The sequence below is a fragment of the Pseudarthrobacter sp. NCCP-2145 genome, from assembly GCF_023708005.1.
In the GTDB taxonomy this organism is placed as follows: Bacteria; Actinomycetota; Actinomycetes; order Actinomycetales; family Micrococcaceae; genus Arthrobacter; species Arthrobacter oxydans.
The window spans coordinates 1-55,846 of sequence record NZ_BRCG01000025.1 but is presented as its reverse complement, the minus strand read 5'-3'; the positions used below and the strand labels follow the sequence as shown (position 1 = coordinate 55,846).

52 protein-coding genes, 3 tRNA genes and 1 pseudogene (1 of these 56 cut by a window edge) are annotated in these 55,846 nt (G+C 66.5%); 18 read left to right on the top strand and 38 right to left on the bottom strand.

Translation table 11 applies throughout. The features are described from left to right. The 4 genes in view from NFU08_RS18195 to NFU08_RS18180 are tightly spaced (at most 47 nt apart) and all read right to left on the bottom strand, a layout consistent with a single transcriptional unit that may run on beyond the window. Nucleotides 1-660: the 5' end (the start) of an RIP metalloprotease gene (locus NFU08_RS18195; RefSeq protein WP_174178818.1), read on the bottom strand. The gene continues 672 nt to the left of window position 1, outside the view; the window shows 660 of its 1,332 coding nt (coding positions 1-660); it begins with the start codon at nt 658-660; its stop codon lies off the left edge, out of view. Nucleotides 661-677: 17 nt separating this feature from the next. Continuing rightward, on the bottom strand, nt 678-1,862 hold the full coding sequence (gene dxr, locus NFU08_RS18190; protein ID WP_174178820.1) for a 1-deoxy-D-xylulose-5-phosphate reductoisomerase: 1,185 nt from the start codon (nt 1,860-1,862) through the stop codon (nt 678-680). 34 nt (nt 1,863-1,896) lie between these two features. Further along, nucleotides 1,897-2,985: an FAD-binding oxidoreductase gene (locus NFU08_RS18185; protein WP_174178822.1), complete on the bottom strand. Its 1,089-nt coding sequence runs from the start codon at nt 2,983-2,985 to the stop codon at nt 1,897-1,899. A gap of 47 nt (nt 2,986-3,032) precedes the next feature. Beyond that, nucleotides 3,033-3,776 (bottom strand): TSUP family transporter, encoded by a 744-nt coding sequence (locus tag NFU08_RS18180; protein ID WP_174178824.1) that lies wholly within the window; start codon nt 3,774-3,776, stop codon nt 3,033-3,035. Nucleotides 3,777-3,865: 89 nt separating this feature from the next. Here NFU08_RS18180 and NFU08_RS18175 point away from each other — a divergent pair, with 89 nt between their 5' ends. Continuing rightward, nucleotides 3,866-5,335 carry a lipase maturation factor family protein gene (locus tag NFU08_RS18175; RefSeq protein WP_251425132.1) on the top strand — a complete coding sequence of 490 codons (1,470 nt, stop codon included), beginning with the start codon at nt 3,866-3,868 and terminating at the stop codon, nt 5,333-5,335. A 9-nt stretch (nt 5,336-5,344) separates the two neighbouring features. Here the strand turns inward: NFU08_RS18175 and NFU08_RS18170 are convergent, their stop codons facing one another. The 7 genes from NFU08_RS18170 to NFU08_RS18140 are packed head-to-tail and all read right to left on the bottom strand — an operon-like array spanning nt 5,345 to nt 13,446. Continuing rightward, nucleotides 5,345-6,184: a CoA ester lyase gene (locus NFU08_RS18170; protein WP_174178828.1), complete on the bottom strand. Its 840-nt coding sequence runs from the start codon at nt 6,182-6,184 to the stop codon at nt 5,345-5,347. After that, nucleotides 6,181-6,738 (bottom strand): MaoC family dehydratase, encoded by a 558-nt coding sequence (locus NFU08_RS18165; protein ID WP_251425129.1) that lies wholly within the window; start codon nt 6,736-6,738, stop codon nt 6,181-6,183. Before NFU08_RS18165 ends, NFU08_RS18170 begins: the two co-directional genes overlap by 4 nt. Further along, a complete protein-coding gene (locus tag NFU08_RS18160) occupies nt 6,735-7,502 on the bottom strand; it encodes a CoA transferase subunit B (protein WP_174178832.1) in 768 nt (255 codons plus the stop codon). Before NFU08_RS18160 ends, NFU08_RS18165 begins: the two co-directional genes overlap by 4 nt. 2 nt (nt 7,503-7,504) lie before the next feature. Further along, nucleotides 7,505-8,314, bottom strand: coding sequence for a CoA transferase subunit A (locus NFU08_RS18155; protein ID WP_251425127.1), 810 nt, complete (start codon nt 8,312-8,314; stop codon nt 7,505-7,507). A 49-nt stretch (nt 8,315-8,363) separates the two neighbouring features. Then, nucleotides 8,364-9,539 carry an acyl-CoA dehydrogenase family protein gene (locus NFU08_RS18150; RefSeq protein WP_174178836.1) on the bottom strand — a complete coding sequence of 392 codons (1,176 nt, stop codon included), beginning with the start codon at nt 9,537-9,539 and terminating at the stop codon, nt 8,364-8,366. Between the two features lie 2 nt (nt 9,540-9,541). After that, complete coding sequence (locus tag NFU08_RS18145) at nt 9,542-11,830, bottom strand: biotin carboxylase N-terminal domain-containing protein (RefSeq protein WP_251425124.1); 2,289 nt, start codon at nt 11,828-11,830, stop codon at nt 9,542-9,544. An 8-nt stretch (nt 11,831-11,838) separates the two neighbouring features. Next, nucleotides 11,839-13,446 carry a carboxyl transferase domain-containing protein gene (locus NFU08_RS18140; RefSeq protein WP_174178840.1) on the bottom strand — a complete coding sequence of 536 codons (1,608 nt, stop codon included), beginning with the start codon at nt 13,444-13,446 and terminating at the stop codon, nt 11,839-11,841. Nucleotides 13,447-13,592: 146 nt separating this feature from the next. On the opposite strand from NFU08_RS18140, the gene NFU08_RS18135 reads away from it, so the two are divergent. After that, nucleotides 13,593-14,282 carry a TetR/AcrR family transcriptional regulator gene (locus NFU08_RS18135; protein WP_285835606.1) on the top strand — a complete coding sequence of 230 codons (690 nt, stop codon included), beginning with the start codon at nt 13,593-13,595 and terminating at the stop codon, nt 14,280-14,282. A 75-nt stretch (nt 14,283-14,357) separates the two neighbouring features. On the opposite strand, the gene NFU08_RS18130 is transcribed toward NFU08_RS18135, so the two are convergent. The 3 genes from NFU08_RS18130 to pdhA are packed head-to-tail and all read right to left on the bottom strand — an operon-like array spanning nt 14,358 to nt 18,057. After that, entirely contained in the window at nt 14,358-15,869 is a 1,512-nt protein-coding gene (locus NFU08_RS18130) for a dihydrolipoamide acetyltransferase family protein (protein WP_251425121.1), read from the bottom strand. Between the two features lie 8 nt (nt 15,870-15,877). Next, nucleotides 15,878-16,888 carry an alpha-ketoacid dehydrogenase subunit beta gene (locus NFU08_RS18125; protein WP_251425118.1) on the bottom strand — a complete coding sequence of 337 codons (1,011 nt, stop codon included), beginning with the start codon at nt 16,886-16,888 and terminating at the stop codon, nt 15,878-15,880. Next, nucleotides 16,888-18,057, bottom strand: coding sequence for a pyruvate dehydrogenase (acetyl-transferring) E1 component subunit alpha (gene pdhA / locus NFU08_RS18120; RefSeq protein WP_251425115.1), 1,170 nt, complete (start codon nt 18,055-18,057; stop codon nt 16,888-16,890). Before pdhA ends, NFU08_RS18125 begins: the two co-directional genes overlap by 1 nt. A 195-nt stretch (nt 18,058-18,252) precedes the next feature. Here pdhA and NFU08_RS18115 point away from each other — a divergent pair, with 195 nt between their 5' ends. Both NFU08_RS18115 and NFU08_RS18110 read left to right on the top strand, forming a co-directional pair. Then, on the top strand, nt 18,253-18,726 hold the full coding sequence (locus NFU08_RS18115; protein ID WP_174178851.1) for an Lrp/AsnC family transcriptional regulator: 474 nt from the start codon (nt 18,253-18,255) through the stop codon (nt 18,724-18,726). A 156-nt stretch (nt 18,727-18,882) separates the two neighbouring features. Then, the gene (locus NFU08_RS18110; protein WP_174178853.1) at nt 18,883-19,437 is read left to right on the top strand and encodes a hypothetical protein; all 555 of its coding nucleotides are present in this window, start codon (nt 18,883-18,885) and stop codon (nt 19,435-19,437) included. A gap of 77 nt (nt 19,438-19,514) precedes the next feature. On the opposite strand, the gene NFU08_RS18105 is transcribed toward NFU08_RS18110, so the two are convergent. Together NFU08_RS18105 and NFU08_RS18100 are read right to left on the bottom strand one after the other, a co-directional pair. Then, nucleotides 19,515-21,131, bottom strand: a complete 1,617-nt coding sequence (locus NFU08_RS18105; RefSeq protein WP_251425112.1) for a cation acetate symporter — start codon at nt 21,129-21,131, stop codon at nt 19,515-19,517. After that, nucleotides 21,128-21,508 carry a DUF485 domain-containing protein gene (locus NFU08_RS18100; protein ID WP_157238621.1) on the bottom strand — a complete coding sequence of 127 codons (381 nt, stop codon included), beginning with the start codon at nt 21,506-21,508 and terminating at the stop codon, nt 21,128-21,130. The genes NFU08_RS18105 and NFU08_RS18100 overlap by 4 nt, the downstream gene beginning before the upstream one ends. A gap of 182 nt (nt 21,509-21,690) precedes the next feature. Here NFU08_RS18100 and NFU08_RS18095 point away from each other — a divergent pair, with 182 nt between their 5' ends. The 4 genes from NFU08_RS18095 to NFU08_RS18080 all read left to right on the top strand — a co-directional run bounded on the left by NFU08_RS18095 (nt 21,691) and on the right by NFU08_RS18080 (nt 25,491). Continuing rightward, nucleotides 21,691-22,887, top strand: coding sequence for a sensor histidine kinase (locus NFU08_RS18095; protein WP_251425148.1), 1,197 nt, complete (start codon nt 21,691-21,693; stop codon nt 22,885-22,887). A gap of 66 nt (nt 22,888-22,953) precedes the next feature. Beyond that, nucleotides 22,954-23,670 carry a LytTR family DNA-binding domain-containing protein gene (locus NFU08_RS18090; RefSeq protein ID WP_174178857.1) on the top strand — a complete coding sequence of 239 codons (717 nt, stop codon included), beginning with the start codon at nt 22,954-22,956 and terminating at the stop codon, nt 23,668-23,670. Continuing rightward, complete coding sequence (locus tag NFU08_RS18085) at nt 23,667-24,017, top strand: DUF485 domain-containing protein (protein WP_066274714.1); 351 nt, start codon at nt 23,667-23,669, stop codon at nt 24,015-24,017. Before NFU08_RS18090 ends, NFU08_RS18085 begins: the two co-directional genes overlap by 4 nt. 7 nt (nt 24,018-24,024) lie before the next feature. Then, the gene (locus tag NFU08_RS18080) at nt 24,025-25,491 is read left to right on the top strand and encodes a cation acetate symporter (RefSeq protein WP_251425109.1); all 1,467 of its coding nucleotides are present in this window, start codon (nt 24,025-24,027) and stop codon (nt 25,489-25,491) included. A 16-nt stretch (nt 25,492-25,507) separates the two neighbouring features. Here NFU08_RS18080 and NFU08_RS18075 read toward each other — a convergent pair whose 3' ends face one another. The 6 genes from NFU08_RS18075 to rpsB all read right to left on the bottom strand — a co-directional run bounded on the left by NFU08_RS18075 (nt 25,508) and on the right by rpsB (nt 30,500). Next, complete coding sequence (locus NFU08_RS18075; RefSeq protein ID WP_251425106.1) at nt 25,508-26,092, bottom strand: DivIVA domain-containing protein; 585 nt, start codon at nt 26,090-26,092, stop codon at nt 25,508-25,510. 88 nt (nt 26,093-26,180) lie between these two features. Further along, nucleotides 26,181-27,104, bottom strand: coding sequence for a phosphatidate cytidylyltransferase (locus NFU08_RS18070; RefSeq protein ID WP_066274710.1), 924 nt, complete (start codon nt 27,102-27,104; stop codon nt 26,181-26,183). Further along, entirely contained in the window at nt 27,104-27,661 is a 558-nt protein-coding gene (gene frr, locus NFU08_RS18065; RefSeq protein WP_066274709.1) for a ribosome recycling factor, read from the bottom strand. The genes NFU08_RS18070 and frr overlap by 1 nt, the downstream gene beginning before the upstream one ends. Before the next feature lie 127 nt (nt 27,662-27,788). Next, entirely contained in the window at nt 27,789-28,526 is a 738-nt protein-coding gene (gene pyrH / locus NFU08_RS18060) for a UMP kinase (RefSeq protein WP_174178863.1), read from the bottom strand. Nucleotides 28,527-28,667: 141 nt separating this feature from the next. Then, nucleotides 28,668-29,504, bottom strand: a complete 837-nt coding sequence (gene tsf / locus NFU08_RS18055; RefSeq protein WP_174178865.1) for a translation elongation factor Ts — start codon at nt 29,502-29,504, stop codon at nt 28,668-28,670. Between the two features lie 129 nt (nt 29,505-29,633). Next, on the bottom strand, nt 29,634-30,500 hold the full coding sequence (rpsB, locus tag NFU08_RS18050) for a 30S ribosomal protein S2 (protein ID WP_174178867.1): 867 nt from the start codon (nt 30,498-30,500) through the stop codon (nt 29,634-29,636). A 467-nt stretch (nt 30,501-30,967) separates the two neighbouring features. Here rpsB and NFU08_RS18045 point away from each other — a divergent pair, with 467 nt between their 5' ends. Beyond that, nucleotides 30,968-31,528, top strand: a complete 561-nt coding sequence (locus NFU08_RS18045; RefSeq protein ID WP_251425103.1) for a M23 family metallopeptidase — start codon at nt 30,968-30,970, stop codon at nt 31,526-31,528. Nucleotides 31,529-31,562: 34 nt separating this feature from the next. On the opposite strand, the gene NFU08_RS18040 is transcribed toward NFU08_RS18045, so the two are convergent. Beyond that, nucleotides 31,563-32,753, bottom strand: a complete 1,191-nt coding sequence (locus NFU08_RS18040) for an acyl-CoA dehydrogenase family protein (protein ID WP_251425100.1) — start codon at nt 32,751-32,753, stop codon at nt 31,563-31,565. Nucleotides 32,754-33,386: 633 nt separating this feature from the next. On the opposite strand from NFU08_RS18040, the gene NFU08_RS18035 reads away from it, so the two are divergent. After that, nucleotides 33,387-35,762, top strand: a complete 2,376-nt coding sequence (locus NFU08_RS18035) for an AAA domain-containing protein (protein ID WP_251425099.1) — start codon at nt 33,387-33,389, stop codon at nt 35,760-35,762. 3 nt (nt 35,763-35,765) lie between these two features. Here the strand turns inward: NFU08_RS18035 and NFU08_RS18030 are convergent. The 5 genes from NFU08_RS18030 to NFU08_RS18010 form a co-directional block, all read right to left on the bottom strand. Then, nucleotides 35,766-35,839, bottom strand: a tRNA-Ile gene (locus NFU08_RS18030). 72 nt (nt 35,840-35,911) lie between these two features. Further along, nucleotides 35,912-37,108 carry a glycosyltransferase gene (locus tag NFU08_RS18025; protein ID WP_174178874.1) on the bottom strand — a complete coding sequence of 399 codons (1,197 nt, stop codon included), beginning with the start codon at nt 37,106-37,108 and terminating at the stop codon, nt 35,912-35,914. A gap of 131 nt (nt 37,109-37,239) precedes the next feature. Further along, nucleotides 37,240-38,148 (bottom strand): DMT family transporter, encoded by a 909-nt coding sequence (locus NFU08_RS18020; RefSeq protein WP_251425096.1) that lies wholly within the window; start codon nt 38,146-38,148, stop codon nt 37,240-37,242. Continuing rightward, complete coding sequence (locus NFU08_RS18015; protein WP_251425093.1) at nt 38,148-38,771, bottom strand: CDP-alcohol phosphatidyltransferase family protein; 624 nt, start codon at nt 38,769-38,771, stop codon at nt 38,148-38,150. The genes NFU08_RS18020 and NFU08_RS18015 overlap by 1 nt, the downstream gene beginning before the upstream one ends. Before the next feature lie 91 nt (nt 38,772-38,862). Then, complete coding sequence (locus NFU08_RS18010; protein ID WP_174178880.1) at nt 38,863-39,714, bottom strand: phage holin family protein; 852 nt, start codon at nt 39,712-39,714, stop codon at nt 38,863-38,865. 177 nt (nt 39,715-39,891) lie between these two features. Between NFU08_RS18010 and NFU08_RS18005 the strand changes: the two genes are divergently transcribed. The 3 genes from NFU08_RS18005 to NFU08_RS17995 all read left to right on the top strand — a co-directional run bounded on the left by NFU08_RS18005 (nt 39,892) and on the right by NFU08_RS17995 (nt 41,807). Then, complete coding sequence (locus NFU08_RS18005; RefSeq protein ID WP_174178882.1) at nt 39,892-41,115, top strand: multidrug effflux MFS transporter; 1,224 nt, start codon at nt 39,892-39,894, stop codon at nt 41,113-41,115. Nucleotides 41,116-41,119: 4 nt separating this feature from the next. Further along, a complete protein-coding gene (locus tag NFU08_RS18000; RefSeq protein WP_174178884.1) occupies nt 41,120-41,311 on the top strand; it encodes a hypothetical protein in 192 nt (63 codons plus the stop codon). An 88-nt stretch (nt 41,312-41,399) separates the two neighbouring features. After that, nucleotides 41,400-41,807, top strand: coding sequence for a hypothetical protein (locus tag NFU08_RS17995; RefSeq protein WP_174178886.1), 408 nt, complete (start codon nt 41,400-41,402; stop codon nt 41,805-41,807). A gap of 52 nt (nt 41,808-41,859) precedes the next feature. Here the strand turns inward: NFU08_RS17995 and NFU08_RS17990 are convergent. The 6 genes from NFU08_RS17990 to NFU08_RS17965 form a co-directional block, all read right to left on the bottom strand. After that, nucleotides 41,860-41,932, bottom strand: a tRNA-Asn gene (locus tag NFU08_RS17990). A 124-nt stretch (nt 41,933-42,056) separates the two neighbouring features. After that, nucleotides 42,057-42,129, bottom strand: a tRNA-Asn gene (locus tag NFU08_RS17985). A gap of 89 nt (nt 42,130-42,218) precedes the next feature. Beyond that, entirely contained in the window at nt 42,219-44,147 is a 1,929-nt protein-coding gene (gene dnaG / locus NFU08_RS17980; protein WP_174178889.1) for a DNA primase, read from the bottom strand. A 52-nt stretch (nt 44,148-44,199) separates the two neighbouring features. Beyond that, entirely contained in the window at nt 44,200-45,489 is a 1,290-nt protein-coding gene (locus NFU08_RS17975) for a deoxyguanosinetriphosphate triphosphohydrolase (protein WP_104185250.1), read from the bottom strand. Further along, nucleotides 45,482-46,660, bottom strand: coding sequence for a tRNA dihydrouridine synthase DusB (dusB, locus tag NFU08_RS17970; RefSeq protein ID WP_251425090.1), 1,179 nt, complete (start codon nt 46,658-46,660; stop codon nt 45,482-45,484). Before dusB ends, NFU08_RS17975 begins: the two co-directional genes overlap by 8 nt. Nucleotides 46,661-46,721: 61 nt before the next feature. Then, entirely contained in the window at nt 46,722-48,113 is a 1,392-nt protein-coding gene (locus NFU08_RS17965) for a YibE/F family protein (protein WP_251425145.1), read from the bottom strand. A gap of 142 nt (nt 48,114-48,255) precedes the next feature. Between NFU08_RS17965 and NFU08_RS17960 the strand changes: the two genes are divergently transcribed. Continuing rightward, nucleotides 48,256-49,011 carry an alpha/beta hydrolase gene (locus NFU08_RS17960; RefSeq protein ID WP_251425087.1) on the top strand — a complete coding sequence of 252 codons (756 nt, stop codon included), beginning with the start codon at nt 48,256-48,258 and terminating at the stop codon, nt 49,009-49,011. An 8-nt stretch (nt 49,012-49,019) separates the two neighbouring features. Further along, nucleotides 49,020-49,844, top strand: coding sequence for a 1-acyl-sn-glycerol-3-phosphate acyltransferase (locus tag NFU08_RS17955; protein WP_251425083.1), 825 nt, complete (start codon nt 49,020-49,022; stop codon nt 49,842-49,844). A 62-nt stretch (nt 49,845-49,906) separates the two neighbouring features. Here NFU08_RS17955 and NFU08_RS17950 read toward each other — a convergent pair whose 3' ends face one another. The 3 genes from NFU08_RS17950 to NFU08_RS17940 all read right to left on the bottom strand — a co-directional run bounded on the left by NFU08_RS17950 (nt 49,907) and on the right by NFU08_RS17940 (nt 53,522). After that, the gene (locus NFU08_RS17950) at nt 49,907-50,941 is read right to left on the bottom strand and encodes a GNAT family N-acetyltransferase (protein WP_251425080.1); all 1,035 of its coding nucleotides are present in this window, start codon (nt 50,939-50,941) and stop codon (nt 49,907-49,909) included. 1 nt (nt 50,942) lies between these two features. Then, nucleotides 50,943-52,328 (bottom strand): glycine--tRNA ligase, encoded by a 1,386-nt coding sequence (locus NFU08_RS17945; protein ID WP_104185255.1) that lies wholly within the window; start codon nt 52,326-52,328, stop codon nt 50,943-50,945. 189 nt (nt 52,329-52,517) lie between these two features. Beyond that, nucleotides 52,518-53,522: a DMT family transporter gene (locus NFU08_RS17940; protein WP_251425077.1), complete on the bottom strand. Its 1,005-nt coding sequence runs from the start codon at nt 53,520-53,522 to the stop codon at nt 52,518-52,520. A gap of 33 nt (nt 53,523-53,555) precedes the next feature. Between NFU08_RS17940 and NFU08_RS17935 the strand changes: the two genes are divergently transcribed. Next, on the top strand, nt 53,556-53,783 hold the full coding sequence (locus tag NFU08_RS17935; RefSeq protein ID WP_174178903.1) for an RNA-binding S4 domain-containing protein: 228 nt from the start codon (nt 53,556-53,558) through the stop codon (nt 53,781-53,783). A 69-nt stretch (nt 53,784-53,852) separates the two neighbouring features. Here the strand turns inward: NFU08_RS17935 and NFU08_RS17930 are convergent, their stop codons facing one another. Beyond that, complete coding sequence (locus NFU08_RS17930) at nt 53,853-54,503, bottom strand: alpha/beta hydrolase (RefSeq protein ID WP_174178922.1); 651 nt, start codon at nt 54,501-54,503, stop codon at nt 53,853-53,855. Nucleotides 54,504-54,581: 78 nt separating this feature from the next. Between NFU08_RS17930 and NFU08_RS17925 the strand changes: the two genes are divergently transcribed. Further along, nucleotides 54,582-55,451 (top strand): SGNH/GDSL hydrolase family protein, encoded by an 870-nt coding sequence (locus tag NFU08_RS17925; RefSeq protein WP_397426133.1) that lies wholly within the window; start codon nt 54,582-54,584, stop codon nt 55,449-55,451. Between the two features lie 58 nt (nt 55,452-55,509). Then, nucleotides 55,510-55,846 (top strand): annotated as a pseudogene (locus NFU08_RS17920) (hypothetical protein); the annotation flags it as partial.

The following is a 55,846-nucleotide window of genomic DNA, read 5'->3' as shown; positions in this document are numbered from 1 at the left end:
GGAGGCCCGGATCCATTCCGTCAGCTGGTCCCAGCCGGTCACGGCTTTGCCGTCGAAGGAGGTGATCCTGTCGTTGGGCCTGAGGCCGGCCGCGGCAGCGGGCGTGGGCTGGCAATCCGCCGAATCCGGGTCCACGGTCTCCCCAGCCGCCACCTGGCATTTGGACACCTCGGAGATGGTGGTGGTGGCTGTGGCCACGCCAAAGCCCATGAGCAGGACAGCGGTGAGGAGCACGCCGAGGACCATGTTCATGGCCGGACCGCCCAGCATCACGATGACCTTCTTCCAGACCGGCAGCCGGTAGAACACCCGCTTCCCGTCACCCGGCCCCACTTCCTCGTGGGCCATGGACCGGGCTTCGGTGGCCAGGGTCTGGAACATGCCGGTGCTGGAGGGGCGGACGGAGCCGTCGTCCTTGTTGGGCGGGTACATGCCGATCATGGACACGAAGCCACCCAGCGGGATGGCCTTCACACCGTATTCGGTTTCACCCTTCCGCCTGGACCAGAGGGTGGGGCCGAAGCCGATCATGTATTTGGTGACGCGGACCTTGAACAGCTTGGCGGGCACCAGGTGCCCCACTTCGTGCAGCGCAATGGACACGGCAATGCCGATCGCCACAAAGACGACGCCGAGGACAAAAAGGAGGACGGGGGTCATTGACGTGCTGCTGCTTCCTAGAGACTTCTGACTGCTAAACGTTCGTTGGCGCGGGCACGTGCCCAGCTTTCAGCATCCAGCACTGACTCCACCGTCAGCCCGGAGGACCCTGGGTGTTCGCTGAGGACGGCATCGATCGTGTCCACAATGTCGGTAAACCTGATGCGCCCGGCGTGGAAGGCTGTGACGGCTTCCTCGTTCGCGGCGTTGAACACGGCGGGGAACGTGCTGCCCAGCCCCGCTGCGTGTTTGGCGAGTCCGACGGCGGGAAAGGCTTCCGTGTCCAGTGGCTCGAAGGTCCAGGTGGCCGCGCGCGTCCAGTCGCAGGCAGCGGCGGCTTTGGGCACCCGGTCCGGCCAGCCCAGTCCCAGCGCGATGGGGAGGCGCATGTCCGGCGGGGATGCCTGGGCGATGATGGAACCGTCGATGAACTGCACCATGGAGTGCACCACGGACTGGGGATGGACCACCACGTCGATCCGGTCGAGCGGCACGTCGAAGAGCAGGTGCGCCTCGATGACTTCCAGGCCCTTGTTGACGAGCGTGGCCGAGTTGGTGGTGACCATGACGCCCATGTCCCAGGTGGGGTGGGCCAGGGCTTCCTGCGGGGTGACCCCGTGCAGTTCGTCCCTGTTTCTGCCGCGGAAGGGACCGCCGGAGGCGGTCAGGATGAGTTTTTCCACTTCCCCGGCCGAGCCCGAGCGCAGGCACTGGGCGATGGCTGAATGCTCGGAGTCGACGGGTACGATCTGCCCTTCCCGGGCGGCAGCCTTCACCAGCGATCCGCCCACAATGAGGGATTCCTTGTTGGCCAGGGCCAGTGTGGCGCCGGAGCGCAGGGCGGCCAGCGTGGGGGCCAGTCCGATCGATCCGGTAATTCCGTTGAGCACCACGTCCGCCTCGACGCCGGCGACCTGCGTGGAGGCGTCCGGTCCGGCGATGATCTCCGGCCGGTAGCCGGGCTTTCCCGCCGCCGCGGCAGCGTCGGCCACCAGCGATGCCAGCTTTCCGGGGTCACCGCCGGCAATGCCGATCACGGACGCGCCGGTGTGCACTGCCTGGCGGGCGAGGAGCTCCAGGTTGCCTCCCCCGGCGCTGAGGGCCACCACCTCGAAAAGGTGCGGGGCGCCGTCGACGACGTCAATCGCCTGGGTGCCGATGGAACCGGTGGATCCGAGGAGGACGATTCTGCGTGGCTGCATTGCTTAAGTATCCCGCACCGTGCTGCCCGGCCGTTCAGGACTTTCCGAGCTGTGATTCAGGCCGCAGCACAGCGGGCACGACGCCGGACAGTGCTGTTTCCGCCAGCGCCTCGCCCAGTGCCGGTGCCTGCTTGAAGAGGTTGTGCCCGGCCACGGCGCTGACGCTGCCGGCAGACCAGATTCCCACCCCGTCATCGCCCCACGGCAGCCGGGTGACCCAGCAGTGGACGTAGCCGGCCGGTACGGGATCCAGGCCGGGGAGCGCGGTCCGCACGTAGGCTGCCGCACGTGCCGCCAACGACTCCAGCGCCGCCGGGTCGGCGAGGCTGCCGTCCTGGCGCACTTCGGTTGTTTCGCTCAGGCCCACCGAGTAGCGCAGGTTGTCGGCCGAGGGCGCCGCGTAAACGCCCGTCTCCCCGAATACCCCGCTGCCGTCCTGGAATGTTGGCAGCGGAGCGGGCTGGACATCCCGCACGCGGAACGTCACGCGGGCGTGCGCGGCGAGTTCCACAGGAATGTCCAGTCCGGCGCCCCGTGCCAGGGCTGCCGTGCCGCGCCCGGCGCACAGGACCGCGTGGTCGAACCTGTCCACGCGGGTCCCGGTCCGGACCTCCACGCCCTGGCCGGCAGCGGGCCGGACCGCCATGACGTGGTCCGCCACGAGGGCGTCCCCGAGCTTGCCCGCCAGGGCCTCGAATGCGGCGCGGGTCTGGATTGCCCCGCCGTGGGCATCGAGCATCGCCTTGCCCTGGAAGTCCGCGAGGATCGGCAGCGCGGCCGCAAGTTGTCCGGGTGCCAGCAGCTTTACGGGAACTTCCGGCAGGCCGCTGAGAACGCGGAGCTTGTCCTCCACGCTGTCCCCGATAGCCACCGCACCGGCGCTGGAGACCAGTTCCACGCCGAACTCCGCCTCCCACTCCCGCCAGAGGGCGCGGCTGTGACGCACAAACGCGGCCAGCCGGACGTCGTCGTGGGCGTGCCGGAAGATCCTCGACTCCCCGGCCGACTGCCCTGAGCCCGGGGTCCCGGACTCGTAGACGGTGACGTCCGCACCTGCCTTCTGGAGGAAATGGGCTGCGGACAGCCCGACGATACCTGCACCTATTACCGCCACACGTGTCATGGATCCAGCAAAACATGTTTGTGCGGGCCGGGCACCCGGCCAAGCACTCAGGCAGCCACGAGTTCCAGCAGGCCCTTGGCCAGCGTGGCCACGGCACCCAGGTAGGCAATGACCGTGACGATGCGGCGGGCGGACGCGGGGCGCACCCGGCCGGCCAGCAGGTCGCCGGCAACAATGCCCGTCACCATCGCCGCCAGGATCGCCAGCCACTGCCAGCCTTCCAACGCGGGCACGTGCCCGCCGGACAGCACGTATTTGCTGAGCAGCGACGTGAAGCCGGTGGTGATGAAATACGGCTGCAGGGTGGCGCTGAAGCTCTTCTGCTCCCAGCGGGTGGCAATGGCATAGGCCGTAATGGCAGGACCGCCTACGCCCGCTGCGGCATTCATCAGGCCGCTGGAGAACCCCAGGGATGCCATGGGGACGGGGCCGCTGGCACGCCAGGAACTCCGGGTCAGCCGCTGGGACACGAGCAGGGCGGTGATGAGCAGGACGCCGATGCAGATCTCCAGCGGGGCCTCCGGGACATTACTCGCCAGCCAGGCGCCGGGCAGTACGCCGGCCAACGCTGCGAGCGCCAGCCCGAAGTACTTCTTCCAGGCCACGTGCCGCCACACCCGGGAGAGGATAAGGAGCGACGACGTGGCGCCGCAAAGGTTGATGATCATCACGCCGTCGAAAGGGCCCAGGAGCACCACCAGCACCGGGGAAACGAGCAGCCCAAAGCCCAGGCCCGCGATCCGCTGGGCCAGCGCGCCTGCAATAACGGCGACCAGCACCAGCACGAACATCCCTCGATCCTAGTGGCATTCCCCGGTGGCCTCCCGCGGTGGCATTCCCCTGTGGCCTCCCTGGCGGGGGTCGGCGTAACGTGGACTGCGTGGACTGGCTCTCCTGGTTTGATGCGCCGGAATACGAATTCGCCCGGCAGGTACTGCAGCGGGGCGTGGCGGCCCTGTACTTCGTTGCGTTCCTGTCCACACTGAACCAGTTCCCGGCGCTTCTGGGTGAGCGTGGCCTCCTCCCGGTACCTGACTTCCTGTCCGGCTTCAGCCGCCTGCGGCGGCCCACCCTGTTCCGCAGGCGGTACACGGACCGGCTGCTGCGCTGGGTGTGCGCCGCCGGGCTGCTGGTGTCGGCGCTGCTGGTGGCCGGCATCCCGCAGCAGGGCCCGCCATGGGTTCCGCTCATCGCGTTCCTGGCCCTGTGGCTGCTGTACATGTCCATCGTCAATGTGGGGCAGACGTTCTACGGCTTCGGATGGGAGATGCTGCTCCTGGAGGCCGGCTTCACCGTTGCCTTCCTGGGCTCGGACCAGACGGACCCGCCGCGCACCATCCTGATCCTGATCGTGTGGCTCGTGTTCCGCCTGGAATTCGGTGCGGGGATGATCAAGATCCGCGGCGGCCGGGAATGGCGCGACCTGACGGCCCTGTACTACCACCACGAGACCCAGCCGATGCCGGGGCCGCTGAGCCGGCAGGCGCACCTCCTGCCGAAGCCCCTGCACAAGGTTGAAGTCCTCGGCAACCACTTCGCCCAGCTGGTGGTGCCGTTCTTCCTGTTCGCGCCCCAGCCGATCGCCAGCGTGGCCGCGGGCATCGTCATTTTCACGCAGCTGTGGCTGGTGGCCACCGGCAACTTCGCCTGGTTGAACTGGATTGCCATCGTGCTTGCCTTCGCCGCCGTCAGCGACCCCGTTGCGCATGCCGTGCTGCCGGCCATCCCCCTGGACTGGCACGGCCAGGCGGGCGTCGAGAGGGAGGCTCCCCTGTGGTGGCTGGCCCTCACCCTGGCGGCCACGCTGCTGCTGGTGGTCCTCAGCTACTGGCCTTTGCGCAACCTTTTCTCCCGCCGCCAGCTGATGAACGCCAGCTTCAACCGGTGGCAGCTGGTCAACACTTATGGGGCATTTGGCACCGTGACCAAGCAGCGGATCGAGATTGTGGTGGAGGGAACCCTCGACGAGGATCCGGACGACACCTCCGACTGGCGTGAGTACGGCTTCAGGGGCAAGCCGGGTGACGTCCGCAGGCTCCCCCGCCAATGGGCTCCCTACCACCTGCGGCTGGACTGGCTGATGTGGTTCCTGCCGCTGAGGACCGTCCACGAGGAATGGTTCTATGCCTTCCTGGGAAAGCTGCTGGAGGCGGACCGCCAGACCCTGCGGCTCCTCCGCCATGACCCGTTCGACGGCGCACCGCCACGCTGGGTGCGCGTGCGCAGCTACCACTACCGCTTTGCCGGCCGGGAAGAGTTCAGGCAGACCGGGAACCGTTGGGTGCGGACGCTGCTCTACGAGCCGATTCCGCCGTTGTCACTGCGGCGGTCGCCCGGGCGGCCGGGATGAGCGGGCCGGCTACCCGATGGCCTGGGCGCGGCGGATGATTTCCTGCGCGTGCTTGAGGATGGGGCCGTCGATCATCTTTCCCTGGTGCTTGAACACTCCGGAGCCGGCGGATGCTGCCGCCTCCAGGAGGGCTTCAGCGTCCGCCACTTCAGCGGCGGAGGGTGCGTAGGCGGCCCGGACCACGGCGGCCTGGCTCGGATGGATGCACGCTTTGGAGCTGAAACCGGAGGCGACGGCGTCGGCCGCTTCCACCTCCAGCCCGGCAAGGTCCGGGATGTTCGTGTACACCGCGTCCACCGCTTCCTTGCCGTGGGCGCGCGCAGCCAGCAGCACGGCGGAACGGGCGTGCAGCGCCACGTCCCGGTAGCCGCCGTCGGACTTCCTGCTGGACGTTCCGCCCAGCGATGCCAGCAGGTCCTCTGCCCCCCACATCAGGCCCACCACATTGGGGGCGGCGGCAATGGCGGAGGCGTTGAGGACTCCCAGCGCTGTTTCACACAGCGCGATGACTTTGTAGCCGTCCAGGGCTTCGAGCTGCTGGACAGTTTCCGCCTTGGCCAGCATGACCGTCCGGTAGGGCGTGTGGGCAAGGCAGTGAAGGTCCTTCTCGAACTCCTCGGTGCCGGCAGGATTGACCCGCACGATGGTGCAGCTGGGTTCAAGCTCCGGCTCGACCCCGGTGGTCCCCAGTTGGGCGAGGATGGCGCCGCGGGCACGCTGCTTGTCCGCTGGTGCCACGGCATCCTCGAGGTCCAGGATCACGGCGTCCGCCCGGGCAGCGGCCTTCTGGTAGCGCTCGGGCCGGTCGGCGGGGCAGAACAGCAGGGCGGGGCCCATCACAAAAGTCATACCGGCATTGTCTCCTGTCCGTTCCCCTGCCCGCTGCCGGGCTGGCCCGCATGGGCTTCCCGCGTCCACATCAGGCAGCTCCGCGTGGCAAGTGCCACCACCGTGCCGTCCTGGTTGCGGCCGGTGTGCTCCATGGTGACGATTCCCTGCCCGGGCCGGGAGCCCGACAGCCGCTTTCCGCTAATGACCGTCTCGGTGTAGAGCGTGTCGCCGTGGTAGAGGGGGTGCGGGAACGAGACCTCCGTCAGGCCCAGCTGCGCGATGATGGTCCCCTGCGTCAGCTGGGAAACGGATTGGCCCACCATTGTGGCCAGTGTGAACATGGAGTTCATGAGCCGCTGGCCGAAGGGCTGCCCGGCGCTCCAGGCGGCATCCAGGTGCAGGGCCTGGGTGTTCATGGTGAGCGTGGTGAAGAGGACGTTGTCCGCCTCTGTTACGGTGCGGCCGGGGCGGTGGGCGTACGTGACCCCTTCTTCCAGTTCCTCGAAGTACAGTCCCCGCTGTTCGATCACCCGCGGTTCCCCGCCGGCTGGGCCTGCCGCGGCGCCGCTCATACTGTCAGTTCCTGGTCCTCTTCGAACAGCTCGGCCCCGGTGGCGGCGGCAACGTCCTCCGCTGACACGTTGGGCGCCAGTTCGCGCAGCACCAGCCGGGACCCGTACTCGTCCGCCACGACGTCGATGACGGCCAGGTCCGTGATGATCCGGTCCACGCAGCCTTTGCCGGTCAGCGGCAGGGAGCATTGCTGGACGATCTTCGGGTTCCCGTTGCGGTCCACGTGCTCCATCATCACGATCACCTTCTTGGCCCCGAACACCAGGTCCATGGCGCCGCCCATTCCCTTGACCATCTTGCCCGGAATCATCCAGTTGGCCAGGTCGCCGTTGGCGGCCACCTCCATGGCACCCAGGACGGCCACGTCCACGTGGCCGCCGCGGATCATACCGAAGGACGAAGCCGAATCGAAGAAGGCAGCCCCCTTGTTGACGGTCACGGTCTCCTTGCCGGCGTTGATCAGGTCCGGATCAATGGCGTCTTCCTCCGGATAGGGTCCGACGCCGAGGATTCCGTTCTCCGAGTGGAGCACCACTTCCACGCCATCGGGGATGTAGTTGGGGATGAGGGTGGGCATGCCGATGCCGAGGTTGACGTACTGGCCGTTGCTGAGCTCCTTGGCCACCCGGGCGGCAAGTTCGTTCCTGGTCCACCCTTTGGCGCCGGCTCCGTCAGCCTGCACCTCGTGCTGCTGCGCCGCGGCCCGGCGGTACTCGGGGCGGACGCCTTCGGGCCGGGGAGCGTCGGGGCTGTTGGGGTCCATGGCTATGCTCCTGCCTGCCGGGGGTCGCCGGCGTTGTCTGCGGATGCTGCCTGTCCGGGGCGGGCCAGGGCCACGGTCCGTTTTTCAATGCGTTTCTCCGCGTTGGCGGCGAGGACCACGCGCTGGACGAAGATGCCCGGGGTGTGGATGTGTTCCGGGTCCAGCTCGCCCGGCTCCACGAGTTCCTCCACCTCGGCAATGGTGATCCTGCCGGCCATGGCGCACAGGGGGTTGAAGTTCATGGCGGTGGCGTGGAAGACCAGGTTTCCGTGCCGGTCACCTTTCCAGGCATGGACCAGCCCGAAGTCCGGGGTCAAGGCTTCCTCCAGCACATAGTCGACCCCGCCGAAGGACCGCACCTCCTTGGGTGCGGAGGCCACGGCAATCCCGCCGTCGGCGTCGTACTTTTGGGGCAGCCCGCCCTCTGACACCTGGGTGCCCACGCCCGCCTTGGTGTAGAAGGCGGGGATCCCGGCGCCGCCGGCGCGCAGCTTCTCGGCCAGGGTGCCCTGCGGGGTGAGCACCACTTCAAGCTCGCCGGCCAGGTACTGCCGTGCGAACTCTTTGTTCTCGCCCACGTAGGAGCTGACGGTGCGGCGGATCCGCCCGTCCCGGAGCAGGATGCCGAGTCCCCAGTCGTCCACGCCGCAGTTGTTGCTGACGGTTTCCAGGTCCGTTGTCCCTGCCTGGTGCAGCGCGTCAATGAGGGTTACGGGGATTCCGCAGAGGCCGAATCCGCCCACCGCCAAGGACGCTCCGTCCGGGATGTCCTCTACGGCTTCCCCAGCGCTGGCAACAACCTTGTCAATCATCGGTGATCCTCTCAGGCCGGCTACGGTGCCAGTTACTACAGTGCCAGTACTACAGACCCAGTTCGCGGGCGATCAGCATCAGCTGCACCTCCGTGGTGCCTTCCCCCACTTCAAGGATCTTGGAGTCGCGGTAGTGGCGTGCCACGGTGAACTCGTTGATGAAGCCATAGCCGCCGAATACCTGGGTGGCATCCCGCGCGTTGTCCATGGCTGCCTCGCCTGCGACCATCTTAGCGATGGCCGCCTGGGTCTTGAACGGCTTTCCGGCAAGCATACGGAACGCCGCATCGTAGTAGGCCAGGCGCGCGGTGTGGGCACGGGCCTCCATGCGCGCGATCTTGAAGGAGATGGCCTGGTACTTGCCGATCTGGTGGCCGAAGGCGCTCCGCTCCTTGGCGTACTTGACTGACAGGTCCACGCAGCCCTGTGCTGCGCCCGCAGCCAGGGCGGCAATGGCGATCCGCCCCTCATCCAGGATGGACAGGAAATTGGCGTAGCCGCGGCCCTCCGCCCCCAGCAGGTTCCCTTCCGGAACGCGGACGTCCTTCAGCGTCAGCGGGTGGGTGTCCGAGGCGTTCCACCCCACCTTGTTGTACGGCTTTTCCGCCTTGAACCCGGGGGTGTCCGTGGGCACCAGGATGGTGGAGATTTCCTTCTGCACCGTGCCGTCCCCGCGTTCCTTCTGCCCCGTAACGGCGGTGACCGTCACCAGCCTGGTGATGTCGGTTCCGGAGTTGGTGATGAACTCCTTGTTGCCGTTGATCACCCACTCTGTCTTGTCTCCGACAGTCTCGCGCCGCGCCGTGGTTTTGGTGCCGCCCGCGTCCGATCCTGCTTCGGGTTCAGTCAGCCCGAAGCCTGCGAGCGCCTGGCCGGACGCGAGCATGGGGAGCCACTCCTGTTTCTGGGCGTCCGTGCCGAAGCGGTAGATGGGCATGGCTCCCAACGAGACGCCGGCTTCCAGGGTGATGGCCACGGACTGGTCCACCCGGCCCAGCTGCTCCAGGGCGAGTGCCAGCGCGAAGTAGTCCCCGCCCATGCCGCCGAATTCCTCGGGGAAGGGCAGGCCGAACAGCCCCATTTCCGCCATCTGCTTGACGACGCCGTACGGGAAACTGTGCTCCTCGTCGTGCTTGGCGGAAACGGGCGCCACCACCGTGTCCGCGAAGTCCCGGACAGTGTCGCTGAGGTCCTGGTATTCCTCGCTGAGTTCAAAACCTGCCATGTCTAGGCTCCTTCGCCGTTGAATGCATCTGTGTCGGTGTTTGTGCCTGCGCCTTCGTCTCCCGCGCGGGGGTGGATGGTGGCCAGCACCTGGTCCGCCTTCACCAGGTCGCCGGGGCGGGCGGTGAGATGGACGGTGCCGTCCAGCGGGGCCACCAGCTGGTGCTCCATCTTCATGGCCTCGACCGAGACGAGAAGCTGGCCGGCCGCAACGGTGTCCCCGTCACTGACCGGAACCGAGACCACTGTTCCCGGCATGGGTGAACGCACCGCGGGATCGGTGGCACCCTCCTCCCGCTGGAGGGCCGCAAGCACCCGGTCAAGCCGCGCTTCCCGGCTCAGTACGTCCAGCCGGCAGGACCAGCCCCCATTGCCCAGGAACAGTTCCGCGGGTATGCCGACAACCGGCGAATCACGTGTTGGGTCCGCCGGGCCGCGGAAGACCGGCGCAATGGAGTACGTACTGGTGCGGCCGTCGAGGGTCAGCACTGCCTGCCGCCGGGAGGGGAATTCCAGCCGTGCCGGCCGCGCAGGCCCGTCCCCCACGGCCACAAGGAACGTCCTTCCGGAAACAGTGCTGTCCAGGGCAGTGCCGTCCGAAGCCGTCCCGTCCGCTTCCGCGCCCGTATCCCGGCCGCCGCTGACACGCACGGCCGCAACGCCGCCGTCGGGCGTTCCCAGGCTGACCAGGCGCGGCGCCGGTGCCCCGAGCCGCCAGCCGTTGCGCGCCTGCCAGGGCCCTGGCGCGGGGGGCGTGTTGTTCTGTTCCTCCATGGCGAGCGTGAAGAGCGCTGCCGCCGCCAGCTCGGCGTCGGCAGCCCTCCGGAAGGACAAACCGGGCAATTTGCGTTCGATCAGCCCGGTCTCCAGCCGTCCGGCGCGGACATCGGCATCGTTGATCAGCAGCCGCAGGTATTCCACGTTCGTATCCAGCCCGAGCGCCGTATGGCCGGCGAGCGCCGCATCCAGGGTGTCCAGCGCGGCCGTGCGGTCCTCCCCCCAGGCGATGACCTTGGAGATCATGGGGTCGTAGCTGGAGGAAACCTCCACGCCCTCCATCAGGGATGAGTCCACGCGCACCCTGCCGCGGGCCGTTTCCATTGCCACGCGGGCGGGGGCGCCGGGACGTTGCTGCGGACCGGGCAGTTCGTCCAGCAGCAGCACCGTTCCGGTGGAGGGCAGGAAGTTTCTCTCGGGGACCTCTGCGTACACGCGCGCTTCCGCGGCGTGGCCGTGAAGTTCGACGTCGGCCTGCCGGACGGTGAGTTCCCCGCCGGCGGCGATGCGCACCTGCCACTCGACGAGGTCTATGCCGGTGACCATCTCCGTAACGGGGTGCTCAACCTGCAGCCTGGTGTTCATCTCCATGAAGTAGAACTGGTCCGGCGCGTCGTCGGAGACGAGGAATTCGACCGTTCCGGCGCCGCTGTAGTTCACGCTGCGGGCCGCGTTGCAGGCTGCTTCACCGATGCGGGCGCGGATGGCGGCGCCGTCGGGCAGGCCCTCGAGCAGCGGCGACGGCGCTTCCTCGATGACCTTCTGGTGCCGCCGCTGCAGCGAACATTCGCGTTCGCCCAGGTGGATGACGTTGCCGTGGTTGTCCGCCAGGACCTGCACCTCGATGTGCCGCGGGGTGGTGACCAGGCGTTCCAGGAACAGGGTGTCGTCGCCGAACGCACTGGCCGCCACCCGCCTGGCCGTGGCCAGCGTGGCCGCAAGGTCTTCGGGGCGCTGCACCACATGCATGCCCTTGCCCCCGCCGCCCGCGGAGGGCTTGATCAGCAGCGGAAAACCCACGCCGGCGGCCGCGTCAGCCAGCTGCGCATCGGTCATTCCCGGCTGTGCCACGCCGGGCACCACGGGGACGCCGTAGCCGGCCACCTGGTTCTTGGACCGGATCTTGTCCCCCATGATATTCAGGGCTTCCACGCCCGGGCCGATGAACGCGATCCCGGCCTGTTCCAAGGCCCGGGCGAATTCCACGTTCTCGCTGAGGAAGCCGTAGCCGGGGTGCACGGCCTCCGCACCGGTCCTGCGGCAGGCCTCGACGATCGCCCCGATGTTCAGGTAGCTCTCCGTGGCGGCTGCCGGGCCGATCCTGACGGCGGTGTCCGCTTCGCGCACGTGCCGGGCGCCGGCGTCGGCATCGCTGTAGACGGCCACGGGGCGGATGCCCAGGGCCTTGAGCGTCCGGATCACGCGGCAGGCGATTTCGCCGCGGTTGGCCACCAGGACGGTGCCGAACATCGGCCGGGTGGCGGCGGGGGTGCCGGCCAGGGAAGGGGTGGTCATATGCTCGCTCACATCCTGAAGAGGCCGAAGGAGGTTTCCGGCAACGGCGTGCGGGCCACCACGTCCAGTGCCAGGCCCAGGACGGTGCGTGTGTCGGCCGGATCGATCACGCCGTCGTCCCAGAGGCGGGCCGTGGAGTAGTACGGGCTGCCCTGGTCCTCGTACTGCTGCCGGATGGGCGCCTTGAAGGCTTCCTCGTCCTCGGCGGACCATTCCTGTCCGGCGGCTTCGTACTGGTCCCGCTTGACGGTGGCGAGGACGCTTGAGGCCTGGTTGCCGCCCATGACCGAGATCCGGGCGGCCGGCCACATCCACAGGAACCGCGGTGAATAGGCACGTCCGCACATGGAGTAGTTGCCGGCACCGAAGGAACCGCCGATGACCACTGTCAGCTTGGGCACCCGGGCGGTGGCTACGGCGGTGACCATCTTGGCCCCGTTCTTGGCGATGCCGCCCTGTTCCGAGTCCCTGCCCACCATGAAGCCGGAGATGTTCTGCAGGAACACCAGCGGAATGCCGCGCTGGTCGCAGAGTTCAATGAAGTGGGCCCCTTTGAGGGAGGATTCGCTGAAGAGCACACCGTTGTTGGCCACGATCCCCACCGGGTGCCCGTGCAGCCGCGCGAACCCGGTGACCAGCGTGGCGCCGTACTCCTTCTTGAATTCGTGGAACCTGCTGCCGTCCACCAGCCGGGCGATGACCTCGTGGACGTCGTAGGCGGCGTTGACGTCCGTGGGGACGGCACCGTAGAGCTCCGCCGGCGCAGCCGTTGGTTCGACGGCGGCGTCCACCTCCCAGGCGGGCGGCGCAGAAGGCGGGAGCGTGGACACGATGTCCCGGATGATCTGCAGTGCGTGTTCATCGTTTTCCGCGAGGTGGTCGGTGACGCCGGAGATCCTCGAATGGACTTCCCCGCCGCCGAGCTCCTCCGGCGTGACGATTTCGCCGATCGCAGCCTTCACCAGCGGAGGCCCGCCCAGGAAGATGGTGCCCTGGTTCCGGACAATCACTGTTTCGTCGCTCATGGCCGGCACGTAGGCGCCGCCGGCCGTGCATGACCCCATGACCGAGGCGATCTGGGGAATTTTGGCCGCTGACAGCCGGGCCTGGTTGTAGAAGATACGGCCGAAGTGGTCCCGGTCCGGAAACACCTCATCCTGTTTGGGCAGGAAGGCACCGCCGGAATCCACCAGGTAGATGCACGGCAGCCTGTTGTCCAGGGCTATCTCCTGGGCCCGCAGGTGTTTCTTCACCGTCAGCGGATAGTAGGTCCCGCCCTTGACCGTGGCGTCGTTGGAAATCACCAGCACGTGGCGGCCGTGGACCAGGCCGATGCCGGCAATGACGCCCGCGCCGGGAGCCTCGTTGTTGTACATGCCGTTGGCGGCCAGCGGGGCGATCTCAAGGAAGGGGCTGCCGTCATCCAGCAACCGGTCGATGCGCTCGCGGGGCAGGAGCTTGCCCCGGCCCATATGCCGCTGCCTCGACTTTTCCGGTCCGCCCAGGGCAGCGTCCGCGAGCCTTTTTCGCAGGTCCTCCGTCAGCAGCAGCTGCGCTTCGCGGTTCGCCAGGTAAGTGCTGCTGGCGGGGTCGATCCTGCTGGCAAGGGTCTCCATCGACGCGTCCTGTTCCTGTTCCGGCCGGGGGCAAGAAAGCCAACTCGGTTAGTGCCCAATAACTGAAATTCAGGTTAGTCTCGATTAACTGTGATGTCCAACACAGCAGCTGCCTTGCTAGACTTCCGGGGTCCCGAGGAGGAATTGTGCCAAGCACCGACGCCGCTGCGGCAAGCAGCACGACCCGGCCCGGCAGCGCAACCCAGCCCGGCAGCGCAACCGAGTCCACCGGCCCAACCCAGCGCAGCCGGGCCAAGGAGAACCGCCGCCAGGCGCTGCTGTCCGCTGCAGCTTCGCTGTTTGCGCTGCACGGGTTCAGCCGCGTCTCCCTGGAGGATCTGGGGGCTGCCGCCGGCGTCAGCGGCCCGGCCGTATACCGCCACTTTCCCGGCAAGCAGGCGGTCTTGGCGGACCTGCTGGTCACCGTCAGCCAGGAACTCCTGGACGGCGGACGCCGGGTGGCGGCGGAAAACGCAGATCCCCTGGCAGCCCTGCGCGGCCTGGTGGCATTCCAGGTGGACTTCGCGCTGGGCAAGCCGGACGTCATCAGGGTGCAGGACAGGGATTTCAGCTGCCTCTCCGATGAGGACCAGGCGGCGGTCAGGACCCTCCAACGGAGCTATGTGGAGGTGTGGGTGGAGGTCCTCGCGGATCTCCATCCGGAGACCGACGCTTCGGAGCTCCGGATGCGGGCCCATGCCACGTTCGGGCTTATCAATTCCACCCCCCACTCGGTGCGCAGCCACGGCCGGAAGATGGCGTCCGCAACCGCCCGGCCCCTGCTCGAAAGCATGGCCCTGGCCGCGCTGCTGGCGGACTGCCGAACCACCCCCTGAAGCCCGGAGTTTTTGTCCGGACATGCAGGCTTAAACCGGTGGGAAGCCTGCGGATCCGGACAAAAACTCCAAAGGTCACGCCATGGTCAGCACCCGGCCGGGGTCAGCGAGGATGGCACCGACGTCGGCAAGGAAGCGTGAGCCCTGTTCGCCGTCCACCAGCCGGTGGTCGAAGGACAGGCTGAGGGTCATGACTTGGCGCAGGGCAACGTCCCCCTGGTACTCCCAGGGCATCCTGCGCACGGCTCCCAGGGCAAGGATTGCCGCCTCGCCGGGGTTGAGGATGGGCGTGCCGGCGTCAATCCCGAAAACACCGATATTGGTGATGGAGATTGTGCCTCCCGTGAGGTCGGACGGAGGGGTCTTTCCGGCGCGGGCCGTGTCGGCGAGCGCTGACAGGGCTTGAGCCAGCTGGACCAGGGACAGCGAATCCGCGCCCTTGATATTGGGGACCGTGAGCCCCCGGGGCGTGGCGGCTGCAATGCCCAGGTTCACGTAATGGAACGTGACGATCTCCTGGTTCTCCCCGTCCCAGCGCGAGTTGAGGGAAGGATTGCGCCGGAGGGCGATCAGTACAGCTTTCGCGGCCAGGGTCAGCGGTGTGAGCTTGACGCCCGCGAACTCCCTGCCCTCCCGGAGCCTGGCGAGCAGTTCCATGGACGGCGTGACGTCGACAGTCAGGAACTCGGTGGCGTGCGGCGCGGTGAAGGCACTCTGCACCATGGCGGCAGCCGTGAACTTGCGGACACCCTTGATGGCGGTGCGCGTTTCCCGCTCACCCTGGCCGGCCTTCCCGCCACCCTGATCCGCGGCAGCCTCGCCGGGCGACCCTGCCTCCGCGGACTGGCCGTCCATGAAGTGCCGGACGTCCTCCCGGGTTATCAGCCCCTGGGGTCCGGTACCGGTAATCCTGGCCAGGTCCACGCCAAGGTCTTTGGCCAGCTTCCGGACAGGCGGGGTGGACCGTGGGCGCTCGCCTGCGGGCTGGTCGGACACAGCTGCGAGGTGCTCAACCGCGGGGGTTTTGCCTGTGCCGCGCATGGTTGCCGCGGGCGTCGTGTCAGCAGGCGCGGCCTCCCCACGCATGGTTGCCGCGGGCCTGGTCTCCGCGGCAAAGGCATCGACAGGACCAGCCGCGGGGAAGGTCCGCGGGCGCCGCACGGGCCGGCCGGTGCTTTCGACGACGGCACCGTAGCCTACGAGGTTAGGCTCCCTCCGGGGAGTCCCGGCGGAGCTCTCCCCCGCTGCCTGCCCCGCCGCATCCCCTGCGCCCTTGCCCGCATCCTGGCCCGCATCCTGGCCCGAAGCGGCAGGGGCGCCTGCCGCCGAAGGTGCCGGGCCGGCGTCGTCCGCCACCTCGAAGGAGACGATCGGCTTGCCCACCTCCACAACGGTGCCCGGCTGCTCGTGGAGTTCCTTGATGACCCCGGCAAACGGGGACGGAAGCTCCACCACCGCCTTGGCCGTCTCAACCTCGGCGATCACCTGGTTCAGCGAGACGGTATCGCCCACCCCCACTTTCCAGCTGAGGATCTCCGATTCGGTGAGGCCTTCGCCCAGGTCCGGCAGCCGGAATTCCTTGATCATGGTCGCGCTCATCCTTCCAGCCCGCTGAGGGAGTTCGGCCGGCCCAGGGCACGGTCTACGCCGTCCAGGATCCGGTCCAGGCCCGGCAGGTGGTGCATCTCAAGCTTTGAGTAAGGGTAGGGAATATCGAATCCGGTGACGCGGACTGGTGCCGCCTCCAGGTGGTAGAAGCACCGCTCGGTAATACTGGCAGCCACTTCCGCCCCCAGGCCGCCCGACTGTGCGGCCTCGTGGGTGATGACCAGGCGCCCGGTCCTGCGGACGGAGGCCACAACTGTTTCGTAGTCCACGGGTGCCAGCGAGCGCAGGTCGATGACCTCGATGGAAACTCTTTCATCGGCAGCGGCCGACGCGGCGTCCAGGGCCGTCTTGACCAGCGGACCGTAGGCCACCAGCGTGACATCGGTGCCTTGGGTGAGGACGCGCGCCTCGCCCATGGACATGGGCGAAGTGTGGTCAAGGGACTCGTCAACGTCGCCTTTGTCGTGGTACCGCCGCTTGGGCTCGAAATAGAGCACGGGGTCGTCGCAGGCGATGGCCTGCTGGATCACGGTGTACGCGTCCTGCGGGCTGGAAACGGTGACGACGCGCAGGCCGGACGTGTGCGTGAAATAGGCCTCCGGCGATTCGGAGTGGTGCTCGGGCGAGCCGATCCCGCCGCCGAACGGGACCCTGATGGTGATGGGCATCTTGACTGCCCCGCGGGTGCGGTAGTGGAGCTTGGCCACCTGGCTGACGATCTGGTCGAACGCCGGATAGATGAATCCGTCGAACTGGATCTCCACCACCGGGCGGTAGCCGCGGTAGGCGAGGCCAACGGCGGTGCCCACGATGGCCGATTCGGCCAGGGGCGTATCCACCACCCGGTGCGTGCCGAAGTCCTTCTGCAGTCCGTCGGTCACCCGGAACACGCCGCCGAGGGTGCCGATGTCCTCCCCCATGAGCACCACTTTGGGGTCGTTCTCCAGGGACTTCCGCAAGCCCGCGTTGATCGCGCGGGCAAAGGTCATCTGGGTCATCAGCGTGCACCTTCTTCTGCAACGGCTCCTGCGGGATCACCGAAGGTTGCCAGGTAACGGGCGTAGTGGTCCTGCTGCCGGTCCAGCCAGGAGTTGGGCGTGCTGTAGACGTTCCTGAAGACGTCGAGTGGCTCCGGGTCCGGCATGGTGGTGCAGCCCGCCCGCATCTCGCGTGCCACGGCGTCGGCCTTGTCCTTCACCTGCTGCTGCAGTTCCTCCGTCAGCAGGCCCTTCCGTTCGAGGAGCGCGGCGATGCGGGTGATCGGGTCCCTGGCGGCCCAGTCCTCGAGTTCGTTGGCGTCACGGTAGCGCGTCGGGTCATCCGCCGTGGTGTGCGGGCCCATGCGGTAGCTGACGGCCTCGATGAACGTGGGGCCGCCGCCGCGGCGGGCCCGGTCCAGGGCCACGCGGGTGGCAGCCATCACGGCCAGGACGTCGTTGCCGTCCACGCGCAGGCTGGGGATGCCGAACCCGGCAGCCCTGTCTGCCAGTTGGATGTGCGACTGGAGCCGGACAGGCTCCGAAATGGCCCAGTGGTTGTTGGTGCAGAAAAACACCACGGGCACCTGGAAACTTGCCGCGAAGACCATGGCCTCGTTGACGTCGCCCTCGCTGGTGGCGCCGTCGCCAAAGTAGGTCACGGCCACGGAATCGGCGCCGTCATTCTGGATGCCCATTGCATAGCCGGTGGCGTGGAGGGTCTGGGCGCCGATGATGATCTGCGGGGTGGCCATGTTGATGGTGTAGGGATCCCAGCCCGAGGACGCAGTGCCGCGCCATACCCGGAGGATGTCCGTCAGGTCCACTCCCCGGCAGTAGGCCACCCCGTTCTCCCGGTAGCTGGAGAAGACAAAGTCGTCAGTGCGGAGCGCCCGGCCCGAACCGATCTGCGCGGCTTCCTGCCCCAGCAGCGGCGGCCAGAGCCCGAGTTCGCCCTGCCGCTGCAGGGCGGTTGCCTCGACGTCGATGCGCCGGATCACGGTCATGTCCTCGTAGAGGAAACACAACTGCTCGTCAGTGACGTCCCTGACCCAATAGTCGAACTCCGGGTGGCTGATCCGCTCACCGGACGGAGTAACCAGTTGGACCAAATCCCGCCCCTGTCCATGGGGGTGCCGGGCGCTGTTGGGGGCGGCTGGCCCGCCCTGGCCCGTTTCGTCTGTAGACACGATAGCCCGCAACCTTCTCACGTCGTTGACCCGCGGTTTTGGGACTTGTGGCCCCTTCGGCCGCCGGCCGCCCGGGCGCCGTTGCCCCGGATATTTGTGACCCTACTCACAATGCTCAGGAGGTACAACTACCAGCGCGATCACTGAGCAAAATGCTCTGCCGGAGGGCACGGGACCGTGCTAGCGTTGCGCATTATGCAAGCCTTGGATGGCACCGATGCCCGCCTGCTCTCCGCCCTGGCCCAGGACGCCCGGCAAACGGTGGTGGCCCTGGCCCAGAAGCTGGGCCTCTCCCGGAACACCGTGCAGGCGCGGATGGCGCAGCTGGAGAAGAAACACGTCTTCCTGTCCTTCGAACGGCGCATCAATCCGGCGGCCCTGGGCTACCCGCTGATGGCCTTCATCTCCGTCCATGTCCAGCAGCAGCGGCTCGCCCTGCTGGCGAAGGAACTCGCAGACATTCCCGAGATCCTCGAAGGATATGGCCTGACCGGTTCGGCGGACCTGCTGCTGCGCGTGGTGGCGCTGGACGCCGAGGACCTGTTCAGGATCAACGGGAAAATCCTGGCGTGCGAAGGGGTGGACCGGACCGATACGGCGCTTGCCATGGGAGAACTTATTCCCTTCCGCGTCCAGCCCCTCCTTGAACGCGGCCCCGGACGCACCTAGCAGCCGGCGCGTTTTCGCGGAACACACGACGCCGGGGCCGGGCTGGAGCACGACGGCGGCGCCGCACGCTATAGGCTGAATGCCAGTTAATCGGCGGCAGGCACAGCGCCCCGCCTCCAGGCGGTGCCATGCACCATTTTCCGGAAAGGCTCCACCTTGAGCACTCCCCAGGAACCGTTTCCGCCGGGCCGCGCCGGCGCCGCGTCCCCGCAGCCGGCACAGCCTTCCCGCTACGGGCAGGACCAGGGGTCCCCGTTTGGGCTCCCGGGGCAGCCCCCGCCGAAGAGCCGGCGGAAACTGTGGATCATCCTGGCGGGCGCCGGCGGCGTCCTGCTGCTGGTGGTCCTGGGCATCGTCATTCTGGTGAACGTGGTGGGCGGCGCCACCAACCAGGCCAGGGGCCTGGCTGACGGTTTCACCAAGCTGGTCCTCGCCGGGGACAGCTCCAGGGCCTACGACGAGTACCTTGACCCCGCCCTGCAGGAGCAGCTGTCCAAGGAGGCCTTCATTGAAGGCGTCAACAGCCTGGAGATGGATGAAACCTGCACGCCGGACTACAGCGACCTCAAGGTGGCCACCGAGAACGGCGTTAAGTCGGCGGATATCGCGGGCCTGATCACCTGCGACGGCAAAAACGTGGACCTTGCCTACCGTTTCGAGGGCACTGACGATCTCAAGATGACCAACATCAAGCTGCGGCCGGCAGCGTAGTCCCGGCCGGCACAACAAAGCCTCCGCGCCGGGGAACTGCTCCCCGGTGCGGAGGCTTTGTTGTTGCTGCCGTCAGGTCAGTGGTCGACGGCCTTTTCGGCACCCACCCCCGTAAGGGAGCGGACTTCCATTTCGGCCTGCTTGGCCGTGTCCTCCCGATTCTTGTCGAGCGTCGTTCCGAGCCAGCCCAGGAAGAAGGCGAGGGGGATGGACACGATGCCCGGGTTGCTCAGCGGGAAGAGTGCGAAGTTGGCGTCCTTGATCATGGATGTTGCTCCGCCGGAAACCACCGGCGAGAAGATGATCAGGATGATCGCGGAACCCAGGCCGCCGTACATGCTCCAGACTGCACCCTGGGTGGTGAACTTCCGCCAGAACAGGGAGTAGACGATCGTGGGCAGGTTGGCGGAGGCGGCGACGGCGAATGCGAGCGCCACGAGGAACGCCACGTTCTGTCCGTTGGCAAGGATGCCGCCCAGGATGGCGAGAACGCCGATGACCACAACGGTGCGCCGGGCCACCTTCACCTCGGTGTCGGCGTCGGCCTTGCCCTTGGAAATGACGCTGGCGTAGATGTCATGGGCAAAGGAAGCGGCAGCCGTGATGGTCAGGCCGGCCACAACGGCCAGGATGGTGGCGAAGGCCACAGCTGAGATGAAGCCCAGCAGAAGCGGCCCGCCCAGGTAGAAGGCCAGCAGCGGGGCGGCCGAGTTCACGCCGCCCGGTGCGCCCTTGATGGTCTCGGCACCAACCAGGGCAGCTGCACCGTAACCAAGCACCAGGGTGAAGAGGTAGAACAGGCCGATCAGCCAGATTGACCACACCACGGACTTGCGGGCTTCCTTGGCCGTGGGGACCGTGTAGAAGCGCATGAGTACGTGAGGCAGCGCTGCCGTGCCCAGGACCAGTGCGAGGCCGAGTGACATGAAGTCGATCTTCGAGGTTTCCGTCTTGCCGTACTGCAGGCCGGGATTCAGCACAGCCGGGTTGTTGGCCGTTTCCACTGCGGCGCCCAAGAGGCTGGAGAGGTTGAAGCCGTAGATGGCCAGGACCCAAATGGTCATGACGGCTGCGCCTGCGATGAGCAGGATCGCCTTGATGATCTGCACCCAGGTTGTGCCCTTCATGCCGCCGATCAGGACGTACATGATCATCAGGGCGCCGACGACGATGATTACCAGGGCCTGTCCGCCCCAGTCGCTGATGCCAAGGAGCAGGGAGATCAGGCTGCCTGCTCCTGCCATCTGGGCCAGGAGGTAGAAGAAGCAGACTGCGAGGGTGGAGATGGCGGCGGCGATGCGGACGGGCCGCTGCTTCAGCCGGAACGACAGCACATCGGCCATGGTGAACTTGCCGGTGTTGCGCAGGAGCTCGGCCACGAGCAGGAGCGCGACGAGCCAGGCCACAAGGAAGCCGATGGAGTACATGAAGCCGTCATAGCCGTTGATGGCGATGGCGCCGGTGATGCCTAGGAAGGAGGCTGCGGAGAGGTAGTCGCCGGCGATGGCGGTTCCGTTTTGCGAGCCGGTGAAGGAGCGGCCGGCGGCGTAGTAGTCCGCGGCGGTTTTGTTGTTCCGGCTGGCGCGCAGCACGATCACCATGGTCACGGCCACGAAGATGCCGAAGATTCCCATGTTGAGCAGCGTGGTGTCATTGAGGGCGGCCACGTCCACCGCTGCGGCAATGCCGATCATTTGTTAACTCCGCTCACTCGGTTGCCGTGCTTGTCGAATTCGTGACCCTCGATCTCGTCCCGGATCTCCTTCGCGATGGGGTCCAGCCGCCGGTTGGAGTAGCTGACGTACCAGCCAGTGATGGCGAACGTGGACACGAACTGGAGCAGGCCAAGGATCAGGCCCACGTTGATGTTGCCCCAGACCTTGGTGGACATGAATTCCACGGCGTAGTCGGCGAGCAGGACGTATGCGAAGTACCACAGCAGGAATGCGACTGCCATGGGAAAGACAAAGCTGCGGTGACGCTTGCGCAGTTCCTTGAACTGCTCCGTCGACTGGACCTGCTCGAAGTCCACGGACGCCGCTGCGTCCGGAGTGTGGGCATCGTTACCCATCGTTCCTCCTCGTTGAGACTTGCCTGAACACACCCAACGGCAGGCCCGGAAGACGGGATACCGCAAATGTGACTGCAATCACTCTGCGGGCTGCATCCCGCCAGTTCCAGAGCCTGCAGGCCTGCGGGCGCTCAACGGTCGGGATGCTGCGACAAACGGCACCCGCGGCTACGCTGGGCACCATGCCGGACTCCCCCCTCCTGACCGCCGCGGCCGTGGCAGTCATCGCCATGGCCATCGCCGTCGTCGTCGGCGTGGGGCTCAAGGTGCTCAGGTCCTTCCGCGACCTGGGCACGGATGCGGAACGCGCCACCTACCACACCCTGCATGCCGCTTCCCAGGCGGGCCAACACCTGCGCCGTGGCCTCAACCCCGCCGGCGCTGCCAAGGCCAGCCGCCAGCTGCGCACCCTGCTGGGCTGTGACGCCCTGGCCATCATGGACACCTCCGGTGTGCTGGCGTGGGACGGTACCGGCGAGGACCTGAAGCCGCGCATGATGGACCTTGCTGCCGGCGTCCTGGCCAGCGGCCGCACGGCCGTCCTTCCCGCCGGGGACGCCGGCGCCGCGACGGAGGCCACCGGCGGTCCGCTCGCCGCCGTGATCGCACCGGTGCGTGCCGGCACCCGGGTGGTGGGCGCCGTCGCCGCCTTCGCTCCCTCCGCCGGCGCGGGACTGGTCAGGGCCACCAGCGAAGTGGCGGACTGGGTGGCCGTGCAGGTGGAACTCGCGGAGCTGGACGCCTCCCGCACCCAGCTGATGGAGGCCGAGGTGCGGGCCCTGCGCGCGCAGATCAGCCCGCATTTCATCTACAACTCGCTCAATGCCATCGCATCCTTCATCAACACCGACCCCGCCCGCGCCCGGGAGCTGGTGGTTGAGTTCGCCGACTTCACCCGGTATTCGTTCCGGCGGCACGGGGACTTCACCACCCTGGCTGAGGAACTTCGCTGCATCGACCGGTACCTGCTGCTGGAACGGGCGCGGTTCGGCGAGCGCGTCCAGGTGAGCCTGAGGGTAGCTCCGGAAGTGCTCAGCACCGTGATCCCGTTCCTGAGCCTGCAGCCGCTGGTGGAGAACGCGGTCCGGCACGGGCTCGAGGCCAAGGAGGGGCCGGGACACATCAGCATCACCGCCAACGACGCCGGCGCGTTCGCGGAGGTGACCATCGAGGACGACGGCGTGGGCATGGATCCGGAGCAGCTGCAGTCCATGCTGGCCGGGCACACGGACGGCGAGCATGTGGGCCTGCGCAACGTCGATGCCCGCCTCCGCCAGGTTTACGGCAACGACCACGGGCTGGTCATCGAGACCGCGCCCGGGGAAGGAACCCTGATCACCATGCGGGTCCCCAAGTCCCAGCCCGGGCACGATGCATGACCCCGCCCGGACCGCACAGCGTACCGCCGGCGCCTTGCCCCTGCTCCGGAAAGCTACCCTAGGAGCATGATTAACGTCCTCGTCGTTGATGATGAGCTGCCTGCCGTGGAGGAACTGGCCTTCCTGCTGGGCAAGGACGAGCGCGTGGGCAAAATCCTCCGGGCAACCTCCGGCAGCGATGCGCTCAAAGCGCTCGCCTCCGCCCCTGTTGACGCCGTCTTCCTGGACATCCACATGCCGGCGGTGTCCGGCCTGGACATTGCCCGCGCCATCGCCGGGAGCAGCAGGCCGCCGGCTGTCGTGTTCGTGACGGCGGACGAGGACCACGCACTGGACGCCTTCGAGCTCGCGGCAGTGGACTACCTGCTCAAGCCCGTGCGGGCCGAGCGCCTTTCACGCTGCGTGGGGCGCATCAGTGAACTGCGCGACGGCGGCGCCGCCCCGGAGATGATCACGGTGGACCAGGGCGGGACCACCAGGATGATCAGGCGCGACGACGTGACGTACGTCCAGGCGCAGGGAGACTACGCAAGGCTCCACACCGCCGAAGCCAGCTACCTGATCAGGGTCCCGCTTGCCGACCTTGAGCAGCAGTGGGCGGATGCGGGCTTCATCCGGACGCACCGGTCCTACCTGGTGGCCCTCAAGCACGTGACCTCGATGAAGCTCGCCGCGGACGGTCCCAGCGTCACGGTGGCGGGCGCTGGCCTTCCCATCAGCAGGCGGCACCTGCCCACGGTCCGGGAAAAGCTTGAGGCCACCCGGATCAGGCCCATTACATGACCAGGGTGCGGGTCACGGCTCCGCGGACTGCGGCTCGTCCGGCCAAGGAGACGAGGGAGGCGGCGCAGGACTCGGAAGTGGGCCAGGTGTTCGTCAGGTCCCTGATCAGGTCCCAGCTGCGGCTGGCCCTGGTGGTGGCCGCGGGTTTCCTGCTGATCCTTTGCGCTTTCCCCCTGCTGCTCGCAGCAGTCCCCGGCCTGGCGGAAACCCGGGTGGCGGGCATTCCGTTCGCCTGGCTGCTGCTGGGAGCGGGCATCTATCCGGTTATCGGGCTCAGTGCGTGGCTGTACATCCGGACGGCGGCGCGCAACGAGGCCCGCTACCGGGACCTGGCCGAGGACCGGTGAGGGCACCGTGAACCCCGGCGTGGCGCTGGCTGCCCTGGTAGGGGTGTCCGTGGCCACCGCGGTCATCGGGTTTTACGGCCTGCGGATTTCACGGACCACGGGTGACTTCTATGTCGCCTCCCGGACGGTCCGGCCGTGGTGGAACGCCTCGGCCATCGGCGGCGAGTACCTTTCCGCCGCCAGCTTCCTGGGTGTTGCCGGCCTGATCCTGCTGTCCGGCACGGATGCGCTGTGGTTTCCGGTGGGCTACACGGCCGGATACCTGATGCTGCTGCTCTTCGTGGCCGCGCCGCTGCGGCGGTCCGGGGCGTACACCATCCCGGACTTCACCGAGGCCAGGCTTGACTCCCTGCCGGTCCGCAAGGTGACCAGCCTGGTGGTGGTGCTGGTGGGCTGGCTGTACATCGTGCCCCAGCTCCATGGTGCTGCCCTCACCATCCGCATCACCACAGGCCTGCCGTCCTGGGTGGGATCGGTGGCGGTGGTGATCGTTGTGTGCCTCACCGTGGTGGCGGGCGGCATGCGCTCCATCACGTTCGTCCAGGCGTTCCAGTACTGGCTGAAACTCACCGCGCTGGCTGTGCCCATCCTGTTCATCATCTTTGTCCTTGCAGGCAGCGGGACCCCCGCGATCGCGCCGCCGTCGGTCAATCCCACCGGCGCGCCGCCTGCCGGCCTCTACCAGAACGTCTCGCTCCTGGTGGCCCTGCTGTTCGGAACCCTCGGCCTGCCGCACGTCCTGGTGCGCTTCTACACCAACCCGGACGGGCAGTCCGCCCGCCGCACCACGCTGATCGTCCTGGGCCTGCTGTCCGTGTTTTACCTGTTCCCTACCGCGTACGGGCTGGTGGGACGCATGTTCGCTCCCGGCCTGGCGACCGCGGGGCAGGCGGACGCCATGGTGCTGCTGCTCCCGGGAGAGCTGGTGGGCGGAACGGCAGGCGACCTGTTGTCAGCGCTGGTGGTGGCGGGAGCCTTCGCTGCGTTCCTGTCCACCACGTCGGGCCTGGTGGTTTCGCTGGCCGGCGTTATCAGCCAGGACGTCCTGGGCGCCGGCGTGGGCAGCTTCCGGCTGGCAGCCGTCATTTCCGCCGTGGTGCCGCTGGGCTTCGCCTTCATGACCGACTCGTTCGCCCTCGCCGGGAGTGTGGGGCTGGTGTTCGCGTTCACAGCGTCAACAGTCTGCCCGGTGCTGCTGCTGGGCATCTGGTGGCGCGGTCTGACTGACGCCGGCGCCATCGCCGGCATGCTGACCGGCGGGGTGCTGTGCGGCGGGGCGATGATCGCAGGAGCGCTGGCCGGGGCCGCCAGCACGCCGGGCTGGCTGGCCCAGCCGGCGGCGTGGACGGTTCCCGCAGCCTTTGCGGTGATGGTCCTCGTGTCCCGCGCAACGTCGCAGCGGATTCCGAAGACGATGTCGAAGGTGATGACCCGGCTGCACACGCCCGAACGGCCGCTGGCCACCGAACGCTGAGGCGGGGCCGGCAGGATCAGTCGATGGCAGCCATGAGCTCGACGACCCGGTCCAGGAAGGCATCCACCTGGGCTTCCTCGTACCCTTCATGGCCTACGGCGGGGCGGAAGACCGCCCGGCGGACGCTGTCCACGCTGAGCGGTTTGTCCTGCTCAAGGTAGGCGATGAGCTCACGGCACAGCCGGTCGACGTCGGCCGTGTTGTAGCTGCGGGCCTTCTTCCTGGCGGGGCGGCGGAAGCGGTCGCCGTCTAGCCGGTGCAGGCGGCCGCGCAGGATGCCCGAGAGGTGACCGATCTCGCGCAGCCAGGCTTCCTCGCCACTGGCAGCGATCAGCTCATCACGTTCCCGGCGGGCGAAGGCATCCTCCAGCCGGTCCAGGGCTGCGTCCACGATGGCGGCGGAATATCCGCCTTTGACGGGATCGAAGGAGACAGCCCGCACGTCCGCGCTGTTGATGGGCTGCGGCGCTGACTCCGGGTTCTCCAGCGATACGCGCGCCTGCTGCAGGAACTGGTCCACCTGTTTGGCGTTGTAGCCGTACTCGCCGCGCTGGACGCGCTCAAAGGACGCAGGGATCTGCCGATGAATGTCCAATGCCACTATGTTTCCTTCGATGCTCTTCAGCTGTCGTGCTTCTGCACCAGCTTATTTGTGCCGGGGGTTCTCTGCAGGTCCGGCAGGGTTTGTGTCAGGCGCCGGACACCAGTCCGTACAGGATGAACGCGGCCGGGGACGCGAACACGATGGAGTCGAGCCTGTCCATGACTCCCCCGTGTCCGGGCAGGATGCTGCTCATGTCCTTGATGCCCAGTTCGCGCTTGACCATGGATTCCGCCAGGTCGCCCGCCGTGGAAGCCGCCACCAGGCCGACCGCCAGTACGACGCCCACCCACCAGGGCTGGTCCAGCACAAAGAGGCAGGCCAGGATTCCAATGAGCATGGCCCCGCCGATGGAGCCGGCGAATCCTTCCCAGGACTTCTTGGGACTGATTTTGGGCGCCATGGGGTGCTTGCCCAGGGACGCGCCCACCAGGTATCCGAAGGTGTCGTTGGAGACCACCAGCAGGAGCATCACGGCCACCTGCCAGGCGCCGTGGGGAACCGTCCCGCCCGGCCAGAGGCCCAGCGGCGTTGCACCGCCGGCGGCGTGCAGCGGCAGGACGGCGAAGCTGATGAAGAACGGTACCCAGCCGAGCGTGAAAACTCCGGCGAAGATGCTGTTGGCCGAACCTGCCGCGCTTTCGATGGACCGCCACAACAGCACGGCCACCGAGCTCAGCAGCATGGCGAACAGGAGGCTCTCAATGCCCCCGAGGTAGGCGGCGAACGGCATGGCCACCGTACCGGTCATGACCGGGATGATGGGCATCCTGGTGCCGTTGGCCTCCAGGGCGCGGTAGATTTCCCACACGCCGAAAATGGCGAAGGTGGTGGTGACCGCTACGAAGGCAAGCGGGAGCAGCAGCAGTCCGCCGAGTACGGCGAAGAGCATTGCCAGGCCCACCACGACGGCGGCAGGGAGGTTCCTCCCTGCCTTCGGCGTCGGGTTGCTCCTGGGCTGCTTCCCCCGTATGCGCGCCCTGGGTGCGGGGGCCTGATCTGCCTGGCCCATCAGACTTCGAGCAGCTCTGCTTCCTTGCGCTTGAGCAGCTCATCGATGCCGTCCACATGCGCCTTGGTGAGGCTGTCCAGTTCCTTTTCGGCCCGGGTGCCTTCGTCTTCGCCGGCTTCGCCGTCCTTGACCAGGCGGTCCAGGGTTTCCTTGGCCTTGCGGCGGATGTTGCGGATGGAGACCTTGGCGTCCTCGCCCTTGGTCTTGACGATCTTGACGTATTCCTTGCGGCGTTCCTTGGTCAGCTCGGGGATGGTGATCCGGATGACGTTGCCGTCGTTGGACGGGTTCGCGCCAACCTCGGAGTCACTGAGCGCGCGCTCGATGTCCCGCAGCGCCGTCTTGTCAAAGGGCGTGATGAGGATGGTGCGGGCGTCCGGAATGGCGAACGAGGCGAGCTGCTGCAGCGGGGTGGGTGAGCCGTAGTACTCCACGAGGACCTTGTTGTACAGGCCCGGGTTGGCACGCCCGGTGCGGACGGAAGCGAAGTCTTCCTTGGCTACCTCTACGGCCTTGTCCATCTTTTCTTCGGCTTCGAGCAAGGTTTCTTCGATCACGGTCTCTCCTCAGATTCTGGTGCAGTCCGGGGCGCCGGGTCCATGCACAATCGTGGTTCTTTGATGCCGGCCCGCCCCCGCCCGCAGGGGCAGGGACGGAACAGTCCTGAAATCATCCTAGCCGCAGCTAGGCGGTGACCAGCGTGCCCAGCTTTTCGCCGAGGATGGCCCTGGTGACGTTGCCTTCGCCTTCCATGCCGAAGACCACCATGGAAAGGTCATTGTCCTTGCACATGGTCATGGCCGTCTGGTCCATGACCCGGATGTCACGGCGGAGGGCGTCGTCGTAGCTGAGGGTTTCCAGCCGCTCGGCGGTGGGGTCCTTCTTGGGGTCGGCGGTGTAGACGGCGTCCACGCCGCTCTTGGCCATCAGGACCACATCGGCGTGGACCTCGAGGGCCCGCTGGGCGGCGACGGTGTCGGTGGAGAAGTACGGAAGGCCCGCGCCGGCACCGAAGATGACCACGCGGCCCTTTTCCATGTGGCGGATGGCGCGGCGGGGAATGTAGGCCTCGGCGACCTGGCCCATGGTGATGGCGCTCTGGACCCGGGTTTCGACGCCGGCCTGTTCCAGGAAGTCCTGCAGGGCAAGGCAGTTCATCACGGTGCCGAGCATGCCCATGTAGTCCGCGCGGGACCGGTCCATGCCGCTCTGGGAAAGCTCCGCACCGCGGAAGAAGTTGCCGCCGCCGACGACAATGGCCACCTCCACCTGGGGAACGGCTGCGGCGATCTGCTTTGCGACGTCGCGGACGGTCTCGGGGTCAACGCCCAGCTTTCCGCCGCCGAAGACTTCACCTGAGAGCTTCAAGAGGACCCGGCGTCGGCTTTTCTCTGGCTGGATTACAGTGTTGACGGCTTCCATGATGCCTTCCCGTTGGTGGACTCTAAAAAGGTTATCCTGCTGCGCGGCCAAAGGCCCTATGCGGGCCTGTCCCGTACGGGACCTTTCCCCGCGCATGCAAAAGGGGCGGCCACCGAAGTGGCCACCCCCTTGCAGTTTCGGCTAGGAGCCGACGCGGAAACGCGTGAACGCGGTTCCCTTGACACCGGCCTCTGCGAGGACCTGCGCCACGGACTTCTTTGCGTCCTTCGCGAATGCCTGGTCAACCAGGACCTCACCCTTGTAGAAGCCGGTAACGCGGCCTTCCACGATCTTGGTGAGCGCGGCCTCGGGCTTGCCCTCAGCCTTTGCGGTCTCTTCGGCGATGCGGCGCTCGGACTCGACCAGGTCGGACGGGACGTCCTCGCGGGTCAGGTAGTTCGGAGCCATGGCAGCGATGTGGACTGCGACGTCGTGTGCTGCGGTTGCAGCGGCTTCGCCTTCGCCGTCAACAGCGAACAGCACGCCAACCTGGGCCGGGAGGTCCTTGGAGGTCTTGTGCAGGTAGGCGTCGACCGTTGCGCCCTCGATGCGGGAGATGCGGCGGACAACAACCTTCTCGCCCAGGACTGCGCCTTCTTCGACGACAACCTCGGAGAGGGGCTTGCCGTCAACATCGGTGGCGAGCAGGGTCTCGAGGTCGGAAGCGCCGGACTCGACAGCGACGGCCAGGACCTTGTCGGCCAGCTGGATGAACTTGTCAGCCTTGGCCACGAAGTCGGTCTCGCAGTTGACCTCGATCATGACGCCGACGCCGTTGCTGACCTTGGCAGCCACCAGGCCCTCGGCGGTGGAACGGCCTTCACGCTTGGTAGCGCCCTTGAGGCCCTTAATGCGGATGATTTCGATGGCCTTCTCGGCGTCACCGTTGGCTTCGTCAAGAGCCTTCTTGACGTCCATCATGCCGGCGCCGGTGCGCTCGCGCAGGGCCTTGATGTCCGCGGCAGTGTAGTTCGCCATGTGAACCCCTCTGTCTAGAAAATGTGTGGTGGTGTACGGACTGACAGGACGGCAGCCCACGGGTGGGCCGCCATCCTGTCAGCAGCTCCGGCGCTGCAGGCAGCGCCGGAAAATCCGGATGTACTTGTGTTACTTGGCGTCTTCGGCGGGAGCCTCGGCAGCGGCCGGAGCTTCCTCGGCAGCCGGAGCAGCAGCCTCTTCAGCGGCCGGAGCGGCAGCTTCTTCAGCCTTGCTGCCTTCGAGGAGCTCGCGCTCCCACTCAGCCAGGGGCTCTTCCGGAGCTTCGGCAGCACCGGTGCCGCGGTTGTTGCGGGCGATGAGGCCCTCGGCAACGGCGTCGGCAACAACGCGGGTGAGGAGGTTCACGGAGCGGATGGCGTCGTCGTTGCCCGGGATCGGGAAGTCGACTTCGTCGGGATCGCAGTTGGTGTCCAGGATGGCAACAACGGGGATGTTCAGCTTCTTGGCCTCGTCAACGGCGAGGTGTTCCTTCTTGGTGTCCACGATCCAGAGCACGGACGGTGCCTTGGTCAGGTTGCGGATACCGCCGAGGTTGGACTCCAGCTTGGTGAGTTCGCGCTTGAGGAGCAGCAGCTCCTTCTTGGTGTACGCGGAACCGGCGACGTCGTCGAAGTCGATCTCTTCGAGTTCCTTCATGCGCTGGATGCGCTTGGCGACCGTCTGGAAGTTGGTCAGCATACCGCCGAGCCAACGCTGGTTGACGTAGGGCTGGCCAACGCGGGTTGCCTGCTCGGCAATCGCTTCCTGGGCCTGCTTCTTGGTGCCGACGAAGAGGACGGTGCCGCCGTGGGCAACGGTGGCCTTCACGAATTCGTAGGCGCGGTCGATGTAGGACAGCGACTGCTGAAGGTCGATGATGTAGATGCCGTTGCGCTCGGTGAAGATGAAGCGCTTCATCTTCGGGTTCCAACGGCGGGTCTGGTGTCCAAAGTGGACGCCGCTGTCAAGCAGCTGGCGCATGGTTACGACGGGCATGCCGACGCTCCTTCCGGCAGGTCATTCATGAGAGAGCCCGAAGGCTTCTTACCCTGCCAATAGTTGACGGTTGATTAGCGTGGCCCAGGCTGGGCCGTGCTCCTGGCATCCACCATGCTTCCCATCAGGACGATGGTCCTGACCGCAGGAGGCCTGATCCCCCACCGGCGAGGCCGGAGCGTCGCTTGCTGGAGGGCTGGATGCGCGTAGTCAGCTGCTGCTCCCCCACACTCCTGAATGAGATGTGCCGACGCATTCCGGACACGGACATATACCGTTGGAAAAACCGCTGGGATATCCGCCGGACCGAAAGCATTGAGGGCGCAGCAAACTGCTCCACCAAGTGTACTACAGGCACCTTAGGCAGGAGGACACCGGCGATGACGGTAGGGACACCGGCATGGGGCTTGTCCACATAGCCAGGATGGGCACTCCCGCCGCCTTTGAAGCAGGAGCATTCTGGTGGCATGAAACCACCGTTGCGGCTCGCGGCCCTCCTCCTGCTGCCGGCTTCGCTGGCCCCGGCAGGCGAGCCACTGGCATTCGGGCCGGCCTATTCCATCCAGCAGGCGGGGCAACCCCTGCCGGACGCCAGTTCCCCGGCGGCGGCCGTGCCCTCGTGGCAATGGCCGCTTGCCCCGCGCCCGCAGGTGCTGCGGCATTTCGATCCCCCGCCCAAGCCTTGGCTGAGCGGGCACCGGGGCGTTGATGTGGGAGCAACGGCCGACGGCGCACCGGTCACCTCCCCGGCGGCCGGTACCGTCAGCTTCGTGGGCGTGGTGGTGGACCGGCCGGTGATCACGATCGACCACGGGGACGGGCTGCGGAGCAGCTTCGAACCGGTAGACAGCACCCTGGCCGCCGGCGCCCCAGTGGCGAAGGGCCAGGTTATCGGCACGGTTCTCCCCGGACACTGCACGGGCGTGCCCTGTGTCCACTGGGGCGTCCGGCGCGGGGATGACTATGTGGACCCGCTGCAGTTCGTGATGGACCTGAGGCCATCGGTCCTGCTGCCGCTGGACAGGTAGGCAGCAGCAGGCCGGACGGCTCCTGCCATGGACGCTAGACGATGGCAGAGATCCCGGTGATGGCCCTGCCGGTCACCAGCGTGTTGATCTCGTGCGTTCCCTCATAGGAGTAGATGGCTTCTGCATCGGCAAAGATCTTGGCCATCTCAAAGTCCGTCACAATGCCGTTGCCGCCGAGCAGGCTCCTGCCGATCGCCACGCTCTCACGCATCCGCGCGGTGGTGAACGCCTTGGCCAGGGCGGACTGCTCATCCTTGGCTTCGCCGGCGTCCTCCAGCTGGGAGAGCCGGACCATCATGCCCATGGAGCTGACCGCGTTGCCCAGGATCTGGACCAACTGGCTTTGTACCAGCTGGAAGGATGCCAGCGGCCGGCCGAACTGGTGGCGATCCACGGCATAGCGCCGGGCCACGTCGAACGCAGCCAGCTGCTGGCCGACGGCCTGCCAGGCGACACCGAGCCGGGTGACCTTCAGGACCTTGTTGACGTCGCGGAAGCTGTTGGCGTTGGCAAGCTTGTTGAAGTCCGGCACCATCACGTTGTCCAGGCTGATGTCGGCATTCTGGACGGTGCGGAGCGCAATCTTGTTCTCGATTTTACTGGCGCTGAAGCCGTCGAGTGAGGTGTCCACCAGGAAGCCCTTGACCTTGTCATCGGCGAGGTCGCGGGCGTAGACCACCACCCAGTCGGAGAAGGTTGCATTTCCGATCCAGCGCTTTTCGCCATTGAGGATCCAGGAGTCCCCTTCCCTGCGCGCCGTGGTGCGGGTTCCGCCCGCCACGTCGGATCCGCCAAGCGGCTCAGTCAGCCCAAAAGCCCCGATCTTCTTCATGCTGTAGATGTCCGGAAGCCAGGCATTTTTCTGCTCCTGCGAAGCCAGCGCTTCGATGGACCCGGTGAACAGCCCGTCATGGACCCCCATGAAGGTGGCGATGGAAGCATCCGCACGGGTCAACTCAGCGTGGACAAGGCCGGCAAACAGGTTCGAGTGGCCCTGCCGGCGCACTGGGCTGACGAGGTCGATGCCGGCGAGCTTCGGGATGAGGTCCATGGGGAACTCCCCCCGGTTCCAGAAGTCCACGGCGATGGGCCGCACTTCACGGGCCAGGAATTCCCTGACCTCGGCCAGCCGGTCCCGCTCCTTGTCGCTCAGCAGCTGTTCGAAGGCGTAGAAGTCGCCGTCGGCGTAGGGAAGGTCGTTGAGGTCGGCAGCGGTAGTGGACATGATTACCTCACAAGGATCAGGATCATCGGCAGGGTCTCCGGATTGACCCTTCGGACCCAAGAAGTTACTGGTGAGTAACTTACCTCATGTCCACCCCTGCCGCAACGGTTCGGCAATCTGTGCCTGGGCGCGCAACGGACGGCCGTGCGGATGAATCGTCCCCTGTAGTTCTGTAACGTCGGAGCGCAACGGTGCAAACAGTTCAGTTGGGGGAATGTGATGATCGATCCACGCCACGAGGCGATCCTGATCCGTCGCCGGGACCAGCCAGGTCTGGAGGACAAAACCTCTGAAGTGGTGGATTACAGAGTCGACGGGGACGTCATCCGCATAACGTTCCGCACGGCCAGCGGCCCTCGCACGTACAGATACTCGGCACGGAACGTCACGGTCCTCCGCGACCCCGTCAGCTCCAACGTTGACGACAGGACCTCGATAAGTTTCAACGGCCAGGCCGTCCATGGAGTCACCGACCTGCTGTGCTTCCGCGGACCCGCCGGGACATGGTGGAGGGCTTTTTTCCCAGGCAGGACAGGCGAAAGCTATCGGACATGCCGTCAGGAAGAAGTCACCTTTGTCCGCCCCGACACGGGGACGGAAACATCCAAAATCCTGAACTACTGGCACAACGTCGTGTCCCATCTGGCGCAGGACGATCCACTGCGTGGTCCTTATGCGGACTTTCGCACGGTCACCCCGGAAAGCGTCCTCGACCTGTATCTTCGAGGGCATTCTCCCGACCCGGAAGTAGGGGTTGGAGACTACATTTTCCCCTTCTCGTCTAACCTCAGCCAGCGGGAAGCACTCAAGAAGGGTCTCACCCACCGCATCTCCGTGATCGATGGACCACCTGGTACGGGAAAGACACAGACAATCCTCAACCTGGTGGCAAACATCATCCGTTTCCCGGAGGCGAGTGTAGCCATCGTGTCCTCCAACAATGCCGCCGTGGAAAACGTTCGTGACAAGTTGTCCAAGGAGGGCTTCGGGCACGTGGTTGCAGACCTCCGTCGGAACGAGTTGAGACGTGATTTTTTCGAGCGACAACATGTCAGGAATGTCGATGTGCATCGCAGGGCCGGAGCTTCGCCTGTTGCCATGCCAGCGGCAGGCAGAGTATCCGAACTCGACGGGCGCCTGCAGCGGTTGCAGGTAGAGGCGCGGGGACTGGCAGAAAATCGCCAGGAACTGGATGCCTACAGGCTTGAACAACGCCACTTCAACCGCCACGTCGCCAATCACGGTCTGGCTCCCCTGCCTGCCTTGGCCCTCCTTCAAGGGCCCTCCGGCCGGGTCCTGGAGTTCCTTGCGGAGTCCGTATCCACACCAGCAAACGAAGGACCGTTCCGACGGCTTTTCCGACGAATCAGGTGCCGTTTCCGATACGGATCAACCCGGGGCATAGATCCCGGTGACACGGACGTAATCATGCGCCTCCAGGCCGCCTATTACGACATCAAGATTGCGGAGTTGGAAAAGCAGATTGGGCGGACGGCCGAACACTTGGCCGACAACGACTTTTCCGCGCTCGAGGACGAACTGCGGCACGAATCGCGGGAGTCGCTGAAGGCTAGCCTCTATCGCCGCTACGCCGGCGTCCGGCCGCGAGACTACACAGACAGCTCCTACCTAAGGCAGTTCACGTCATTTACCAAAAGCTATCCGGTGGTCTTGAGCACGTGCCATTCCCTGCGGAGAAGCATCCCTGCCGGCTACTTGTTCGACCACTTGATCATCGATGAGGCTTCCCAAGTCGACCTGTTGGCCGCGGGCCTGGCGCTTTCCTGCGCCCGGAACGTGATCGTCGTTGGCGACCTGAGGCAGCTCCAACACATCGCAGTCCTGGGAGCTGCCAAGCGTGCCGCACCAGCACCGGCGCCCAGTTACGACTACGGCCGTCACAACATCCTGTCGTCCATCATCGAGCGCTTTGGTGCCGACGTTCCCCGGACTATGCTCCGCGAACACTACCGATGCGATCCTGCGATCATCGACTTCTGCAACAGGAAGTTCTACGACGGGCAACTCGTGCCTTACACCAAGAGTGACCCGGACTCGGCAGCACTTGCGGTAGTACGTACTGCCCCCGGCAATCACATGCGGCAGCACGTGGGCGGTGGGCGGACCAATCAGCGCGAAGCCGATGTCATTGCCAAGGAAGTGCTCGCACAGTTCTGCTCAGGCACCCGGCACGAGGACATCGGCGTGGTCACGCCGTATCGCCGGCAAGTGGACAAAGTCGCGGATGCCCTGCTCAACAACATCCAGGCTGACACCGTCCATAAGTTCCAAGGCCGCGAAAAGGAGATCATCATCATGAGCACGGTCCTGGACGAAACCAAGGACGGGAACGGCGGGGTTGACTTCGTGGATAACCCGCAGCTGGTCAACGTGGCGGTGTCCCGGGCGATCAAGCGGTTTATCCTGGTCACCAACCATGACATGCTGCCGGCCAGCCGCCACCTCCGCGACCTGGTCCAGTTCATCCAGTACCAGGACCCCGACAACGGCATCTTCGAGAGCGGAGTCCTGTCAGTTTTCGATCTCCTCTACAGGGAATATTCAGCGGTGCTGAGACCCCTGGCCGCCCGAGTGCAGGCGCCGTCCACGTTCGCTTCTGAAAACATTATGTGGACAGTCCTTGTGGACATACTTGGCGAGGAGCCGTTCAAGCACCTGGCTGTTGCCCCTCAAGTTCTCTTGCGCAACCTGCTGCCTAGCCTGTCTTGTCTCACGACTGGACAGGCCGCGTATGTACGAAACCGTGCCAGCATTGACTTTGTAATTTACAGCCGGATCACCAATCGGCCGGTCCTCGCCATCGAGGTTGACGGATTTGCCTTCCATGAGGGTAACGAGAGACAAAAAGTCCGGGACATCCTCAAGGACGAAATCTGCAGCACGCACGGTATCCAGCTATTGCGGCTCCCGACCACAGGAAGCGGGGAACCGGAACTGATTCGCCAGAGGCTCCTGGCTGCGACAGCCATGCGAACGGCCGGAACCTGAAAGTAGGGCTACTCGGACTTGAACCGAGGACCTTAGGATTATGAGTCCCGCGCTCTAACCAGCTGAGCTATAGCCCCTTATGCCCGGAACCTCCGGCGATTGTTACGCAGTGGCAGGGCAAAATTACTTTAGCAAACCCGGGAAAGCGTTCAGACCACCTTGTCCTCGAAGCGCGCTCCACGGTAAAGGTCCTCGAAGGTCTGCAGCGTGCCCTCGATGCTGTGGGGTTCCACCATCTGCCGGCTGGCCTGGCCCATGGCTTCACGCTGGTCGGCAGGCAGTTCCAGGACCATGGTGATCTTCTTGGCGAGGTCGTCGCTGTCGTTCGGCGTGAACAGGTAGCCGTTTTCGCCGTCGCGCACCAGGTGCGGCAGGGCCATGGCATCCGCCAGCACCACGGGAGTGGAGGCAGACATCGCCTCGAGCGTGACCAGCGACTGCAGCTCCGCTGTTCCGGGCATGCAGAACAGGTCGGCCTGGATGTAGGCCCGGCGCAGTTCCTCGTCACTCGCGAGGCCCAGGAACTTTACCCGGTCCGTCATGTGCAGCCGGCGGACCAGCTCCTCCAGGGAGGAGCGCACCTCGCCGCCGCCGACGATTTCCAGGTGGACGTTGAGTTCCGGCGGAGTCTTGCTGACGGCTTCGATGAGCACATCCACGTGCTTCTCCTCGGCCAGCCGCCCGGCAAACATCACGGTGGGGTACGGGTGGGGTTCGATCTGCTCGCCTGGCTGGAGTTCGTAGGCGGCGGAGTCAATACCGTTGGACAGCGGCAGCACCTTGCGCAGGAAGGCATGCTGGTGCATGGCCTTGGCCGCGAGCGGGGTGGGCGTGGTGACCACGTCCGCCTTGCCCATGACCTTGCCCATGTCCTTCCACGAGATCCGGCCGATAATGTCCTTGAACCACTGCGGAAACGGCAGGAACGGGTTGAGGTTCTCTGGCATGAAGTGGTTGGTGGCCACAATCCGGACGCCGCGTTTCACGGCCTCGTACAGGACATGTTCGCCGATCATGTAGTGGCTCTGGATGTGGACCACATCGGGTTTCACCCGGTCGAAGAGGAGGCTGATCTCCTTCTTGATCTCCCAGGGAAGGCAGATCCGGAAGTACTCGTGCGTGGGGACGCCGTGGGAACGCAGCCGGTGGACCGTCCCCTCGGGCCGAAACTCCGTGAAGCTCTTTCCGTTGTCCGCCCGGCAGGCCAGCACATGGACGTTGTGCCCGCGGCCGGTCATTCCCTTGGCCAGGCGGTAGCCGAACTGTGCCGCTCCGTTGATGTGGGGCGGGTAGGTGTCTGCAGCGATCAGGATGGTCAGGGGACGCTGGTCTGCGGGCGTGGTCACGTGGAGAGCTCCTGATGGTCACGGTGCGCACAGCATGGACTGGCAGCACAGTTGGCCGTTGGCGCGATGGCGCCTGGCCTCGTGGTGAATCTTGCTTGCGTAAATAACGGGCGGGATCTGGTGGTCAGTGGCTAGCGGCTCGCCCGTCCCACGGCCTTCCGCACGTCCTTCTTGCGCTTCGTGACCTCGGGATGGTGCCTGGAAAGGGCGATCACCCCAACGATAGCAAGGGAGGCAGCCGTTCCCATGGCAATGGCCATCACGGCGTGGACATCCGGCCGCAGTTCGCCGAGGATCACAATGCCGATGGCTATTCCCACCAGGGGATCAATGACGGTCAGTCCCGCGATCACCAGGTCCGGCGGACCCGACGAGTAGGCGCTCTGGACAAACCACGACCCCAGCCCGCCCGCGGCGACAAGGGCCACCACCGAATACCACTGCACGTTCAGCAGGAACAGCCCGTTCGGATCGAGCAGGTGCTTGCCGATGATCCGGGTCAGGACGGCCACGAACCCGAAGAGGACGCCGGCGCCGAGGATATAGACGAAGGCGTTGATCCGGTGCCTGAACATCACGGCCAGGGTGCCGAAGAGTCCGACGGCGAGGGCCAGCAGCAGCACGATGGTGACCTCGTCGGCGAGGGTTACGTCGTGGTTTTCCTGCGTGACGTTGACCGCCAGGAGGACGAAGAGCGCAGAGCCCGTCACGCAGGCCGCGATGGCCACCACGGTTGCCCGATTGATGGTGAGGTCCTGGTCCTTGGCATTGATGATGGTGGTGATCACCAGGGCGATCGCGCCAATGGGCTGGACAACAGTGAGCGGTGCGGACACGAGCGCCACGGCGTTCATGGCCATGCCGGCACACAGGAGCAGGAGGCCGAACACCCAGCGGGGGTTTCGAAGCAGGCGCAGGAAGCCGTTGGAGCTCAGGGCCAGGCCGCCCGTGTCGGCCTTGACGGCGCTCCCCTGGCGCTGCGCACCAAGGGCCAGGCAAAAGGCACCAAGCAGCGCAAGCCCAACTGCCAGCCATACCATCAGGCGGTCCCGTCGTCGTGGTGCGCCTGCATTCTGCCCTTTCGCAGGATGGCCCAGAAGTAGTGGTAGGCCGCGATCCAGTGGCCGACCAACCCGAGGCCCAGGACTATCCACGCGGCGACGAACAACTCAGTGGAGAATCCTGTATCCAGCCGTGAGAGGACCAGCATGGGGGTCCCCAGCAGCAGCAGGCCGGTGCGCACCTTGCCAATCACGCTCACGGGAAGGTCGGGGTGGCCACGGAAGAAAAAGAGCGTCATGGTCAGCAGGACGGCGTCCGGAACCACCAGGGCAGCCAGGTAGAGCCAATGGACGACGCCGGCAATCACCAGCGTGACAGCGACCGCTATCAGCGCCAGCCGGTCGGCGATCGGGTCCAGGACCCTGCCAAGCTTCGAGGCCTGGTCGAAGCGGCGGGCAATGTAGCCGTCAACCCAGTCGGTGCTGGCCATGACGGCGAGGACCACAACGGCGGCACCGTACTCCTTCTGGGCCAGGACAAGCCAGATGAAGAGCGGCACCCCCATGAAGCGCACCACGGTCAGCAGGTTGGGGATGGTGAACACGAGGTCGTGGTCCACCTGGGGGCGTCCGGGACGGGAGCCGGCACCAATGAACTTCACCCCGTCCCCCTTCCTTTCTGCTGCCCCTGCGAGCGTTATTGCCGTTCCCTGAACTTCTGCGGGCTGCCGAAGAGCCTGCCCGATCCGGGTGCTAGTACGTCCGGAGGAGTTTGCGCACCAGGACCAGGAAGACGGTTCCAGCGGCGATGAAGGCGGCCAGCGGCTTCCAGCGCTGTTCCAGGTCCGCGGATCCGGACAACGCCGCGAATTTCCGTCCGGCAATGTCCCTGCCGTGGCCGGCCAGGGCCTGGCCTTCGCGCAGTTTGTCCTGGGCTGTTGCCAGCAGGTACCTGCCCTGGGGCGCGACGTCCAGCTCGGTGCCGAGTTCGTCGCGCACTTCGGTGAGGTGGTGGCGGCGCTGGCTGAGCCGGCGCACCAGCTCCGGTTCGGAGGCGTGCGGGAATTCCTTCTCGTGTTCGGCGGCCTTGGCTGCCTTCTCCGCCTTGGCCTTTGCAGCCGCTTCATCCTTTGCCGCCTTCGCCGCCTTGGCTTCGGGGCTCTGCGGGTCAAGGACAGCCGGGTTGAACGCGGAGCCTTCTTTGACCACGCCGATATCGTGCTTGATGCCGCGGATGGTCTCTTCCGGCACGAGCGGCATGGCCTTCTTGAACTTCCGGACGCCAATCAGGCCGCCGATCAGGGCTATCAGCAGGAACGCCGCGGACACCAGGAGTGCGGCCAGCCAGGCCGGCATGATGGTGGCCAGTCCCATGATGGCTGCCACGATGAGGCCCACCACCAGGAAAAGGAGGAAAACAAGGGCGACGGCGAAAAAGGCAGCGGCGACTCCGACCTGGATTCCCTTGCGCTTAAGCTCGATCTTCGCGAAGGCGATTTCGTCATTGAGCTGGCGCGGCGCCAACCGGAAAAGGAGTTTAAGCGTCCTGGGCAGCGCAGTGATGCGCAATCCCTGGCTGGTACGCCCGCTGTGACGTCCGCTCATCGGTTCCGCCTTACTGGTTATGGGTCGAATCGGCTTCCGTGTGCTGCAGGAAAGTGCAGCTGCACAGTCCCCGCACCAAAACTATCATTCAGGTTCAGGGCGAACTTCGGGGCTTGCCGGGCGGCGTGGCCTACAACGCTGCAAAATTAGGCAGCGCCGGGCCTAGGATTGATCTCCGTGACCATTCCCAGCAATCCGGGCGATCTCCTGAGCCGCCGCCGGAAACTCCTGTACATCCTGCTGCTCGGCGCCCTGACGGCGCTGGGTCCGTTCACGATCGACCTTTACCTTCCCGCGTTCCCGGCCCTGGAGGCGAGCCTCGGCGTGACCGAGGCCCAGGTCCAGCTGACCCTGGCAGGCACCACCGTGGGATTCGCCATCGGCCAGCTGGTGGTTGGCCCCTTCAGCGACAGGTTCGGCCGCCGCACCCCGCTTATCCTGGCGACGGCGGTCCACATTGCAGCCTCCGTGGGCGCCGCCCTGTCCACCGACATCACCACCCTGGGCATCTTCCGCGTGCTGATGGGCGTGGGCGCTGCCGGCGGCGGCGTTGTGGCCATGGCGATGGTCCGGGACCTGTTTTCCGGGTACGCCATGGTGAAGATGTTTTCCCGCATGGCCCTGGTGAATGGCCTGGCACCCATCCTGGCGCCCGTGATCGGTTCGCAGCTGCTCCTGGTGATGGAATGGCCTGGAATCTTCGTGTTCCTTGCCGCCTACGGAACCGTGGTGATCACATCCGCCCTGTTCCTGGTCCGCGAGACCCTGCCGCCGGAAAAACGCCGGCAGAGCGGCATGACCGCCCGCCAGCGCTACCGGATCCTCTTCAGCGACAGGGTGTTTGTTGGGCTGCTGCTGGTGGCCGGGCTGAACTTTGGCGGCCTGTTCACCTACCTGTCGGCCTCCCCTTTCCTGTTCCAGGACGTTTTCGGCTTCACCCCGCAGGAGTACGGCCTGCTGTTCGGCATCAACTCGCTGGGCATTGTTGCCGGCATCCAAACCAGCTCCCGCCTCATCCGCAGGGTGCCGCCGCAGTGGATCATCGCTGCGGCCACCGCGTGGATGTTCCTGATGGCCACGCTGATCGTGGTGTTCGACCAGCTCGGGTTCGGCTTGTGGGGCGTGCTGGTTCCCCTGTGGTTCTACATCCTGGGAACGGGCTTCATGTTTCCGTGCGTGCAGGTGCTCGCCCTGGCCGGCCATGCGGGCCAGGCCGGCACTGCAGCCTCCCTGCTCGGATTCTCGACGTTCATGATGGCGGGGCTCATCTCCCCGGTGGTGGGCTGGCTGGGCATCACCAGCGCCGCCCCCATGGGCGCGGTGCAGGGAGCATGCATCCTGCTGGCCATTGCAGCCCTGTGGCTGGTGGTCCGGCCCCGTACCGTTCCGTCGATCCACTGACGCCGTGAAGAACACGCCAAAGCGCAGGCCGCACCGGAACCGCCGGGGACTTTTCCTCGGAGCGGTGATTGGCGCCGTCGTGGGCTACTTCGCCGGCCGGGCCCTGGGCAACCCTGCCATGGGCATTGTCCTGGGCATGGTTGCAGGGTCGGCGCTGTTGTACCGGGTCAACCCGGGGCCGTGGAACCGACCCTGACGCCGCCGCACCCCGGGGGCGGACGCAAAGCGCGTGGCGGGCTCGGGGTACCTGCCACCCGCACGGCGCCCGCGATAAAATAGGGTCTGTGCCCTCCTGGCAGGAACAACCGCCGCTTCCGGCCACATGGCAACGGTGCGACCACCGGATACTGCCACTGTGGTGGGAACGGCTGTGTGCCCAGGCGGGCGAACAATCGGCAGCACTCTATGCCGCGGGACTGTTTACGGAGGACCGGCGGCGGCCCATCGCCCAGTGGTTCAACCCCGCCTTCAACGCCGCGCTGCTGGTAGCCCCCGAGGCCTCCCCCGAATGGCCGGTACAGCGCTTCGGCATCTTCTACGCGCCGCCGGACACCGGAGTGGTGCGCATACACTCGGCTCCCCACGAATGGAATCCCCGCCAGCCCCGGACGTCACCCACGGAAAAGGAGGCGTTCCTGGCCGCCATTGCGGAGGCGGAGCGATTCCTGCAGGTGGAGATGGACTTCGTCTGAGGAACAAAAATCCCCGTGCCTCACAAAGGAGGAACGGGGATTTTCTATGTTGCTCCTCCTGCTGGACTTGAACCAGCAACCCTTCGATTAACAGTCGAATGCTCTGCCAATTGAGCTAAGGAGGAATGAAGCAGGTATGACATTAGCAAAGGTTTCCGGCCAATGTGAAATCGGCGTCAACCCGGGCCGGAACGGGCAGTTGCAGGCATAAAAAATCCCCGTTCCGGAGGCCGGAACGGGGATTGTGCGCTCCTCCTGCTGGACTTGAACCAGCAACCCTTCGATTAACAGTCGAATGCTCTGCCAATTGAGCTAAGGAGGAATGAAGCGGGTATTAGCCTAGCAAAGACCCCGGCTGGAAGCGAAATCGGGCCACGGCGCCGAAGGGCCCTGCTCCGGCGCCGGGACGGCTCAGGCGTCAGACCTGAGTGCCCGGCGTTCCATTTCCAGCATCATCAGTTCACGGTTGAGCCGCTGGTACGTTTCCGGATCGGCCGCAGGGTCCAGCCGCTGGAGCTGGCCCATCTTGTCCGCCTTGACCCGGGTAATTTGGAGCTCGAACAGCCGGGAGAGGATGTCCCGGCAATACTTCTGCACCGCTTCCTCGGTGCTGGCGGGCAGCGGAACAACAGCAAGCTCGGATACCAGGGGCCGCAGTGGTTCCGGAACCTCGTGCATCACATGCTCAACCCACCGGACGGGGTCGGCGGTGAGGGCGGGATCCGTGGCGCGCATGGCGTCGTGGACGGCCTGGAAGGCGGGGGTGGCGAAACGGGCGGCGGAAAAACGCTCCCAGACCCCGCCCACCAGGAGCGACGGCTCTTGCAGGGCAACCTCGAGCGCCTGCCGCTCCATGGAGGCCACGGGGTCCCGGGGGTCGGGCCGGTGGTAGGAGGGAACCGCTCCCGACGGCGGCCCTGCAGCTACGCCGGGACCGCCGGGTGGGGCTGCGGGGGCGGAGGTCCGCGGAGCGGCGGCGGGAGCCCCACCCTGGTCGCCGCGCTTGCCGGCATTTTTGACTTCCGTGGTGACCAGCCGCAGAACCTCATTCGGGTCCGGCATGCCCAGCCAGCCCGTGAGGGCCTGGCAGTAGCCGGTCCGGGTGGAGGCGTCGCGGATGGCGGCAACCACGGGCACCGAGGCTTTCAGGCCCTGGACGCGCCCCTCCACGGTGTCCAGGTTGAACTGCTTCAGGGTGGTCCGGATGGCGAACTCAAACAGGGGCCGGCGGGACTGCACCAGCGCGTGCACGGCTTCGTCTCCCCTGCTTTGCCGCAGGTCGCAGGGATCTGCGCCGGTGGGCTCCACCGCCACGTAGGTCTGGGCAGTGAAGCGCTGGTCCTCCTCGAAGGCGCGCAGCGCCGCCTTCTGCCCGGCGGCGTCGCCGTCGAAGGTGAAGATGACCTCTCCCCCGGTGCCGTCGTCGGACAGCAGGCGGCGGGCAATCTTGATGTGGTCGGTGCCGAACGCGGTCCCGCAGGTGGCTACCGCCGTCGTGATTCCTGCAAGGTGGCAGGCCATCACGTCCGTATAGCCCTCCACCACCACAAGCTGCCGGTCCTTGGCGATGCTGCGCTTGGCGAGGTCGATGCCGTACAGCACCTGGGACTTCTTGTAGAGCGCGGTCTCGGGGGTGTTGAGGTACTTGGGGCCCTGGTCGTCCTCATAGAGCTTTCGGGCACCGAAGCCGATGGTGTCCCCGGCGATGTCCCGGATGGGCCAGATAAGGCGCCCGCGGAAACGGTCGTAGATCCCCCGGTTGCCTTCGGAGAACATCCCCGTGAGTTTGAGCTCGGCGTCCGTAAATCCGCGCCCTCGGAGGTGCTTCAGCAGCGCGTCCCAGCCCTGCGGGGCGTAGCCAACGCCGAACTGCTCCGCGGCCGCCCGGTCGAACCCGCGGCCATGCAGGAAGGTGCGGGCCTCCGCGGCGCCGGGGGTCAGCAGCTGGGCCTGGAAAAACTCGTCGGCGATTTTGTGGGCGTCCAGCAGCCGCTGCCGGCGCCCCACTTCCTCGCGGTTGGGGCCGGTTCCGCCGTCCTCGTACCGCAGCTCGTAGCCGATCCGGGCTGCCAGCTTCTCCACGGCCTCCTGGAAGGAGCTGTGGTCCTGTTTCTGCACGAAGGCGATGACGTCCCCGTCCTCGCCGCAGCCAAAGCAGTGGTAGCGGCCCACCTGCGGCCGGACGGTGAAGGAGGGGGAACGTTCGTCGTGGAAGGGGCACAGGCCTTTGAAAGTCCCCAGTCCGGCGCCCTTGAGCGTGACGTACCCGTCAACCACTTCCTTGATGTCCGTGCGCTGGCGTACTTCGTCTATGTCTTCGCGTTTGATCAGGCCTGGCACAGAGCCATCCTAGTGCCGGGGCCGGACATCGGACGCGCCGGCGTAACCAGGGTCACCACAGGGACGGCAGGCTCCCTACCAGCCGTTCGTACATGGCCAGCGCCGAGCCGTCGGTCAGCGACGCCACCTGGTCGATCACGACGCGAAGGCGCGCACCGTCGTCGGGCGCGTCCCGCCAGTCCGCCGCGAACATCGGTTCCAGGTGGCGGTCCCCGGTGGCGCTCAGCGCGGTGACCAGGGCGTGGAGCACCTCCCGCTGGCGCTCGTAAATGGGCTGGCGGTGCTCGGTGGTCATCACGAACGTGGTGGCCAGGCCCTTCATCACCGCGATCTCCATGACGGTCTCGTCCGGAACCATGAGCTCGGCGTTGAACCGCGTCAGGTTCTCCGGGCCGTACACGGCGCGGGTGGTTTCCAGCGCGCTCTGGCAGAACCTGCCGATCAGCTGGCTGGTCATGTTCTTCAGGGCCGCCATGGATTTGCGGCTGCCGTCGGCCTCGCGCACCCACACGTCCGTGGCTTCGAGCCGGGCCAGCGCGGCGTCAATGGCGGCGGGATCGTTGTGCGGCAGGTACCACTGCTTGGCGTACCCCACCACCCGGGCGCGGTGGTCCGGGTTGTCCATCCAGCGCAGCTGGAAGTGCCCGGCCACGATCGCGTCCTCGACGTCGTGCACGGAATACGAAATGTCGTCCGCGAGGTCCATCACCTGGGCTTCCAGGCAGGAGCGGCGCTCCGGAGCGCCCTCCCGGATCCAGTTGAAGATCGGCAGGTCGTCCTCATAGGCGCCGAACTTGCTGGTCCGCTGGCCGTGGATCACCGGGGCTTCCAGTGCGGACCACGGATATTTGGCTGCCGCATCCAGGCTGGCCCTGGTGAGGTTCAGCCCTGCGGGCTGGCCGTCCGGCGTCAGCACCTTGGGCTCGAGCCGGGTCAGGAGCCGCAGGGTCTGGGCGTTGCCCTCGAAGCCTCCGATGGCGTGCGCCACCTCGTTGAGCGCCGATTCCCCGTTGTGGCCGAACGGCGGGTGTCCAAGGTCATGGCTGAGGCAGGCGGTGTCCACAACGTCCGGATCGCAGCCGAGGGAACGGCCCAGCTCGCGGCCCACCTGGGCAACCTCAAGGCTGTGGGTCAGGCGGGTGCGGACGAAATCATCCGTGTCAGGTGCCACCACCTGGGTTTTGGCACCCAGCCGGCGGAGCGCCGAGGAATGAAGCACTCGGGCACGGTCGCGTTCGAAATCGGAGCGGTAGACGTTCTTGGGCGGCTCCTCCACCCAGCGCGCGGAGTCGTGGGTGTCATAGCCCGGCAGGACAGGGGCAGCCGTGCGCGTTTCAGCCACCGGAAACGTCCAGTTCCGCCGCGGAGATGTCCCGCGACTGGTCGGCATTGAGGGCCCGGGACTCCAGCCAGTCCTTCGGGAGCGCCGGCCTCTTGGGTGAGCCGGCGCGGCCCCGGGGGCCTTCGGCGTCGCCGCCCGGGTAGGGCGAACCGGCGTCCAGCTCGTCCAGGGCGGCGCGCAGCTCCTCCAGGCTGCTCACCAGGGCCATCCGCGTGCGGAGTTCGCCTCCCACCACGTAGCCCTTGAAGTACCAGGCGATGTGCTTGCGGATCTCCCGCAGCGCCTTGTTCTCGTCACCAAAAGTCTCCACCATCAGTTCGGCGTGCCGGTACACGCCTTGGGCCACCTGGCCCAGATTCGGCTTGTGCCGGGTATCGCTGCCTTCGAAGGCGGCCTGGAGGTCACCGAACAGCCAGGGCCGGCCCTGGCAGCCGCGTCCCACCACAACTCCGTCGACTCCTGTTTCGCGGACCATCCGGACCGCGTCTTCCGCGGACCAGATGTCACCGTTGCCCAGCACCGGGATGTCCGGCAGGGCCTCGCGCAGGCGCGCGATGGCGGACCAGTCTGCCTGTCCGGAGTAGAACTGGGCGGCCGTCCGGCCGTGCAGGGCGACGGCGGCCACTCCGGAGTCGCGGGCGATGCGGCCGGCGTCGAGGTACGTGAGGTGGTCGTCGTCGATGCCTTTGCGCATCTTGATGGTCAGCGGGACGTTGCCCTTCGACGCTTCCCTGACGGCAGTCTGCACGATCGACGTGAAAAGGTCGATCTTCCAGGGCAGGGCCGAGCCGCCGCCCCGGCGGGTGACTTTGGGCACCGGGCAGCCGAAGTTCAGGTCGATGTGGTCCGCGCGGTCCTCTTCGACGAGCATCCGCACGGCGCTGCCCACGGTGACCGGGTCCACGCCGTACAGCTGGACGGACCGCACTTTTTCGTCGTCGTCGTGGGAAATGATCCGCAGGGACTCCGGGGTGCGCTCCACCAGGGCACGGGAGGTGACCATCTCCGCCACGTACATGCCGCCGCCGTATTCACGGCACAGACGGCGGAAGGCGGAGTTGGTGATGCCGGCCATGGGCGCCAGGATCACCGGCGTGTCCACGGTGATGGGACCCAGCTTCAGGGGCGGGAGTTCCAGCTTGGGGGCGGGAGGGGTTGCTGCAACAGTCACCTGTCCATTGTTGCAAAGCCGGGCAAATCGGGCTGCCGGACGTGCTGGCCAACCAATGTGGTCAGCCGCGGTCTGCCCGGCGTCCGCGCCTGGTGGGCGGTGTGTCCTCCGGTTCAGCGGCGGACAGGCGCGACCTGCGGGCAAGGGCTGCTGCGGCCAGCGACCCCGTGTCATCCACGCCCGGCTCCGCCTGGCTGCCTGGTTCCGTTGCCTGGGGCACCTGCGCCTCCGGGAGTCCTGCCCGGACGCCGGTGGCCTTGACCACCAGCACGGCGATCAGCGTGGTGACCGGAATGGCCAGGACCAGCCCGATGGAACCCACGAGGGTCCGGATGACTTCCTCGGACAGCTCCGCGCTGGTGAGCGTGTCAGCGAGCGGCCGGTCGTAAAGCATCACGATGATGAGGATGGGAAGGGCCGCGCCGGCGTAGGCGAACGCGATGGTGTACACGGTGGACGCAATGTGGTCCCGGCCGATCCGCATGGCCGAGGTGAAGAGTTTCCGGGCGCTGCTGCCCGGCGCCAGTTCGTACAGCTCCCACACCGCGGAGGACTGGGTGATGGTCACGTCGTTGAGGACACCCAGGCCGGAGATGATGAGCCCGCACAGGATGACGCCGGAAATGGAGATGTTGGCGGAGGTGTTCACCAGGGTGGTTGCCTCGTGGTTCCCCACCCCGGCGAGGTTCGCCGCGCCGGTTGCCCACGCCGCCAGGAGCGCCGTGATCCCCAGCCCGAACATGGTGCCCAGCAGTGCGGTGGAGGTCCGTGCCGAGAAGCCGTGGGCGAAATACAGCACCCCGATCATGATCACCGTGGATCCCACCAGGGCAAGCAGGAGCGGCGGTTTCCCTTCCACCAGCCCGGGAAGCATGAAGCTGGCCAGCACGAAGTACGCGCCGACAAGCCCGATCAGGGCGCGGAGGCCCCGCCAGCGGGCCACAGCGATCACCACCGCCGCATACAGCAGCGCCAGCAGGACGATCGGCAGGGTCCGGACGAAGTCCACGAAGATGAAGGCGGGCGAACCCTGGGAGGCGGACGCGCCCTGGGCGTTGGACAGGTTCAGGTACCGGATCTGGTCACCGGGCTTAACCCCATGGGACTTCGCGACGTCCGGGTTGATCACCACCTTGACCGGGCTTCCTCCCTTGTCCGGTTCCGTGAAGGCAAAGGTGCAGTCGGATCCCTGTTGGCTCTGCTGGCCCTGCTGGGTCTGCGCCTGGCCTCCCTGGCCCTGCTGGGCAATACCCTGCATGCAGTTTTCGGACACCACGCTTTGGATGGTGCCGGTGTCGAAGGTGACACCGGGCGCGGCGGAGTAGGGGTTGGCCAGGGAGATGCCCTCCTTGCTGCCCGAGGGCCAGAGCATCGCCATCCCTGCGAGGGTGAGCAGCGTCAGCGGAATGAGTACTGCCGCGAGGATGCGGTTTGCCTTCCGCCTGGCGGCCATCGCCTGCGGCGTTGGCTCCGAATGACCTGTGGAAGCGTGGGAGTGACCGGACCCCATCAGCTGTAGAACCTCATACATTGAACTCTACGTCCGGCACCGTAGGGTTGATAAATGGATCATCGGGGACTCGGAGGTACCAGGTATGGCCAACAGCAATACGGAGAAAAACGGCGGCTCGCGCCCTTCCGAAGCGCCCGGCGCTGCGCGGCAGGCAGTCCTCAGCGTCCGAAAATCCTCAGGTCCCACCCGGGGAGTGGCCCTGGTCCTGCACGGGGGCAAATCCCAAAGCCGTGAGCCGGTGGAGGCCAGGCACCTGAGTCCGGCACGGATGGTGCCTTTCGCCTGGCATCTTCACCGCGCCGGGCGGACGCACGGGCTGGCTGTGTGGTCGCTCCGCAACAGCGTTCGCGGCTGGAATGGCCAGGACATGTCTCCGCTGCAGGACGCCCGCTGGGCACTCGCCCGGATCCGGGAACAGCACCCGGATGTGCCCGTGTTCCTGGTAGGCCATTCCATGGGCGGGCTCACGGCTGTGATCGCCGCGGACCATCCAGGTGTGGAGGCCGTCGTCGCCCTTGCCCCCTGGCTCAACCCCGCAACACCCACATCCGGCGTGGCCAACCGCAAGGTGCTCATTGTGCACGGAACCACGGACAGGTGGACCAGCGCCTCGGCGTCCCTGCTGTTCGCCCGGCGTGCCTCTGCCGAGGCCGCCAGCATGCAGTACGTTGCCCTCAAGGGCGCCGGCCACTTCATGCTCCGCAAGATCGGGGTGTGGCAGACGCTGACCACCGGCTTTGTGATGAAGGCTTTCGCCGAAAGCATCGGGGCCGAGCTTCCCCTGCCGGCGGAGTACACCAGGCTGCTGTCGGAAGCAGCGGTCCAGGTGACCCTGTAGGAGGTTCCATGGCCTGGCGCCCCGCACCCAATGACCTCTTCTACCGCGTCATCGTCCGCAGCGGGCTCCTGCTCCGGTGGGCCTTCCGGATCCGGATCATCAGCAGTGGAACGGAACACCTGCCGCCTGCGGGACCACGGACGGGGAAGTCCAGGACCGTAGTACCGGGCAGCGGCGCCGTTTTCGCCGTGACGCACTTTGGCTACGTCGATTTCGCCGCCGCCGAACTAATGCTGTGGAAACACTCCCGCGGGAAGCTTCGGTTCCTGGTCCACCAGGGCGCTGCCGATCACTGGCTCGCCGGGCCCGCCATCAGCGCCGCCGGCCACGTGGTGGTTGGGTACACCGGCCGTGCAGACGCCTATGAGGCGGCGGTGGCCAAGCTGCGTGCCGGCGAATACCTTGGCGTGTTCCCCGAGGCGGGCGTAAGCCGCAGCTTCACCGTGCGCGAGTGCAGGACCGGAGCAGTCCGGATGGCGGCCGAAGCCGGCGTCCCTGTCATCCCCGTGGCGGTGTGGGGCGCCCACCGGATCCTCACCCGCGGCCGCGGCTTCTCGGCCGGAAGGACATGGCGCGCACCCGTGCGGATCCATGTGGGTGAGCCGCTGGTGTTCGCGCCGGGGGACGATGCCGGCGCCGGCACAGCGGAACTCCGCGCCCGGCTCCAGGACGGGATCGGGACGTGCATCGCCGATTTTCCCCTGCTCCCGGAGCCCGGCGCCTGGTGGATGCCCGCGCACCTGGGCGGCAGCGCCCCGACTGAACCCGAGCGGCAGCTGCTCGACGCGCAGGACGCCGCGAAGGGCCGCCGTGGTCCCCGCCCAGCCAGGTAGCAGCAGATGTCGTCATGGAGCTCCATCACGACATCTGCTGCGACGCGGTTGCGCAGCGGCGCCTAGTCTGAAACCACCAGGGTTTCCGCGCCCGCCTGCCGCGCCTTGCCGTTTTCGAGCAGGGGTTCGACGGCGGCACGGAGGGCAGTCATGGAATCGTCCAGTTCCAGCATGACCGGGTGCTGGTACGCGATCAGCGAGAGCATGTCGCGCACGGCTTCCGCGGCGTCGTCCGCGGCGAGGGCGGGCTCGTGGCCGACGAAGACGTCCGTGGGCGTTTCCGCCCCGGCATCCTCCTGGCCAGGTGCCGCGTCCGGATTGGCCGGCGCCGCGTAGCTCACGGCGAAGGCCCGGATCCGGCCCTTCCTGCTGGGTGCAACGCCTGCCCCGAAAGCCGACTCAGGCTGGGCGCGCAGCACGATTGCCCCGTGGGCGCCGGTGAGGTCGTCCAGGAACAGCTTCTGCACCTGGCCCATGGACAGGACGCCCGGCGAGTCCCAGCCGTGGATGGAGGTGTAGTACCTGCCCACCACGTCGGTCAGTTCCACGGAGCCCGTGGCCAGGTCCATCACCACGTCGGAGCCCGCGTTCTCGTCGTTGGCCGGTCCGCCGCCGTCGTCCTTGGCCGGGAAGACCGGCAGCCGCAGGGCTCCCGGTTCAATGACCACCAGCCGGGAACGCTGGATGGGTTCCAGCTCGAAGGCCTCTGCGAAGGCGGCACCCGCGGTGCCCGGCTCCACCTTGGCGCGGAGCCTGGTAACGCCCGACGGCGAGTGTTCAGCTTCGCGGCGCAGCATCGCCAGGAGCGTGGCACCAATCCCGGCGCGCCGGTGGTCCCGTGCCACCTCGATGTAGGCCCAGAGCCGTTCGGGATGCAGGGAAGCTTCGTAGACGACGCCGGCGCCAACCGGAATCCCGACGCCGTCGATCACGTCCTCGGCCACGATGCAGCGCCGCCACGGCGTGCCGTTGGTCCCGGCGGAAGAAAGCGCCAGCGCGCCACGGAACTGGCGGGCCTGGTGGGTTTCCGGGTCGCCCCAGATTTCCAGCAGGGCAAGATCGTCACCTTCCCGCCATTCGCGGTATTCGATGGCCATGCTAGGCGCCGATCAGGCGTGCGGCCAGGTAGCCCTCCACCTTGTCCAGGGAGACGCGCTCCTGGCTCATGGTGTCCCGCTCGCGGATGGTCACGGCCTGGTCCTCGAGGGTGTCGAAGTCCACGGTGATGCAGAACGGGGTGCCGATTTCGTCCTGGCGGCGGTAGCGGCGGCCGATGGCGCCGGCGTCGTCGAAGTCGATGTTCCAGTTCTTGCGCAGCTGGGCGCCGAGGTCCTTGGCTTTCGGGGACAGGTCCTCGTTGCGGCTCAGCGGCAGGACGGCGGCCTTGACCGGCGCCAGGCGCGGATCCAGCTTCAGGACGGTGCGGACGTCCACGCCGCCCTTGGCGTTGGGGGCCTCGTCCTCGGTGTAGGCGTCCACCAGGAACGCCATGAAGGAGCGGGTCAGGCCTGCGGCGGGTTCGATCACGTACGGGGTGTAGCGCTCGTTGGTGGCCTGGTTAAAGTAGCTCAGGTCCGTGCCGGAGGCCTTGGCGTGGGTGGAGAGGTCAAAGTCGGTACGGTTGGCGATTCCCTCCAGCTCGCCCCACTCGGAGCCCTGGAAACCGAAGCGGTACTCAATGTCCGTGGTGCCCTTGGAGTAGTGGCTCAGCTTTTCCTGCGGGTGCTCGAAGAAGCGCAGGTTTTCCTCGCGGATACCCAGGCCGGTGTACCAGGCCATGCGCTCCTTCATCCAGTACTGGTGCCATTCCTCATCCGTGCCGGGCTCGACGAAGAACTCCATTTCCATCTGCTCGAACTCGCGGGTGCGGAAAATGAAGTTGCCCGGGGTGATTTCGTTGCGGAAGGACTTGCCGATCTGGCCGATGCCGAACGGCGGCTTCTTCCGGGAGGTGGTGAGCACGTTGTTGAAGTTCACGAAGATGCCCTGTGCTGTTTCGGGGCGCAGGTAGTGCAGGCCCTCTTCGCTGGCAACGGGACCCAGGTAGGTTTTGAGCAGGCCGGAGAATTCCTGCGGCTCGGTCCATTCGCCCCGGGTGCCGCAGTTGGCGCAGGCGATGTCCTTGAGGCCGTTCTCGGCGGGGCGGCCCTTCTTTTCCTCGTACTCTTCCTCGAGGTGGTCCGCGCGGTAGCGCTTGTGGCAGGAGAGGCACTCCACCAGTGGATCGGAAAAGACCTCCACGTGGCCGGAAGCTTCCCAGACCTGGCGGGGCAGGATGACGGACGAATCCAGGCCCACCACGTCCTCGCGGCCGCGGACCATGGACTGCCACCACTGGCGCTTGATGTTTTCCTTCAGTTCGGCGCCGAGGGGCCCGTAGTCCCAGGCAGAGCGCGAACCTCCGTAAATCTCACCGGCCTGGAACACGAATCCCCTGCGCTTGGAGAGGGAGATGACCTGGTCGAGTACGGATTTTGCTGCCATGGGGGTAACTCCAATTTCTACAGGGCCGCTGGGTGCGGTCCGCGGTTTCTGGCCCCGGCGAAGCCAGCGGCGGGATACCTCTGGCTGCACGGCGGGGCGGATGAAGGGTAATGCGAAAAGCTGCGTGTACCAGCCTACCGGCCGCTACCTGCCCGGATGTTACCTGCGCAGGCGTTATCTGCGCAGGTGTTATCTGCGGAGCGCGCCCCGGGGCCAGGGCAGGGTGGCCAGGATGATGGCGGCGAGGGTAAGGATTGTGCCGAGGACCGTGGCCGGAGCCACGATTGTTCCCGGAGCCGGCAGGACCACGTCGAGGGCGAGCGAGCCCAGCAGCTGCCCGGCGATCATGCCCAGCCCGGTGACCAGCACGCCCAGGCTCCGGACCAGCAGCGCGCCGAGGCCGATAAACACGCATCCCATGGGGCCGCCAAGGTAGTACCACCATTCGGCGGGCAGCGGGTTCCCCGGTCCGGCCACGGAGACTTTGACCGCGTAGGCCGTCCACAGCACAACGGAGCCGGCAACGAAATTCACCAGGGTGGCCGCGATGGGCGTGCCGTAGTGGACAGTGGCCGTCCCGTTCATGGCCTGTTGGAAGCTCATCAGGAACCCCGCCGCCACCGGCAGGAGGAGTGGAACCAGGAGCGCCGCGGGGCCGTCCGGCCCTGCGCCGCCGTCCGCCATTCCCGGCGTGCCGCCTGCTGCCGCGAACCGGGGTGACACAGCCCAGGCGACGGCGGCGATGGTCAGGAGGCATCCGATGACCCGGATGGCAGTCACCGACTTCCGGCCGGCCGGTCCAATTCCGAGCTTGTCCACCAGCAGGCCGCTGACGGTCTGGCCGGTGACTGTTGCCACTGTGAAGAGGGCGACCCCAAGGATGCCCACCGTGAAGGACTGCGCGAAGACGAACAGGGCACCGATGCCGCCGGCCAGCACATAGATGCGCGGAAAGGCCCGGCTGCGGACCGCGGGCAGGATCCGTGCAAGGCCGGCCCGGCCGCGCGGCAGGAGCAGCGAGATCAGGATCATCACCACCAGCCCAGTGCTGAAGCTCACCACCGCGGCGGCGATGCCGTCATTGAGGCGGGTGCCGAGGGCCCCGTTAATCCGGCCCTGGACGGGAATGGCGAGGCCCGCGCCCACCGCGAGTGGAAGGCCTGCGAGCAGCGGCAGGCGGGGGCTGGAAGTCATTGAATCAACCCTACGTCAGGCATCATTGCCTGTATGAGCAATGTTGAAGAGATCACCATCCGCGACAGCATGATCCGCCTTGGCCAGCTGCTGAAGCTCGCCAATCTGGTGGAGGACGGTGTTGAGGCGGCGGAGCTCATCAAGAACGGGCTCGTCAAAGTCAACGGGGAGATCGATGACCGCCGCGGCCGGCAGCTGCACAATGGCGACACCGTGACGGTGAACGGCCAGACCGTTAAGGTCGTCGCGCCGGAGGCCTGACCGCCGCCCCAGGGCAGGCAGGCCGCCGGCGGCGGGGTCGGCCAGAGCGGACGCTCGCCGTCGTACCTTCTATTTCTTCAGGACCTCATGCGTGAGGAACTCGCCCACATGCCCGATCTCCTGCTGGTTGATCCCGTGCCACATGCCTGTGTAGAGGACCTTGGTGAGCTTGACGTGCTTGCGGACCCAGGCCATGGTGAAGTCGATCTTGTCCGGGGTGATCACGGGGTCCTGCTGGTCCCGGCCCCAGAACATGGGCACGGTGCCGTCCAGCTCGCTGTCCCGGAAGCTGGGATCGTCGCCGGCGTCCACCACGAAGCCTGAGAGTCCGACGACGGCGGCGAAGTCGGTGGGCCGCTGCCGCAGGAGCGTGGTGGCCATGGCCATGCCCATCGAGAAACCAAGCAGGGTTACCGACGGGTGCCCCACCCGGATGGCGTCGATCCACTCGAGCACGTAGGCCGATGCTTCCTTGACGCGGTCCAGGGAGTAGTCGATGGACGCGGTGAGCGGAAACCAGGTGAAGCCCGGGCCCATGGCGATGGGGGCGCGGACGGACGCGACGGCAAAGTCGCCGGGCAACATGTCGGCCAGGCTCAGCAGGTCCTGTTCGTTCGCGCCGTAGCCGTGCAGGAGCACCAGCAGGGGTTTGCCATCACGCTGGTCCTCCGGATGGGACCACAGGACAACAGGGGCAGGAAATACTTCGGCGTCAGTCATGGTTTCCATTCATACCAGTTACCCACAGGTAACTACCTACGTTGGCGTAGCCAGGGAAGCGAAAGGCAGGATAGGACCGTGAGTGACACAAGCGCCATCGAGACCCCGTCCATGACCGCCGGCTCCCACCCTTGGAGCCGTTATGTGGCCATGGGTGACTCCTTTACCGAAGGCATCGGGGACCCCGAGCCCTCAAGCCCGGGCGGGTTCCGCGGCTGGGCTGACCGCGTTGCCGAGGAACTGGGCCGGACCCAGCCGGATTTCGCCTATGCCAACCTCGCCGTCCGCGGCCGGCTGCTGCAGCAGATCGTGGACCAGCAGCTCGCCCCGTGCCTTGCGCTGAAGCCTGACCTGGTCACCCTGTCCGCGGGCGGAAACGACCTGCTGCGGAGGGGCGGGGATCCCGATGTCCTCGCCGCGAAGCTCGATTCGGTGGTCCAGATCCTGACGATGGGCGGCGCCACAGTGGTGCTGTTCAACGGCCCGGACACCGGCACGTCCGTGCTCGGCAGGATCCGCAGCAAGGTTGCCATCTACAACGAGAACCTGCGGACTGTCGCCGCCCGGCACGACGCCGTCATTGCGGACATGTGGTCCCTCCGCCAGCTCAGCGATCCCCGGATGTGGGACGAGGACCGGCTTCACTTCTCGCCCCTGGGCCACCACACCATTGCCGCCATGGTGCTGGATTCGCTGAACGTGGAGCACACCCTGCAGCCCCTCCAGCCCAAGCCGTTCCCGCCCCGGAGCTGGCGGGAGGCCCGCTCGGGCGACCTGGTGTGGGCCCGCCAGTACTTTGTGCCGTGGGTGCTGCGCCGGCTGCGCAACCAGTCGTCCGGGGACGGCATTACGGCAAAACGGCCGACGCCGGGTCCCGTCTTTGGTCCGGGCGTTCCGCTGGGATCCGGCGAGGGTCCGCTGGGGTCGGCAGCCGGCAGCCGGAACTGAGCCCGGTGTTAACGCCCCGGGGTTAAGCTGGAGGGACACACACGAGAGGCTTAGCACCGTGAGCAACCTGTTTTTCTGGATCATCATCCTGTCATTCGTGATTCCGATGGCCATGCGGATGTACCGGAAGTCTGTAGCCCGCCGGGACCAGCAGCAAACCTTCTCGGGACGGTACCCGGACCAGTTCCCGGGTTCCGGGCAGTTCCCCGGTTCCAGCGGCCCGCAGAGCAAGCAGCCCCGTGACGGCTTTACCCAGCAGGACTACCTCGCGGGAGGCTTCCGCCAGATCGGGCAGCCGGCGCCGCTCCCGCCCAGCCAGCCTTTGCCCCCGATCCAGCCCATCCCGCCGGTCCCGCCCGCGGACCGGCGGGATGGGCTGGATCGGGGGCAAAGGC

Bases quoted from the DNA above. Each gene is read 5' to 3' on its own strand.
- dxr (WP_174178820.1), bottom strand. From the start codon at position 1,862: ATGCAGCCACGCAGAATCGTCCTCCTCGGATCCACCGGTTCCATCGGC.
- NFU08_RS18185 (WP_174178822.1), bottom strand. From the start codon at position 2,985: ATGACACGTGTGGCGGTAATAGGTGCAGGTATCGTCGGGCTGTCCGCA.
- NFU08_RS18180 (WP_174178824.1), bottom strand. From the start codon at position 3,776: ATGTTCGTGCTGGTGCTGGTCGCCGTTATTGCAGGCGCGCTGGCCCAG.
- NFU08_RS18170 (WP_174178828.1), bottom strand. From the start codon at position 6,184: ATGACTTTTGTGATGGGCCCCGCCCTGCTGTTCTGCCCCGCCGACCGG.
- NFU08_RS18165 (WP_251425129.1), bottom strand. From the start codon at position 6,738: ATGAGCGGCGCCGCGGCAGGCCCAGCCGGCGGGGAACCGCGGGTGATC.
- NFU08_RS18160 (WP_174178832.1), bottom strand. From the start codon at position 7,502: ATGGACCCCAACAGCCCCGACGCTCCCCGGCCCGAAGGCGTCCGCCCC.
- NFU08_RS18155 (WP_251425127.1), bottom strand. From the start codon at position 8,314: ATGATTGACAAGGTTGTTGCCAGCGCTGGGGAAGCCGTAGAGGACATC.
- NFU08_RS18150 (WP_174178836.1), bottom strand. From the start codon at position 9,539: ATGGCAGGTTTTGAACTCAGCGAGGAATACCAGGACCTCAGCGACACT.
- NFU08_RS18145 (WP_251425124.1), bottom strand. From the start codon at position 11,830: ATGACCACCCCTTCCCTGGCCGGCACCCCCGCCGCCACCCGGCCGATG.
- NFU08_RS18140 (WP_174178840.1), bottom strand. From the start codon at position 13,446: ATGGAGACCCTTGCCAGCAGGATCGACCCCGCCAGCAGCACTTACCTG.
- NFU08_RS18130 (WP_251425121.1), bottom strand. From the start codon at position 15,869: ATGATCAAGGAATTCCGGCTGCCGGACCTGGGCGAAGGCCTCACCGAA.
- NFU08_RS18125 (WP_251425118.1), bottom strand. From the start codon at position 16,888: ATGACCCAGATGACCTTTGCCCGCGCGATCAACGCGGGCTTGCGGAAG.
- NFU08_RS18115 (WP_174178851.1), top strand. From the start codon at position 18,253: ATGCAAGCCTTGGATGGCACCGATGCCCGCCTGCTCTCCGCCCTGGCC.
- NFU08_RS18105 (WP_251425112.1), bottom strand. From the start codon at position 21,131: ATGATCGGCATTGCCGCAGCGGTGGACGTGGCCGCCCTCAATGACACC.
- NFU08_RS18100 (WP_157238621.1), bottom strand. From the start codon at position 21,508: ATGGGTAACGATGCCCACACTCCGGACGCAGCGGCGTCCGTGGACTTC.
- NFU08_RS18095 (WP_251425148.1), top strand. From the start codon at position 21,691: ATGCCGGACTCCCCCCTCCTGACCGCCGCGGCCGTGGCAGTCATCGCC.
- NFU08_RS18090 (WP_174178857.1), top strand. From the start codon at position 22,954: ATGATTAACGTCCTCGTCGTTGATGATGAGCTGCCTGCCGTGGAGGAA.
- NFU08_RS18085 (WP_066274714.1), top strand. From the start codon at position 23,667: ATGACCAGGGTGCGGGTCACGGCTCCGCGGACTGCGGCTCGTCCGGCC.
- NFU08_RS18070 (WP_066274710.1), bottom strand. From the start codon at position 27,104: ATGGGCCAGGCAGATCAGGCCCCCGCACCCAGGGCGCGCATACGGGGG.
- pyrH (WP_174178863.1), bottom strand. From the start codon at position 28,526: ATGGAAGCCGTCAACACTGTAATCCAGCCAGAGAAAAGCCGACGCCGG.
- tsf (WP_174178865.1), bottom strand. From the start codon at position 29,504: ATGGCGAACTACACTGCCGCGGACATCAAGGCCCTGCGCGAGCGCACC.
- rpsB (WP_174178867.1), bottom strand. From the start codon at position 30,500: ATGCCCGTCGTAACCATGCGCCAGCTGCTTGACAGCGGCGTCCACTTT.
- NFU08_RS18045 (WP_251425103.1), top strand. From the start codon at position 30,968: ATGAAACCACCGTTGCGGCTCGCGGCCCTCCTCCTGCTGCCGGCTTCG.
- NFU08_RS18040 (WP_251425100.1), bottom strand. From the start codon at position 32,753: ATGTCCACTACCGCTGCCGACCTCAACGACCTTCCCTACGCCGACGGC.
- NFU08_RS18020 (WP_251425096.1), bottom strand. From the start codon at position 38,148: ATGGTATGGCTGGCAGTTGGGCTTGCGCTGCTTGGTGCCTTTTGCCTG.
- NFU08_RS18010 (WP_174178880.1), bottom strand. From the start codon at position 39,714: ATGAGCGGACGTCACAGCGGGCGTACCAGCCAGGGATTGCGCATCACT.
- NFU08_RS17965 (WP_251425145.1), bottom strand. From the start codon at position 48,113: ATGGCCGCCAGGCGGAAGGCAAACCGCATCCTCGCGGCAGTACTCATT.
- NFU08_RS17960 (WP_251425087.1), top strand. From the start codon at position 48,256: ATGGCCAACAGCAATACGGAGAAAAACGGCGGCTCGCGCCCTTCCGAA.
- NFU08_RS17955 (WP_251425083.1), top strand. From the start codon at position 49,020: ATGGCCTGGCGCCCCGCACCCAATGACCTCTTCTACCGCGTCATCGTC.
- NFU08_RS17950 (WP_251425080.1), bottom strand. From the start codon at position 50,941: ATGGCCATCGAATACCGCGAATGGCGGGAAGGTGACGATCTTGCCCTG.
- NFU08_RS17945 (WP_104185255.1), bottom strand. From the start codon at position 52,328: ATGGCAGCAAAATCCGTACTCGACCAGGTCATCTCCCTCTCCAAGCGC.
- NFU08_RS17940 (WP_251425077.1), bottom strand. From the start codon at position 53,522: ATGACTTCCAGCCCCCGCCTGCCGCTGCTCGCAGGCCTTCCACTCGCG.
- NFU08_RS17935 (WP_174178903.1), top strand. From the start codon at position 53,556: ATGAGCAATGTTGAAGAGATCACCATCCGCGACAGCATGATCCGCCTT.
- NFU08_RS17930 (WP_174178922.1), bottom strand. From the start codon at position 54,503: ATGACTGACGCCGAAGTATTTCCTGCCCCTGTTGTCCTGTGGTCCCAT.